Here is a 40397-nt window from a genome sequence, read left to right on the forward strand (position 1 = left end):
ACACCGTAGAACTTCCCGCACCGCACACATCCTGCCCCGCTTTCGGAGGACCAGATCTGCAAACCCTGTTTTGCACAACCGCACAACAAGGCCGCACAAAACCAACCAAACTGGACGGCGCAAGCTTCATGGCCCAATCCCCCAGCAGGGGCCAACCAGAACACCAATTGAGGTTGAACCTATGACGATCGACGTATTCGGGCATATGCCGGATGGGCGCCCAGTGAAACGCATCCGCTTGCGCGCAGGCGACTTGCAGGCACATATCTTGACGCTTGGGGCCATCGTTCAAGACCTGCGGATGGATGGTGTCGCGCACCCGCTGGTGCTGGGAGCAACGACGCTTGCCCCCTATCTTGGCCCGATGCATTATTTTGGCGCGACCGTGGGCCGCTTTGCCAATCGCATTGCACAAGGGCGCTTCAGCCTGGATGGGCAGCTTTACCAGCTTTCACGCAATTTTCGTGGGCGGCATTGCTTGCACGGCGGCCAGATTGGCAGCGCCGAGCGATTGTGGTCGGTCACACAGGTGACGGAAGACAGCGTCACCCTGACACTTGTCCTGCCTGACGGTGATATGGGTTTTCCCGGCAATCTGGAGGTCAGCCTGACCATCAGCCTGTCGGATCGCGCGTTGGGTTTCGACATTCGCGCCACAAGCGACCGCGACACGATTTGCAGCTTTGCGCATCACGGGTATTTCATACTGGATAACAGCGGATCACTGGCACATCATCGTTTGCAGATCGCGGCGGAGGAATACTTGCCGGTTGACGACGATCTGATCCCCACAGGGGATATTGCCCCGGTCCAGAATACCGATTTCGACTTCCGCACGCCACGCGGATTGCGGGACGTGGCGCTGGACCATAATTTCTGCCTATCGCATAGGCGCGAAAACTTGCGCCATGTTGCACGGCTCAGGTCCGATCTGTCCGGCCTGACGCTGGATGTCGAAACCACCGAACCCGGCCTTCAAGTGTATACGGCTCAACATTTACCACAACAGGGTGTGATCGGGCATGATGGGCAAGCCCTTGGGAAACATGCTGGTCTTGCATTAGAGGCACAGGCTTGGCCCGATACCCCCAATCATCCGCACTTTCCGCCTGCCCTTTTGGCAAAAAACGCAACATACTATCATACGACACGCTATGTTTTTGCCACGGCGTGACCCTTGTTAAGGTTTCTGAATGTAGCGTCCGCTAAAGAGTGGTCGGCTGACAGATTTGATCCGTTGCGTTAGGGGTATGTTCCGCTGCGAGCCCAGCCTACAGCCGCTTTGCAACTTGAACCGCCAATGCCACAATGCGGGCCGGCAAATCGGTCATTCGCGGCACGCTTCAAACGCGGTGGGCATCAGAGGTAGGGCCTACGGACCATTCTCGTTTTTGCTTGTCATGAATACCCGACCCAGTGGCGACATTTTAAATTTCGTTAATCTGACTTAGGTCTACGGCTTGTTGGCGTTTAAAATTCCCAAATCACATGAGTTCTGAGCCAAGGTTGCGAACATCGGAGAGCCGCCTTGACCCGTCGTGTCCTGAGCGATGGGCGATGATTGAACCTTTCTGCCTCGGCAAGGCCACGGACCCGGCAAAACCAGTCGCGACCCACGGCTGTTCATGGAAGCCGTGTTGTGGACGCGCGAACCACGCTGGCCATACGGAGCATCGCCCCGGCCATTCCACCGAAATCAAACCGACGCTTTCCTGCCGCGTTCGATAAGGAAACGGACAAATCGCGGCATCTGATCGAAAACTATTTCGGAAGACTCAAGGAAAACAGAGGTCTCGCTCTACGCTCAAGCAAGACAGACCAAAGCGCAAGGCGTTCACCTCATTGGTAGCCGCGATCATCAAACTCGGATGAACGTCAAATGGCCCCAGACTGGGTCATGAATGCGACAGGCTGTCATCTGTGCGATGCGGCGTGACAAGAGCAGTCGCGCGCAGCTTGCCCAAATGCAGCTCAGCCAATTCCTTGGCGTGCTGGGCAAAGGAGGCGTTTCCGCTGACTTGCGCGGCGACGATGGCGCCATCCATCAGCAATGTGAAATACGCCACGGTGCGGTCCGGGTCAGCATCGCCCAAGATTGCAGATTGTGCGGCAATCCACCCGTTCAAATGCGATTTATGCGCCGCAATGATCTTGCGCAGCCGCATGTTCTGCATGTCGAACTCGCCAGCGGCATTGATGAAGGGGCATCCGAAAAAATGCGGGTCGGAAAACCAAAGCTCCAACACATCAAAGAGCGCCAGGAGCTGTGCTTCGGCATCGCCTTGGACCTTGGCGATTTCAGCGAAAAACCATGCCCGCCATGCCGCGCCTTCCCGCTCTAGCACAGCTTCGATAAGCCCGTCTTTATTGCCGAAATGCTTGTAGAGAGATGTCTTTGCCGTTCCTGCCCGGCGCGCGATCGTGTCAACGCCCGTCGCCTGAAAGCCGCCATGGCAAAAGGACCAAGATGCGGCGGCCATCAGTTTTTCGCGCGTTGTGTTGCCGTAGCGGGCAGAACACAGGGTGCGCGCCCCAAGACAGAGCGTCGGATCGGACTCCTGCTGAAGAACAACCTGTGAAGTCGCACCGTCTTCTACGGTCGAGGTCAAGTCATCCATGTTCTGTTCCTACTTTATACCCGTGCCGCCTTCGTCGCCTCGCATACAGACCTGTAGCACGGGTTTCTTCACAACACCATGCAAGCCTGTCCACCGGACGAATCGAGACAAAGAGTAGATACAGATCGGTATCTGCTTTTCTTCAGTAAATTTGCGATTCGATGACTGCCGAGATTCAGAAATGCCCCATTGATGGACATTAAGTAGCCAAAATATAGGCTAAAGCCAAAAATATAGGCCATCTGCGGCGTCTTTCTGGGATACGTAATTTTTGCTTGGACAAAACAGATCGGTATCTACACGCTCAAAGAAAGTGGAACAATACGCATAGTCGGAGTCCGGTATGACAGCTTTCAGCACGATCAAAACCCTCGAATCTGGTGCGATCAAAGGCGATGCGACTGTGCCAGGCGTGTCGCAGAAAGAGCTGTCGGAAAAATCAGGTTCACCCGCGCAAGGTCATGGCGCGCATGTCCAGATAGACGGGTTGCAGCACCGCTATAAGGGGACGGCTGCAAACTGTTTGCAGGATCTGAACTTCAAGGTCGATGCGGGCCAGATCGTGGCATTGGTCGGGCGCTCCGGTTGTGGCAAGTCGACGTTGTTGCACCTTATCGCGGGGCTTATGCAGCCCAGCGTTGGCGGCGTTTATATTAACGGCAACCGCGTGAAATCGACCTGCCCGCGCTGGGTCGTGATGTTTCAGGCCCCGTCGCTTTTTCCGTGGATGACTGTCGCGCAGAATGCCGCCCTTGGCCTGCGCTTTGCCGGACGCACCTCGGAAATCGCAAAACGCGTTCCCGCGCTGTTGGAGTTGGTCGGCCTGACCGCCTTTGCCGACCGCAATGTGCAGGATTTGTCGGGCGGGCAGCAACAGCGGGTGGCACTTGCCCGTTCGCTGGCGACACAGCCCGACCTGTTGTTGCTTGATGAGCCGTTTTCCGCGCTCGACGCCTTCACCCGCCGCGCCCTGCAACAGGATGTGCGCCGCATTGCCAAGGAACTTGGGCTGACGGTGGTGCTGGTCACGCATGACATTACCGAAGCTGCCATCATGGCGGACCGCGCCCTGATTATGGCGCCCGATCCGGGCCGTATCGTGACCGATACCCCGTTGGCCCCCGGCCCCGAGCGCCATCGCGACAGCCCCGAATTTGAGGCAGAGCGCGCGCGCCTTTCCACGCTCTTTGAAGCCACCGCCTGACTGCTCATCCCTCGCCAAGGAGAAACCGATATGAACGAAGATGATCTACGCCGCGCCGAAATGAAATGGGCGAAGGATGCCTATAGTGGTGATTACTCCCGCCGGGGTGCGCTGAACCTGTTCGCGCAAGGCGGGCTGTTCGCCGGGTTGTCGGGCCTGCTGGCCAGCTTGCCACAGATGTCCTATGCGCAAGAGGACGAAAAAGTGCGCATCGGCTATTTGCCCATCACCGATGCCACGGCGCTGTTGGTCGCCCATGCCAATGGTTATTTCAAAGATGAAGGTCTGGACGCCGAAGACCCGACCTTGATCCGAGGCTGGGCGCCCTTGATCGAAGGGTTCGTGGCCAATCGCTTCAACCTGGTGCATTTCCTGAACCCGATCCCGATCTGGATGCGCTACAACAACAACTTTCCCGTCAAGGTGCTGTCCTGGGCGCATACGAACGGGTCCGGCGTTGTTGTCGGCGCGCATACCGACATTACCGATTTCAAAGGCTTGGGCGGCAAGCAGGTGGCCGTGCCCTTCTGGTATTCGATGCACAATATTGTGCTGCAATACGCACTGCGGCAATCGGGCATCACGCCGGTCATTCAGGACCAGTCTGCGCCCTTGGCCGATAACGAATGCAACCTGATGGTGATGCAACCGCCGGAAATGCCGCCAGCCTTGGCCGCCCGCTCGATCGACGCCTACATCGTGGCCGAACCATTCAATGCGATGGGTGAAGTTCTGGCTGGCGCGCGGATGCTGCGCTTTACCGGCGATATCTGGAAAAACCATCCTTGCTGCGTGGTCGCCACCCACGAAGAGGCAATCACCGCCCGGCCCGAATGGGTGCAGGCCGTGACCAATGCCGTGGTGCGCGGCGCGATCTATGCCTCGCAGAACAAGGCAGAGGTTGCGCAGATGATCAGCCGCGACGGCAAGGGCTATCTGCCCGCCCCAGCCGAAGTCGTGATCCGCGCCATGACGCATTACGACACCGCGGAATATGCCGATAGCGGCGCATTGACCCACGCGGATTGGAACAACGGACGGATCGATTTTCAGCCGTGGCCCTACCCAAGCGCCGACGCATTGACGGTCTCTTACTTGCGCGAAACCGTTGTGTCGGGTGACGCGGCCTTCCTAGCCGATCTGGACCCGGCCTTCGTATCCGAGGATCTGGTCGATCGCAGCTTCGTGCGCAAAGCGGTCGAGCGTTTCCCGGAATGGCTGAATGATCCGTCAGTCAATGCAGGCGACCCCTTCACCCGCGAGGAGGTTTTGTCGCTGTGACCGATGCTGCCCTCTCCCAATCCGACCAGCTTCGGTCCGATGCCACCAAGGCCCGGATTGCCATGCTGCAAGGCTGGCTGCGCAGTCTGGCCATCGGGGCGCTGGGTCTGGCCATTCTGGGCGCGTTCTGGGCCTTGGGCGGTTGGTATATCGCCCAATCGCCGGGCATGTTCGCCTTTGCGCAGCTTGCCCCCCTCCCGACGCTGGAACGGCTATGGGACATGGCGCAACGTGGCGAAATTTGGCACATGTCGGCCCCAAGTCTGAACCGTGTGGGCTGGGGGCTTGGCTTTGCCATTCTGATCGGGGTGCCCATGGGCATCCTGATCGGGCGGCTGGCATGGCTGCGCGACCTGTCAAATGCGCCGTTTCAACTGCTGCGGATGATCTCGCCACTCAGCTGGATGCCGATTGCGATCATGGCCTTTGCCACATGGGATGCTGCAATCATCTTCCTGATCTTCGTGGCCTCTGTCTGGCCGATCATGTTTGCCACGGCAGCCGGTGTGAAACGGATTGACCCTGCTTGGCTGAAAGTGTCGCGCAACCTTGGGGCCAACCCGCTGCACATGCTGTTCTATGTCATTTTGCCTGCCATTGCGCAGGACATCATGACGGGCATTCGGCTGGCGCTGGGCATTGCCTGGGTGGTGCTTGTGCCCGCCGAATACCTTGGCGTGTCCTCGGGGCTTGGCTTTGCCATCAACGATGCGCGCGACTCTCTCGATTATGCGCGTCTGGGGGCCACGGTGCTTGTCATCGGGGTCATCGGATACGCGCTCGATTCCCTGTGCTTGCTGGCGATCAAACGCTTCAGCTGGCTGCGCAGTGATACCTGAACCCCAACCCGAAAAGGAGGAATACCATGGGTGAACCCGCAACGGTGCTGACAGGATGTCTGGCGCCGATTGACAGAACCGGGCTGGAAGGCCTGATCGAAAAAGGCAAGGCCGACCCAAAAGCGATCAAGACGCTGTCGTGCAAAACCGTTGCCGAAGGCCGCTTTCGCCATGCCAACTACATTCGCGACCTGCCGCCCTATATCGTGGACGAGCCGCCCGGCCTGCTGGGTGACGACACGGCACCGAACCCATCCGAGGCATCGCTTGCGGCGCTTGGGTCTTGCGTCTGCGTTGGCCTGCACGCCAATGCCGTCCATCGCGGCATTACCGTCAACAAGCTGGAAATCGAGATGGAGGCCGATCTGAACATCACCGCCGTCTGGGGCACGGGCGATCAGTCCGAAAAGCCTGTCGGTTTCACCGATGTTCGCATGAAGGTCGTGATGGAAGCCGACGCCCCGCAAGAGGTGATCGACGAGCTGATCGCGCATGTCGCGAAATGGTCGCCGGTGTTCAACACCTTCTCGCGCCCGGTGAACATGGAAATCGCCGCCGCGTAAGCCGACTATCGGGGCCGCCTGCGCGTGGCGGCCCCGCATCCCACCTCGTCCCCGATGTCTGAGCGCGACAGGCTATCGCATCCATCCCTCAGGAGTTGCTCATGTCTTTAGACCTTGCCACCGCACCGCAAATGCCCGCGCTGGGCCTTCCCGATCCCGAATTCGTGCTGGCCGAAGCCGACCGCATCACCGCCAGTGACCTTGTTCCGCTGGTCCGGGCCATTGACGCCGACGGCGTCTATCCTGAAGCGGTTATGCGCAGCTATGGCGCGGCTGGCGCATTCCAGCGCCACCTGCCCGCCCCCGGCGGCGTTCTGGACCTGGACACAACCATCGCCGCCATGACCCGCGCCGGGCGCGAATGCCTGTCGACGGCGTTTTGCATGTGGTGCCAATCAGCGCTGGGTTGGTATATTTTCAATTCCGACAATACCGAGTTGCAGGACAGCTTGGGTGCCAAGGTCGCCACGGGCGAAGTGCTGGGCGGCACCGGCCTGTCGAACCCGATGAAAACCCTGTTCGGGATAGAATCGATGAAGCTGAAGGCAACCCCGGTCGAGGGTGGCTATACTCTGCGCGGCACCCTGCCGTGGGTCAGCAACATCAATGAAGACGCATGGTTTGCCGTCATCAGCGAAATCCCCGAAGGCCCACGCGCGGGCGAACGGGTGATGATGGTGCTGCATGGGCGCGGCGATGGCGTGAAGCTGGTTTCAAACGACCATTTCGTGGCGCTGGAAGGCACGCGCACCTATGGGGTGCAATGCCGCGATGCGTTCGTGCCAAGCGCCAATGTCATTGCAGACCCGATCAATACCTATGTGCCAAAAATCCGCGGCGGTTTTATCTTGCTGCAATCGGGCATGGCGTTTGGCATGATCGAGGGCTGTATCGCCCTTATGGAACAGGTGCGCGGCCCACTCGGCCATGTGAACCAGCATCTGCCCGACCAGCCCGAGCATTTCCGCGAAAAACTGGACGCCATGAAGGCCGAGGTCGCGGAGCTTTGCAAAACCCCCTACGACCCATCGGACGACTATTTCATCCGGGTCATCAGAGCCCGGCTTGCCGCTGGAGATCTGGCCGTTGCCGCCGCGCATAATGCGATGCTGCATCAGGGCGCGCGGGGATATGTCAGCAATGGCGCGGCGCAGCGCCGTCTGCGCGAAAGCTATTTCGTGGCCATCGTAACCCCCGCCACCAAGCAATTGCGCAAGATGCTGGCGGATATGGGGGCCGAAGCCTGACAGCCCATCCGAAACCAAAACGCCAACAGGGAAAGAGCATGACACACGCACTCATCACACCAGAACAGTTAAAGACTATGGGCGATGTCGTGATTATCGACACGCGCGCGCCAGAAGCCTATGCGGCGGGCCATATTCCCGGTGCGGTTAACCTGCACGAGATATTCACCTTCCTTGCCACCTCTGACCCGGATGGCATTGTGCAAATGACAGAGACATTCGCATCTGCTTTCGGGGCTGCGGGCCTGTCCGGCGCGGAAACCGCGGTCATCTATGAAGGGTCGATGAATACCGGCTTTGGGCAGTCCTGCCGGGGGTATTTCCTGCTCGATTTCCTTGGCTATCCCAAAAAGGCCGTTCTGGATGGCGGAATAGAAGCCTGGGTCGCTGCCGGTCTGCCGCTAAACCGCGAAACGGTCGCACCAGAGCCGGTTGCGTTTCCGGTAGACCCGGCCGGCGCACATGTTTTGCTGACCCGCGATGACATGCTGGCCGCGCTGGATACGGGCGATGCCGCCATTCTGGATGTGCGCGATGTCGATGAATGGATCGCTGAAAGCTCCTCTCCCTATGGCAAGGATTTCTGCCCGCGCAAGGGGCGCATTCCCACCGCGCGCTGGATCGAATGGTATCGGCTGATGAAGCCCACGGGCGATGGTCCGCGCCTGAAATCACCCGACGAAGTGCTGGCCGAGCTGGCAACTGTCGGGATCACCCCGGACATGCCGGTGTACCTCTATTGCTTCAAAGGCGCGCGGGCGTCCAATAGCTATCTGGCGCTGAAACAGGCCGGAGTGGCCGATGTGCGCATCTATTTCGGTAGCTGGAACGAATGGTCGCGCGACCCGTCGCTTCCCATCGAAGAAGGGCGCCCGTTCGCGTCCTGACGCTCTCACCATCCCAACCTGACAACAAGGATCAAACTGATGAAAGACTCTCCCTTCGCAGACCCGATGATGACCAAAGATGATGTTGCCGCGATGGTGTTGGTGGCCAAGAAAAAGCTGGGCCTGAGCTGGGCCGAGATCGCTGAGAAAACCGGGAAATCCGCCGTTTTCACCCATTCAGCGGCCATGGGCCTGAATTCCATGCCCGAAGATGCGGCGCGCAACCTTGTGGCCGCTTTGGGCCTGCCCGAAGATGCGGTCGAGGTGCTGATGGAATATCCGACCAAGATCTGGGAACAGGCCGTGCCGACCGATCCTTGCATCTATCGCCTGTATGAAATCGTCGGTGTCTATGGCCCAACCATGAAGGCCATCATTCAGGAAGAATTCGGTGACGGGATCATGTCGGCCATCGATTTCGACATGGCCATTACCCGCGTGCCGAACCCTAAAGGCGACCGCGTCAAAGTAGAGATGACTGGCAAGTTCTTGAAATATAACGACTGGTAAGGTCGGCTTTCACAAAACACCCCCTGCCCGGCCATGCCGGGCGGGACCAAACAGAAGGCAGGGCGGATGACGCGGACACAGGCAGATTTGGTCATTATCGGCGCAGGTCAGGCGGCGCTTACACTTGCAGAAAGCCTGCGCCGGGCCGGTGACATGCGCAGCATCATCATGCTGGGCGAGGAACCTTTTCCACCTTATCAACGTCCGCCCTTGTCCAAAGCCTACCTGTCCGGAACCATGGCACGCGAGCGGCTTTGGCTTAAGCCGGATGATTGGTATGTGGCCAATGACATTGCGCTACACACGAATGCGCGGGTCGTTCAGATCGCCCGCGAAGATGCCTATGTGATGCTTGAGGGCGGTGATCGGATCGACTACGCCGACCTTGTAATCGCTACAGGCAGCCGCCCCCGTCCGTTTCCGTCAGAGCGCGGTGGCAGCTTGCCCGGCGTGCATATTATCCGTGGCATGGCAGATATCGACCTGCTTGCGCCCGCATTGGACACCATCAAGCGGGTGGTGGTTATTGGCGGTGGCTATATCGGGCTGGAATCGGCGGCGATCTTGCGAAAGCTGGGGGCTGATGTGGCGCTGGTCGAAGCGGGTCCGCGCATCCTTGGGCGGGTCGCCTGTGAGATGACGGCGGACATGATCCGCGCGCTGCATTTGTCGCAGGGTGTAGAGCTGCACGAAGGTGTCGGAGTGACAGAATTGCGGCCCGGACCGGATGGCCATGTCGCATCTGTGCAGCTTGATACCGGAACATCGCTTGGTGCGGATCTGGTCATTGTCGGGATCGGTGGGCTGGCCAATGCGGATCTGGCCCAAGCCTGCGGTTTGGCATGTGCGACAACTGCGAGCGGAGGTATCAGTGTGGATGCCTTGTGTCGCAGTTCCGATCCCCGGATTTTCGCCATAGGGGATGTGGCCTCGTTTGAGCTTGGCGGCCAAACCCTGCGGCTGGAAAGCGTGCAGAATGCCTGCGATCAGGCACGCGCTCTGGCCCAGACACTGGCCGGGACAGACACGCCCTATGCGCCCGTTCCATGGTTCTGGTCCGACCAATACGACATGAAATTGCAGATTGCGGGACTGAACATCGGAGCAGATCAGACGATCTTCCGCCCCGGCAAACGCGCGGGAACCGGGTCTGTGTGGTATTTCCTGAAGGGCAGGTTCATCGCGATAGATGCCTTGTCTGACCCGCGCGCCTATATGACAGGCAAACGACTGCTAGAGCGCGGGGCAGATATTTCGGCCGCAGATGTTGCCGATCCTGAGCACGACATCGCCGCGCTCGCTTCGGCCTAGGTCTTGGGACCGTCTTGAAGTGGCGCAAGCGGTCAAGGCCCTTAATGCGGTGTTGCAGGTTCCAGCGCCGGGACGGCACCAAGTTGCCTGCTCTCCCCCAGAATACGGGGTGCAGGCGCCGGAAAGCTGACCTTGCCGCCCGGAGTATCGACAGTAACACGGCGCAGATGCGGATGCTGCGATAAGGCCGCCATGTCATTGACAGAGGCCAGCGCAATATCGATGCCGTCCAACATCGCAACACAGCTTTGCCAGTCCCGCCTGGCAAACGCGGCACCAACCAGCGCATCCGTTGCGGCGCGGTTGGCGACACGCGCTAGATTGGTGGCAAAGCGCGGATCATCCGCAGCCTCCGGATCGCCAATGAAATCGCGCGCCAGCACCCGCCATTCGCGGTCAGACTGCACGGCCAGCAGGATTGGCGGACCAGATAAGGGGTAAAACACCCCATAGGGTGCAATGGACGGATGTTTCAGCCCCACCCGCGTAGGGCTTGTGCCGCCCTCGTGGTTCAGCAACGGCACCGCAAGCCAATCTGCCATCACATCGAACATGGACACGGAAATGCACGCGCCTTCGCCTGTTATGCCGCGGCGGATCAGCGCCTCTAGAATTGCGGAATGGGCCGTGGCCCCGGTTGCGATATCCACAATGGAAATACCGACACGCGACGGCGCTTCCGGCCCACCGGTCAAGGAACAGAGGCCGGCTTCGGCCTGAATTAACAGATCATATGCCTTGCGGTTGGCAAGCGGGCCATCCTCACCATACCCAGAGATAGAGCAAGAAATCAGCCTTGGATGCTCGCGGTGCAGTTGCGTCAGGTCGAACCCCAGACGCGCCAGCGCACCGGGTTTCAGGTTCTGGATCAGCACATCGGCCCCGGCGATCAATTCGGCAAGCTCTGCTTTTCCGGGCGGAGTTGCCAGATCCAATGTCTTGCTGTGCTTGCCACGGTTCAGCCAGACAAAATAGCTGGACTGGCCAGCCGCCGCAGTGTCATAGCCGCGGGCAAAATCGCCCTCAGGGCGCTCAATCTTGACCACATGCGCACCGGCATCCGCCAGCCGCGATGACGCAAACGGCGCAGCAACCGCCTGCTCCAAGGCAACGACCTTCAGGCCTTCCAGCGGCAGCATCAGAATGACCTCGGCAGATCAAGCACATGTTCGGCCACATAAGACAGGATCAGGTTGGTCGAGATTGGCGCCACCTGATACAGCCGGGTTTCACGGAACTTGCGTTCAATGTCGTATTCATTGGCAAAACCAAAACCGCCATGGAACTGGATACAGGCATTCGCCGCCTCCCAGGAGGCCTTGGCGGCAAGCAATTTGGCCATGTTTGCCTCTGTGCCGCAGGGCGCGCCTGAATCGAACAAGTCGCAGGCTTTCCAGCGCATAAGGTCGGCGGCACATATTTCGATATAGGCTTCCGCGATCGGAAATTGCACGCCCTGGTTCTGGCCGATGGGGCGACCGAAAACCTGCCGCTCCTTTGCGTAGGCGGTCACACGATCGATGAACCAGTAGCCATCGCCGATACACTCTGCCGCGATCAGCGCACGCTCGGCATTCAGGCCCGTCATGATGTATTTGAACCCTTCGCCCTCTTGGCCGATCAGGTTTTCTGCCGGTATCTCCAGGTTGTCGAAGAACAGTTCATTGGTTTCGTGATTCACCATGTTGGCGATGGGCTTTACGGTCATGCCGTTCTGCATCGCATCCTTGATATCAACCAGAAACACCGACAAGCCTTGGGATTTCTTCTTGACCTGCGACAGGGGTGTGGTGCGGGCCAGAAGCAACATCAGGTCGGAATGCTGCACCCGGCTGATCCAGACCTTCTGGCCATTGATGACATAACGGTCATTCTTGCGCACGGCGGTTGTCTTCAGCTTGGTGGTGTCGGTGCCTGTTGTCGGTTCGGTCACGCCCATTGACTGAAGGCGCAATTCTCCAGCCGCAATTCGTGGCAAATACGCTCTGCGTTGCGCCTCGGAGCCGTGGCGCAGCAGCGTGTTCATATTATACATCTGCCCATGGCACGCGCCGGAATTGCCCCCCGAACGGTTGATTTCCTCCATAATCACCGAGGCCTCTGAAAGGCCCAGGCCAGAGCCGCCATACTCCTCCGGGATCAGCGCCGCCATCCATCCAGCGCGGGTCAGCGCGTCCACGAATGCCTCTGGATAGGCGCGTTCTGCGTCTATCTTGCGGTGGTATTCGTCGGGAAATTCCGCGCAGATCGCGCGGATGCCATCGCGAATTTCGATGTAATCTGTGGGGGCCGGTCCAGCCATGTCTTGCTCCGCTTGCAACTTTGCGTCGTCTTGAGTGTCGCAGCCGCTATAGCATCTTGCAAAGATATGTTTATGATAGTCACCATATACAAATGTGATGGAAAAGATGAATCTCCGGCAGCTTCGGTATTTTGTGGCGATTGTCGAGGACGGCTCTATCACCGGGGCCGCCGCGCGGCTGGGTGTGGCGCAACCCGCCCTGTCGCTGCATGTGCGCAACATGGAAGACCGGCTTGGCACAGCGTTGTTGGTGCGCAGTCAGAACGGCGTGAAGCCAACGGATGCGGGCGCGGTTCTGATGCTGCGCGCAAGGGCAATTCTGGAAGATTTCGACCGCGCGCTTGACGAGGTGCAAAGCCATGGCAAACAGCCTTCCGGCACAGTCCGGATTGGTCTGCCCGCCACGATAGGGTCCATCCTTGCGGTGCCGCTGGTGGCACGGTGCAAGGCGATTTATCCCAACCTGCGTCTTGTCGTGGCCGAAGCGATGAGCGGGTTTGTGCGTGACTGGCTGATGGATGGGCAGATTGACCTTGCAGTGGTCTACAGTCCGGTCTCAGAAGCGGGGGTTCATTCCGAAATCTTGCTCGACGAGGAACTTGTGCTGGTCGCAGCGCCAGACGGATGGGCGCAAGACGAATCCGCACAGACCATTTTGGGCCGTAGCCCGCTGATCCTGCCCAGTGGGTCGCACGGGTTGCGCAGGCTACTGGAGCGCGAACTTGGGCTTGCGTCGCACGGGGTGACACCAGTCATAGAGATCGACAGCTATGCCAGCATCAAGCAACTTGTGATTGACCGGCACGGCGCATCGGTTCTGCCCATTCACGCGGTTCAGGCCGAGGTGACGGCAGCACAGTTAGAGGCGCGGCGCTTTCCAGCCCCCGGCCTATGGCGGCGCGCGCATCTGGGCTACCGTTCTTCGCGACCGCTGACGCATTCAGCCAGTTTGGTCTGCGAATTGATCCGCTCTCTTACGGCAGAATTGGTAACAGGCAATGTCTGGGGAGGCGCGCGCATGGCCGACATGCCCGCGCCGCCAGACTCTAACCGTTAGCCAATACTCAGGCGCTTTCCAACGCCGCAACAACGGCATCGCCACAGGCAACCGTCCCGGCCGTGCCGCCCAGATCGGCAGTCCGCTGGGCCGGGTTTGCCAGCACTTTTTCTATGGCGGCAACAATCGCCGCCGCCGCATCGGGGTGGCCCAGATGCTCCAGCATCATCGCGCCGGCCCAGATCTGGCCAACGGGGTTCGCAATACCCTTGCCGGCAATGTCCGGCGCAGAGCCGTGGACCGGTTCGAACAATGATGGATAGTCGCGTTCGGGGTTGATGTTGCCAGAAGGCGCAATCCCAATGGTGCCGGTGCAGGCTGGCCCAAGATCAGACAAGATATCGCCAAACAGATTGGACGCAACGACCACGTCGAACCAGTCGGGGTGCAGCACGAAATGCGCGGTCAGAATGTCTATGTGGAACTTGTCGACCATGACATCCGGGTAGCCCTTGGCCATGTCCACCACCCGTTCGTCCCAATAAGGCATGGTGATGGAAATACCGTTGGACTTGGTTGCAGAGGTCACATGCTTCTTGGGGCGTTGCTGCGCCAGATCGAAGGCGAATTTCAGAACCCGGTCAACGCCAACGCGTGTCATCACGGTTTCCTGCAACACGGTTTCGCGCTCGGTCCCCTCGAAAATGCGACCGCCAATAGAAGAATATTCGCCCTCAGTGTTTTCGCGCACGACCCAGAAATCTATATCACCCGGCTCGCGGCCAGCCAAAGGCGATGGCACGCCCGGCATAAGGCGCACGGGGCGCAGGTTGATATACTGGTCATATTCGCGCCGAAACTTGAGCAAAGACCCCCAGAGAGACACATGGTCGGGCACCGTGTCGGGCCAGCCTACAGCACCAAAATACAGCGCGTCGCTATCGCCAATCCGCGATTTCCAATCATCCGGAAGCATCTGGCCATGGGCCGTGTAATACTCGGCTGACGCGAAATCATGCATGTCAAACTGGAGCCCGATGTCGAATTTGCGCGCGGCGGCTGACAGCACTTTCAGCCCCTCGGGCACAACTTCTGTTCCAATCCCGTCGCCGGGAATAACTGCAATGCGGTAAGAGTTGCGGCTCATGCGGATTGATCCTCTGGTTTGGGGCCATGCTGCGCGATGGCAAGTTTCGTAGCCAACCGGATTGCGGTTATGAACGCGCCGGCATCGGCAATACCCTGCCCGACAATATCATGTGCGGTGCCATGGGCGGGGGTTGTAAAGATAATGGGCAGGCCTGATGTCACCGTCACGCCCTTGTTGAACCCCTTGAGCTTGGTCGCGATCTGGCCCTGGTCATGATACATCGCCAACACGCTGTCATATTCCCCGGCAAACGCCTTCAAATAGACCGTATCGGACGGAAACGGACCATCGCAACAGATACCCTCGGCCTGCGCGGCCTCTACGGCGGGGCGGATGATGTCTATCTCTTCGGTGCCAAACAGCCCGCCTTCGCCATTATGCGGGTTCAGCGCCGCGACAGCAATGCGCGGCGCGGCAATCCCGGCGCGGCGCAACATGGTGTCGGTCAGGTGCAGCGCCTCGCTTATCCGCTCCGGGGTAATCAGATCCAGCGCCTCGCGCAGGCTGACATGAGAGGTGACGCGGCTCATCCATTGCCCGTCCAGCACGTTCATTTCGCGAAATACGCCGTTGAAACCCAGCAAATGCGCAAAAAGCTGATGCTCGTCCTTGAAGCGCCAGCCCCCGTCAAACATTGCCTTCTTGTGCAAGGGCGCAAAACAAATGCCATGGGCATGGCCCGCGCGCGCGATGTCCACCGCGGCCTTCAAGGTATCGCCCACCCGCGCGCCAATTTCGGGGTCGGGCGCCCCCAGCACGAACTTGGCCGGGTCCATATTGCCAAGGTCTATCATGGGAATGGCGCTCTGGTCGTGCCGGGCATCCTCGGCGCTGCGGATCAGGTCAATCGTTAATGAAACACCGGCCTGGGTCATCCCCATCTCCAGGACACGGCGGTCCCCCAGCACCACAATATCGGCACTGTCACGGATATCGCTTTGCGCAAGGATTCGGGCCGTCATCTCTGGCCCGATCCCGGTCGGGTCGCCTGTTGTCAGCACAAGCGTTGGGCGAAACTCATCTGTCATGTCCGTGGTCCCTTATTGTATCATTCAGGCCGGATCGCGCCATGTCAGCAAGTCCATCAGAACGCTGACATCTGGCAGCGTCTCTACCTTTGCGACAGTGTCAATCAGCGCTTGCTGCCGTGTCTCTGACAAAAGCCCGGCGGCGCAATCATTGAACTTGCCAGCCAGTTCAGCATCGCTCAGCGGATTATGCGGGCTGCCACGATAATTCTCATCCGCCCAGCGCGAAAGGGTGCGCCCATCGCGTGTGACAACATCAATCCGAGAGCGTATCCTGTCCCATCCCATCGCCTCTATCTCGGCGTCAAACCGGGTCTCTATGCGGCGCTGCATGGATTGGCAGCCGTCAGAGGCCACGAATTCGTCGGTGAACTCTGTCTTGCCCGCGCTGCCCCGCAAAATGATCGCAGAGAGCAGGAAAGCGAAGGAAAACTTGCCCTCCAGCTCGGTTTGAGCAACGTGATAGCGGATCGGGCCAAGGACGTTGCTGCCTGCATTCAACGTGACCTTTTCAATATCGTCCGGGGTCAGCCCTTCTTCGGCCATCAGAAATTTCATCGCATCCATGCTCGGGTGGGTCAGCACGCCAGAGGGATATGGCTTTATGCTGACACCGGGTGACAACATGGCATGCGGCGCACCGAACCTGTCGCGCACTTGCGACGGATCACCGCCAGGCCCGGCAATCGCCAGATACCCCCAACGCCCGTCAAGCGCCTCTTCGTTAGATGACAGCCCTTCGCGCGCCAGCAACGCAGCGGTCACACCGTTCTGGGCGGCGCGGCCAACATGCAGCGGTTTGGTCATTGTCCCGAAGCCGGCGCGAATGCCAGATGCCATGGACGCCGCAATGCCCAAGGCGCGCGCAGTGGTCGCAGCATCCAGCCCCAACATATGCGAGGCAGCGGCGGCAGCGGCAAAGGTTCCAATCGTCCCGGAGGTGTGGAATCCCCTCATGTAATGGTCGGGATCAATGGCTTCGGCCACCTTGCAGCCCACCTCGAACCCAGCGGTAAAGGCGCCAACCAGTTTCATGCCGGTAACTGGCGCGCCAGTTTCCAGCGCCACAAGATCAGCCAGCACCAGCGCTGCGGTCAGCGGTGGAACGGTGGGGTGCATCAGCAGCCCATAGGGGCGCCCCGGCCCCTCTGCCAATTGTGTATCATCCCAATCCATTGCGTGGCCTGCCGTTCCGGCCCAAAGCGCAGCGGCGGGCGCGGGCAGACGCAGGCCGCTCAACCCCAGAACGCGCGCCTGCCCGGACCCGCCAATCGTTGTAAGATGCCGCAGAAGCGGTGCCATTCCGGGCTGGTCGGTTCCGGCGATCATAACTGCCAAACCATCCAGAATGCAGCGGCGCGCAAGATGCAGGGTTTCGGCATCTAGCGCCGTTGCGCTGTGCCCAACAGTAAAACGCACGGCAGCATCGGTCAGGCCGGACAGGTGGTCCCAGCTTGCGCCTTCGGTCTGAATGGTCATGTGGGTTCTCCTTTGCGCGGTCGTGCCTTGCAGCGGAACGACCAGATATTCCATTGCCATCTAAGTGGCATCCAACCTTGTAAATTGTCAACAATAGTGTTGCGATTTTGCGCATTTCAGAATTAAATGTCCGCAAAGCTGCATCCAGCAACCCGGGCAACGACAGAGACTCGGTTTCTTTTGTTCTTTTATTTAAAGATATGGCCGGGAATTCACAGTCTGCGGAGCGAAGGATGCTTGGGCAGGTTTGTCTACAATACAGGAGATCCACAATGCAGAACGAGATGCCGGAATTGACGCAACCAACACGGTTGATGGAGGGGTTTCGCTACGAACGCATGCGCAGCTCTGGCGCAGAGATCAACGTCGCAATCGCCGGGGACGGGCCGCCTTTGCTATTGCTGCATGGCAATCCGCTGACCCATGTAAGCTGGCACAAGATCGCGCCTGCGCTTGCCCAGAGCTTTACGGTCATCGCGCCCGATCTGCGCGGCTATGGTGACAGTTCCAAGCCTGACGGCGGCGCAGAGCATGAAGCCTACAGCTTTCGGGCAATGGCGCAGGATTTTCTGGAGATCATGACAACGCTGGGGTTTGACCGCTTTGCGGTTGCGGGCCATGACCGCGGCGCGCGCGTTGCCTTTCGTTTGGCGCTGGATGCCCCAGAGCGCATTACCAAGATCGCCGCACTCGATATTGTGCCGACCTACAATGTGCTCTCTCAGGTCAGCCTTGGTTGGGGGCTGGAAGCCTATCACTGGTTTTTCATGGCACAAAAAGCGCCGTTTCCCGAAGACCTGCTATCGGCTGACCCGGAATATTACATCCGCTACAAGCTGAACAAGAAGAATGTCGGCCTAGAGATTTTCACACCAGAGGCGATGGCAGAATACATCCGCTGCACCACACGCGACCAAATTCATGCGGTCTGCGAGGATTACCGCGCCACGGTCACGCTGGATTTCGAGATGGACAAAAGCGACCATGCCGCGAACCGCAAGATTAACTGCCCGGTGATGGTTTTATGGGGCAGCAACAGCCATTGCGGGCGCCATTTCAAGCCGCTGGAAGCCTGGGGCGAATGGGCTGACAATGTGCGCGGCGCGGCAATCCCGACCGGGCATTACCCGGCAGAACATCGGCCAGACATTGTCTACAGGGCATTTTGGCAGTTCTTTTCCGGTCAGGAACCAGATTTCGGGGGCGAGCCATGAAGGTCGTAACACCACAAGAGGCCTCGAACCTGTTTCATGCCGGTGGCGAGGTAGCGTTTCTGGACGTGCGCGAGGCTGGACAATTTGGCGAGGCGCATCCGCTGTTTGCAATCCCCCTGCCCTTTTCCGTGCTCGAGAGCCGCGTTCAAAAATTGGTTCCTCGCCGCGATGTGCCTGTCCTGCTGCTGGATGCCGGTGACGACATTTCCACGCGTGCGGCGCAATGCCTTGCGGCGTTGGGCTACACAAACCTGCACATAATCGCGGGCGGAATGCCCGGTTGGGCCGCAGCAGGCTTGGGTGTGTATAAAGGGGTCAATGTGCCATCGAAAACGCTGGGAGAGTTGGCGGAAGAACTTTGGCACCCGAACATGATTACCCCGCAGGAACTGGCGCAATGGGCCAATGCCAAGCAAGATTTCAGCTTCTTTGACGCGCGCCCGCCGGCGGAATATCAGAAGATGCGGGTTCCGGGGTCTGTCTGTTTGCCGAACGCAGAGTTGGCCCATCGTGCCGCAAGCCTGGGCGTTCTGGAGCAAGCGCCACTGGTTATTACCTGTGCAGGCCGCACGCGCGGCATTGTCGGCGCAATCGGGATGCGGATAGCGGGGTATGGCGGGCCGGTCATGGCTTTGGAAAACGGAACCCAAGGCTGGGCGCTGGCAGGCGAAACACTGGAGCGCGGCGCCACGGCCGCCCCCTTCCCTTCGCTCGACGCCGCCGCCGCAAACGCATCGCGGCAAGCGGCAGATCGGATTATCGCCCAATTTGGTCTGACAGAGGTCACGATCGAGGAAGCCGCCGCCCTTTTGCGCGATCAGGGGCGGACGAGCTACCTGTTTGATACGCGCTCGGCGTTGGAAGCGGAAAATGACCCTGTTCCGGGCGCAGTGCATGCACCCAGCGGGCAGGTCACGCAGGCCACAGATCAATGGATCGGCGCCCTTCGGTCGCGCGTGGTGTTGTGTTGTGATACCGGGCTTCGCTCGGCGCTGGCTGGGTTCTGGTTGAAACAACTGGGCTATGACGTGTTCGTGCTGCGCTTGACGGCGGATCGGTCTGCCCTGCCAAACCCAGCCCCGGACACGCAGCCGCCGTCCTTGCCAACACTGACCGCGCAGGATGCGCTTCAGGCACTTGCGGACGGTGCGGTGCTGGTGGACTTGCGCGGCTCCATGGCGTTCCGCAAGGCTCATGTCGCCCAGGCAATCTGGGCCTGTCGGCCCGGTTTGGCTGCGGCACTCTCCGGGCATGAGGACCGATTGGTGTTGTTGCTGGCCGATGACATGACCCAAACCGCTTGGGTGGCGCAAGACCTGCACAAGGCCGGGCATGCCCGCGTCATGGCGGTTGCAGGCGGCATGGACGCGCTGGTGCAAGCAGGCGCGCCCCTTGTGTCAAGCCCCGACATCCCGGCTGATGAACGCTGCATTGACCATCTGTTCTTTGTGCATGACCGCCATGATGGGAACCTTGATGCCTCACGCCGCTATCTGGAATGGGAAACCGGCCTTGTCGCGCAATTGAGCAAGGCCGAGCGTGAAGAATACCATCTGATCGCACCGTGAGATCCAGCCGGAGCAGTATTCATAGCAAAAAGGCCCGGAAGTTCCGGGCCTTTTTCATGGAATGATACTCGGGTCAGCACAGACGCGCTCAGCTTGCGCCCATCTGCACACCTGCCTTGCGCTTGCGCCGCATTTTGGAAAATGCAGACAATCCGAAGGACACCACCATTAAAGCCAGAATAAGCAACGCGCCCGGACGTTCTAACGCATAGGCCAGTTCGCCCCCGCTAATCTGGTAGGTCCGCAACAGGTTACCTTCGACAAGATTGCCCAGAATAAGCCCCACAACAGCGGCTGCCACCGGATAGTTGTAGCGCACCATTCCCCAACCGATGACCGAGAAAACCGCCAGCGTGATCGGGCCAGACGCAGTGCCATTGATCGCATAAGACCCAAACAGCGCCACCACCAGAACACTGGGGATAAGATACCGCATCGGCACCCTGACAATGTAGCTGGCAATGTAGACAAACCCCAGCCCCACGCCCAGCAACAGCAGCGCCTGTGCAAAATTCGACATGATGATCGCATAAACAACGTCTTTGTTATTGGCGATAAAGCTGGGGCCACCGACCACATTGTGCATCGCAAAGGCGGCCAGCAGGATTGCCGTTGCCCCACCGCCGGGAATACCAAGCGCCAGCATTGTCGCCATAGCCCCCCCTTCGGAAGACGAGTTGGCACTTTCGGCGGCAATCACGCCCTTTGGGTTGCCTTTGCCGAAAGTGTCACCATCCGGCGCATTGCGGCGGGCTTCCGAATAAGACAGCAGGTTCGAAATTGACGAACCAACACCGGGGATCGAACCGATCACCACCCCGATAAGTGCCCCACGTCCAATGATCGTCTTGTGCTGGAATGCTTCACGAAATCCGCCCGTGATCTTGCGCATGGAGATCCTGCGCAAATCTTCGTCTTCGATCAGGTGTTTGGTATTCACAAGGTTCAGAAGTTGACTTGCGGCAAGCAGGCCCATCATCGCAGGGATGGTCGGGACACCATCGAGCAGCCACGGAATATCCATAGTGCCGCGAATGTATCCGGCAGAGTTCATGCCGACCGTGCCCAGCAACAAGCCGAATGTCCCCGCCAGCAGCCCACGCGCAATGGACTCTCCGGCCAGAGAACCAAGCAGCATCAGGCCCCATATCGCAACAAAGAACAGCTCTAACGGGCCCATCTTCAGCACGATGCCCGAAACCGGTTCGATCAGGAACATGAGCAGGATGTAGCTGACCAGCGTTCCTATGACAGACGAGGCCAGCGCGATGCCCAGCGCCTCATTGTGGCGACCTTGCCGCGACATGGGATAGCCATCAAAGGTTGTCGCGACGGCAGAGGATGTGCCGGGAATATTCATCAAGATGGCCGGAACGGACCCACCAAACCCTGCGCCCGTATAGATCGAGGTCAGAAAGATGATCGCTGGCAGGAAATCCATATAAAGCGTCATGGGCAGGAAGATTGCCATGGCCATCGTGATCGAAATGCCCGGCATGGACCCAAAGAACAGCCCCAACAGCAGGCCGGGGATCACGAAAATCCACGCTGACCATGAAGAGGACAGGATTGTAAACGCATCGCTAAGTTCGGCGAGATCGATCATGAATGGGCCTCACAGAACCGCTAGAGGGAATGGGAATGGGATGATCGCGCCATAGCCGTAGATCAGAGCCACAGTGAAGATCGCGCTGAACGCAAGATTGGCGATCCAGTTGCGTTCACCGCAGATATACAGGCCAAGAACAAGGAAGGCGAAGACCGACACATCGAAGCCGATACGTTCCATCAGGAATGCAAGCGCGACAAAGGCTGCGGTAAGAATACCGATCTTCGCCAATTCAAGCGGGGTTTCCTTCGCCGGTGGCGTGTCCTGATTGTTGGCGGCAAGCGTATTGTCGTTTGGCTGTTCGCGAACGAAGCATTGCGGCACCAGCACCAACACAAGGATCAGCGCCAATATGGCTACGGGTTGCACCAGCAAAAGGTTGCTCACGCGCATGGACGTGGCGCGCGCATCCAGCAGATAGGCCAATATCCAACCAGCGATGATCGCCAGCAACACCAGATGACCCCATTGTATTTTAAGTTTTCCGGTTTTCGTCATGCGGCGCCCTCTCTTGGACATAGAAGAAATGCCACCCCACGATACGGGGGTGGCATTGAGTTTTGTGTGAATCAGGAGCCTTGCAGAATGCTCAGATGCTGTTCCATGACAGCAGCAGTCGCCAACAAGGACCGGTTCGATACTTCCGGCCCGAACCAGTCGGTTGCAAGTTGCGCACTGGAAAGCGCCTCAATAACCTCTGGTGCCTTGCTTGTCTCTTCAACCGCAGACAGGATCGTCTGGTAAATTTCGGGCGACCCCTCAACCAGTGACGCATGAACGCCCCAGCCGCGCTGCGAGCCAAGCACGAAATCTGCCCCAGGTGCCACTTCGGTTACGATCGCGCTGCCCCAGTTGTCGCGCGGCGCATCGTCAAAGATCAGCAGTGGAACGATCTTATCTGCCAGTGGCAAGAAGCCCTGACCGCCGACAAGCGCAATATCCACCACATTGCCAGCCACTGCGTTGCGTGCAGGGCCGCCACCATCATAGGTCACAAGGCGCAACTCATCGCGCGAAATGCCGACCGTATCGGCCAGAAGCATAAGGTTGACCAGATCAGCCGATGCAGGCTGGATACCAATTGTCAGCGACCGAGGGTCTGCTTTCAGTTGGTTGATGACGTCTTCGATCGATGTGATGCCCGATTCTGTGCTGGTCGCCATCATGGTGTAATCACGCGACGGCAGGTTCATCATGTGGAAATCTGTCACCGCAAACGGAGCATTCTGCGTCAGCACGTTCAGGGGCAGAAACGGTGCAGCCGAGGTGCAAAGCAGCGTGTAACCATCATCTGGCTGCTGAAGGAAATAGGAATGCCCCAACAGCGCACCAGCGCCACCACGGTTGATGATGTTCAGCGGCTGGCCAAGGCGTTGCGACAGAAACGGTGCAAAGGCGCGGGCCAGACGGTCATTATAGCCGCCCGTGTCAAAAGGAACGACAACATTGATCGGACGCGACGGGTAGCTGTCTTGTGCAAATAGGATGGACGGTGACGCCACCGATGCAGCTGCAAGGGTGCCCCCTGTCAGCTTCAGCAAGCTCCGCCGGTTATACTTGATAGTCATGGTTCTTTCCTCCTCCAGATTATCTTGCATGGCCTGTTGGTGAGTTTCCCTGGACCTTTTTTCACAGTTCGCGCCCGGATCGGCCAATGCACAGGACGATATAGGCTGCTTAACGATTGTCAACAAAATAGATTTGAATCATATTTTCTTAACGATATTCCCGATGACTCTGCAAGCCATCCAAACCCAGACAGGATGGCCGCAGCTTGGCCATAACGACAATAATACGCGCTAAATAGCTATTTTTTGAACATTCTTGTTATATCCACACTATCAGTCGACAGCACTCCCCAACTTTTCTTGCACATAGCCATCACGCATATTGTTGACAATCATGCGCTGTGTTGGTCATGTTGTCGGCAACAGTGAACAGGCGCACGCCTGTTCGCGCCACTCAGCGATTTTACAGGAGGAATGCCATGAACAAGACCGTCACGGAAAACCGGGGTGCCGCCGGAGCAAGCTATGATTCGGGCCTGACAGAGGAAGTCGCGCAGTTCGTGCATGACACAAACCTGTCCGACCTTGGCGATGTGGTGGTCGAAAACGGCAAGAAATCCATCCTTGACGGGATCGGGCTTGCGCTGTCTGGCTCGGTCGCCGCATCCGGAGAGATGTGCCGTCGCCAGATGGCAGATATTGGCGCGCCGTCCGGCAGCGCGACGGTCATCGGGTCTGACATGAAAGTGCCGCCCCGCTTTGCCGCTTTCTGCAATGGCGTCGGCATTCATGCGGATGACTTTGACGACACCCAGCTGGCTGTTGCCAAGGACCGGGTCTATGGCCTGCTGACGCACCCGACCGCCCCCGCTCTGCCCGCCGCGCTGGCCCTGAGCGAAGATCGTGGCGCCACCGGCGCAGAGATGATGCTGGCCTATCACATTGGTGTCGAGGTCGAGTGCAAAATCGCTGAAGCGATAAATCCGCGCCACTACCAGCACGGGTTTCATGCCACCGCAACCTGTGGCACCTTCGCCGCTGCGGCAGCCGCAGGGCGGCTGATGGGTCAGGATATAGAGACACTTCAGCGTGCGCTGTCGATCGCCGGCAGCCAATCCGCCGGGCTACGCGAGAATTTCGGCACCATGACCAAACCGTTCCACGCGGGCCGGTCTTCGGAAAGCGGCGTTGTTGCGGCGCAGTTTGCGGCATATGGCTGGACCGCAGCGGGCAACATTCTTGAAGCGCCGCGCGGATTTTTCCAAGCGGCAGGCGGCGGGTATGACACCGACGCGATTCATGGCAAGCTTGGCAAGCCCTGGACCTTCGCTGACCCTGGCGTGTCCATAAAGCCGCATCCATCCGGGTCGCTCACCCATCCCGGCATGACCGAAATGCTGCGACTGATCCAGGAACATGGCATCACATCGGCCGATGTTGTGCGCGTCCGGGTTGGCACCAATTCCAACATGCCAAACGCCCTGATCCATCATAATCCGCGCAACGAATTGCAGGCCAAGTTCTCGATGGAGTTCTGCATGGCCATTCTGCTTCTGGAAGGGCGCGCGGGCCTGCCTGAATTCACCGACGAAACGGTGATGCGACCCGATGTGAAAGAAATGATGGCCAAGGTTGATTTTGTGGTGGACGACCGCGCCGAAGCGGCAGGCTATCACCTGATGACAACCTACCTTGATATCGAACTGAAGGATGGCCGCACAGTTAGTGGCATGGCCGATTTCGGCAAGGGCAGCCCTGCGAACCCCATGACCTATGCAGAGGTTGCGGACAAGTTTCATGGCTGTGCCGAATTTGCCAAATGGGACAAGGTCAAAGCTGACGAGATTGTTGCGATGGTGGCCGAACTCGACCGCTTGCCCAACATCGCGGGGCTGATGGCCCTGACCCGGCGCTAAGTCTGGCATCGAAGGTGGTTCGCCCTATCCCCGACATAAGCGCGCGGCAGCGACCGTCTTGGGTCTGGTTGGCCCCAAGCTACGCTTTCGCGGCGCTGGTCGGGTATGGTGCCACCTTTCTGGGGGTGCCGCTACCCTGGATGATCGGGCCGTTCGTGGTCTTTGCGCTGTTATCTGTGGGCGGGGTTTCGGCCCCGCTTGTGCCGCATGGTCGCGAACTGGCGCAGGTCTCTATCGGGCTGGTGATAGGGCTTCGCTTCACGGCACCGGTCATCGCTGCGACCTTTGCGCTACTGCCCCAAATGATCGGCGCGGCGATCTACCTTCTGGTTGCCACAACGCTTGCGGCGCTTCTGTTCCGAAAACTGGCGGGTGTTGATCCTGTGACCGCGTTCTTTGCCACTGCCGCAGGCGGCGTGGCGGATATGGCGCATGTCGCCCAGAGCTATGGTGGCGCGCCCACATCTGTTGCGGTGGTGCATGCGCTGCGCGTTTCGCTGGTTGTCGCCATCGCGCCACTGGTCGCACTTGGGGTAGCCGAAAGGCCCGACCACATCGCGGTCGTGCAAGACGTTAACCTGCTCGCGCTGATGGGTGGGTTTGTTTTTGCCTATCTTGTGGCGCGGGCGCTCAAGCCAACGGCGTTGCCCAACCCTTGGTTCATTGGGCCAATTCTGGGTGGCGCTTTGCTGGCCGTTGCCGGATTGGACATGATTGTGGTGCCCTTCTGGCTAATTGCAGCGGCGCAAGTGGTGCTGGGGGTCTGGCTGGGCTGCCAGTTCAAACGCGAGCTTCTTTCGGCGCTGCCGCGTGTCACCGCCTCTGGTGTCGCAACGGGGCTGTTCTTGATCGGAGCCGCGCTGTTGGGGGCGGCAATGCTCAGTTCTGTGTCGGAGCTGAGTTTCTTGACCGCCTTTCTGTCTTTGGTACCGGCATCGGTGGCAGAGATGGTCCTGATTGCCAAATTTATGAATCTCGACGCCGAGATCATCGCAACCTTTCACGTGATGCGGATTCTGGTCGTGTCCACCACACTCCTGTGGGTCTACCGCATCTACCTCAAACTAGGGAGATTCTCCAATGAACCTTGAATACGAAAACCGCCGCGTTCTGATCGTCGGAGGCAGCTACGGCATTGGGCTGGCCTCTGCCAAACTGGCCGCAGCAGAGGGCGCGCGCGTGGCGATTGTCTCTCGCTCTGCGGAGAATATCGAAAAGGCCGCGGCCCAGATTGAAGCTGAAACCGGCCACGCGCCCCTGACGATTGTGGCCGATGTAACCGAAGAAAACGCGGCACAAACGATTGCCGATGCGGTCTTGCAGGCTTGGGGCGGGCTGGATGTGCTGGTCACTGCGGTAGGTGGCAGCATACGATCGGGCTTTGCCGACCTGACGGATGAACAGTGGTTGGGCAACTACACGTTCAACGTGCTGTCCACCGTGCGCACCATCCGCGCCTTTCTGCCCATGTTGGGCGAAGGGTCAGCCCCTGCCATCGTGATGCTTGGTGCCGCCGCATCCAAGATGCCGTATGCGCATCAGGTTGTGTCGAACGTGCACAAGGCAGGGCTGCTGGGTCTGAACAAGACACTGGCCGCAGAGCTTGCGGCGGACGGAATTCGCGTGAACCTTGTTGCACCGGGCCGGACTCTGACACCGCTTTGGACAAACCGTGCCGACAAGCTGGCCACCGACGAAGGCCGCACCCGCGACGAAGTGTTGTCGGACTTTTCCAAAGACATTCCGCTGGGCCGTTTCGGCGAAGCGGTTGAAATCGCCCGCATGGTGATCTGGCTTGCCAGCCCCTGCGCCAGCTACGTCACAGGCCAGGCCGTGAACGTGGATGGCGGAATCGCCCGCGGGCTGCTCTGAAACAAGGAATTAAAACAATGAGTGAACATCACGCTACGCCATCCGGCACCCCCGATGTGACCAACCAGCTTGCCGAATGGATTGTCGGTCTGAACGGCGCGGATATTCCTGCAGAGGTCCGGCAAGAGGGCTTGCGCACCTTTGTCAACTGGGTTGGCTGTGCCGTTGGCGGCGCCCGCCATGAAACCGTAGACTGCGCCCTGCGCGCGCTGATGCCGTTCAGCGGCGGCAAGACCGCCACCATCCTTGGCCGGCCAGAGCGGATAGACACGCTGCACGCGGCGCTGATTAATGGCATTACCAGCCATGTGCTGGACTATGACGACACCCATCTGAAAACTATCATCCACCCTGCCGGGCCAGTGGCCTCGGCGTTGCTGGCGCTGGCAGAAGCGCGCCCGGTTTCCGGCGAGGATTTCTTGACCGCCCTTATCATCGGGGTAGAGGTCGAATGCCGGATCGGCAATTCCGTTTATCCGCACCATTATGATCGCGGCTGGCATATAACGGGAACCGCAGGCGTTTTCGGGGCAGCGGCCGCCGTGGGCAAGATGATTGGCCTGAATGTGCAACAGATGCGTTGGGCGTTGGGTCTTGCGGCGTCTCAATCGGCTGGCCTGCGCGAAATGTTCGGCACCATGACCAAGAGCTTTCATCCCGGTCGTTCTGCCCAGAATGGTCTGACCGCCGCTTTGTTGGCAGAGGCCGGTTTCGACAGTTCCGAACGCGCGCTGGAAGCGCCACGCGGCTTTGCCACCGTCATGTCCGACAAGCAGGATTGGAGCGAAATCCTGGACGGTCTGGGCACGCATTGGGAAGCGGCGCTGAACAGCTACAAACCCTTTGCCTGCGGGATTGTCATCCATCCCACAATTGACGGCTGCCAGCAGGTGCGCGCAGAGATCGGCGATCGTGTCACCGAGATTGAGAAGGTCCATCTGACAACACACCCGCTGGTTCTGGAGCTGACCGGCAAGCGCACGCCCTCGACCGGGCTGGAAGGCAAGTTCAGCGTGTTCCACTCGGCGGCCTGCGCTTTGCTGCGGGGCGACGGGGCACCAACAGCGTTCACGGACGAAATTGTCAACCTGCCCGAAATCACGAACCTGCGTGACCGGATTGACGCAACAGCGGACCCCGATTGCCACGAAGCCTCTGTTACCATTGATATAACTTTCCGCGACGGCAGCACTCTGCGCAAACATGTCGAACGTGCAATCGGCAGCCGTGATGTGCCACTGTCAAACGAGCAGCTGAACACGAAGTTCCTGGATCAGGCATCGCTTGTGATTGGGCAAGCATCGGCACAAGCATTGCTGGACCTGTCATGGACAACGGCCAAGCTGGATGATGTGGCAGATGTCACGCGCCTGTCGGCAGCAGGGCAAGACGCTGCAAAATGAGCACAAGAACCCTGAAAATTGGCGTTCTGAACGGGGACGATATCGGTCACGAAATCGTCCCCGCTTCGGTGCGCATTGCGAAGGCCGCAGCACGCGCGGCGGGGCAGCCCATAGACTGGGTGGACCTTCCCATCGGGCGCACAGCACTTGACACCCACGGCAGCACAATGCCGTCAGGAACACTGGAAACCCTGTCACAACTCGACGGCTGGATACTTGGACCAATCGGGCATCGCGATTATCCCAATGTGCCGGAAGCGATCAATCCCCATCCCATCTTGCGCAAACATTTTGACCTGTTCGCCAATGTGCGCCCAACCCGGTCGTATCAGGGGATAGGCTGCATATATGACGACATCGACCTTGTCATTGTGCGCGAGAACAATGAGGGCTTTCAGCCTGACCGCAACGTGTTCATGGGGTCGGGCGAATTTCGGCCAAACCCCGACCTGTCCATCTCTGTCCGGGTGATCTCTCGCGAGGGGTCACAAAAGGTGGTGCGTGCGGCGCTGGAATTGGCGCGCGCACGCAGCAAGCGTCTGACACTGGTGCACAAAAACACGGTGTTCAAACTGGGCTGCGGCATGTTTGTCGAAGCGGCCTACCAGGTGGCGGCAGAGTATCCCGATGTCACGGTTGACGAGGTGATTGTCGATACCATGGCGATGCGGCTGGTGCGCGATCCGCAAAGTTTTGATGTGATCGTGACCACCAACATGTTCGGTGACATCCTGACGGATGAAGCCGCCGGGTTGGTCGGTGGGCTTGGAATGGCACCGGGCCTGTGCATTGGGCGCGGGTCCGTTGCGATGGCGCAAGCCACGCATGGTTCAGCGCCCGACATTGCCGGAAAGGGCATCGCGAACCCATATGCCATGATTGAATCCACGCGGATGCTGTTTGACTGGCTGGGACGCCAGCGCAACGCACCAGAAGCGGTAGACATGGCACAACGGATGCGCAACGCGACCGATCATGCGCTGGGCAATGCCGCCACGCGCACACCCGACATTCGCGGCCACGCAACACAAGACGGCATGGTACAATCCATTCTGGAGGCATTGGAATAGGCTCGGCACGATGCCATTGCACCCTTGCGGGGTGCCAGCGCACGCGGCAAGGGTGCAAGGCGGCTCTGGGCCTTGACACTGGATTTTTTACAAGTGCTTGTGGTAACTTTAGATGCGCTGTGAATATCTGGAGGGAATGTTGGACGTAGACCGAGACATGACCAACAGTGACGATGTGGGTTTGGAACGAAGCAGCGCGCAGTTTTCACTGTCGGTTCTGCTACAGCGCAAGCTAGAGAAGCTGATCCTAGATGGCGAACTAAAGCCCGGCGACAAGCTGAACGAACTGGAATTGTCCAAGCGTTTCGGCACCAGCCGCGGACCGATCCGCGAAGCAATGCAGAACCTGTGCGCCAGAGGTCTGGCAGAGGCCGTGCGCAATCGCGGTGTGTTCGTCCGCACCATAACACCCGTCGAAGCCTTTGAGCTTTATGACGTGCGTGCCGCGCTTTTCGGGCTTGCCGGACGCTTGCTGACAGACCGTATCGACGACGCCATCCTCAAGAAGCTATATGACTATGTCGAAGATATGGACAGGCTTGCGCAGGCGCAGCAATATTCTGATTATTATCGCACCAATCTGGAATTCCACGATTATCTGGTGCGGTCAGCGGGCAACAAGATGCTTGTGCGGGAATACCATAGCTTTGTGGACAGGCTGCATCTGTGCCGCATGCGCGGTCTGGTCAATTCCGGTGCGCTGACAATTTCGAACCGCGAGCATGCAGAGATGATTGACGCGGCTGCGTCAGGCAACAACCAACGCGCGCAGGAAACCTTCTTTCGCCACGTCGCAAGGGCGAAACTGCGGTTTCGGTCTTCCCTTGAAGAAGCGGGTCTGACCTGAACCTGGCTTGCAACCAGCGCCCCAGCGGCGCTGGACCACAGGCAAAACTCAGACTGACTGCCGCGTGCCCATCGCAACGCACGCACCGGTTCTGGCGGTCATGGCGTTGCCGGTGGTGACGGGTGACGCAAGCATCATTTGACGCGCGCGCGCCACGCGTTCGTACGACAAGCTGTTGGCGCCATTGGTCAGGCGCGCAGCATTTATCACGTCATCAAGCCGGTCGGCAAATTGTGTCAGGACGCTAATCAAGGACATGCTATTCTCCGCTATATGCCCCTCTCATGCGGAAAAACGCAAAATGCTGCAAGTGCGAATTGAACATACCGCAGTTGCAAAATCGTCATGGCACGCCTTCAGGTTCAAGGCCGCGATATGGGGTGCACTGTTCCCGGCAAGAAAATCGCCTGCATCGACGCGACTGGGTCGATCGCGCCGACCCTGGGCGCGATTATCAATGGCGCCTTGCTATCTGTCGCGGCATTGTGTAGAGGGAACGGGCATAGCTTCTTCATTCGATATTCTGTCTCCTTACGGCTTCAGGTGCGACCCTGACGACACTGAGCCGAGCCACCGCAATGATGCGGGTGGAATTTTCTGAGGAGACAACACGATGGCTAATGGCACCGTGAAATGGTTTAACGCAACAAAAGGCTTCGGCTTTATCGCTCCTGAGCAGGGCTCCAAGGACGTATTCGTCCATGTGAGCGCGCTGGAACGCGCCGGCATCCGCCAGTTGGATGATGGCCAGGCCGTGACGTTCGACATGGAAAGCGACCGCAATGGCCGCGAATCCGCAACGAACCTCGCACTTGCCTGACCTTTTGGGTCAACGCTAACCGCGAAAAAAGCAGGGGTGACGAAAGTCGCCCCTGCTTTTTTAATTCGGCCTGACTGCGGCGCGCTTCAGTCAACAGCGTTTTGCGATTTACATCGCCAAATCTGAAATCCGCTATCTACCTGAAAATGATAGCGCATCACGACAGACGCCCGGAGCACCGCGATACAGCGGTGACGATCTCCGCCAGCCGGTTCTTTACGTCTTGAACACACGGTAAATGGCCGGGATCACCAGAACTGTCAGCATGGTTGACGTGAGCAAGCCGAATAACAACGACAAAGCCAGCCCCTGAAAGATCGGATCGGCAAGGATGACCGTGGCCCCGAACATCGCGGCCAGCGCCGTAAGAAGGATTGGCTTGAACCGGATCGCTCCGGCCTCGAGTAGAATGTCCACCGGGTCTTTATCCGCAGGGTCGGTATGACGGATGAAATCCACCAGCAGAATTGAGTTGCGCACGATAATCCCCGCCAATGCGATGAACCCGATCATCGAGGTGGCCGAAAACGGCGCGCCCCACAGCCAATGGCCAAACATGATCCCCAGAAAGGTCAGCGGAACAGGTGTCAGCACCACCAACGGCACGCGGAACGACCCGAACTGCGCCACAACCAGCACATAGATCCCCAGCAGCGCCACGCCGAAGGCCGCGCCCATGTCGCGGAAAGTCACCCATGTGACCTGCCATTCGCCTTCCCACAGAATCGTGGGACGGCTGTCGTCAATGGGTTGCCCGTTCAGCAAGATCAAGGGTTTCTCACCCTCGGCCCAGTCCATCTCATCCAGGGCTTTCCCCACTTCGACAATGCCATACAAAGGCGCCTCGAAACGACCGGCCAGTTCGGCCATCACCATTTCAGCCGGGCGGCCATTGCGGCGGAACACGGGATAGGACATCACCTCTTCTTCGATCCGCACCACATCGCCCAACTCGACCACCCCGCGCGCGCCCGGCAGGACGTTGGCGGGGATCGGCGTGGAGAGAAAGCGCTCATCCATCACCCGGTCGGACAGGGCGCGTGCCACGGTGATCGGGATCGGGCGGCGGCCGTCTTCACGGTGAGAATAGCCCACCACGGTTTCGCCGTTCAGGATGCCGATCGTGTCGAACACATCGCTTTCCTGCACCGCGAAGAACTCCAGATCGTCGGGCGAGATCAGCGCCCGCAAGCGGCGCGGCGGGGTGCCGAAACTGTCATCCACATCGACGATGAAATCAACACTCTCGAAGGCTTGCCGCAGTTTGCGGGCCGTGTCGCGGCGGGCCTCTGGCGTGGGGCCGTACACCTCTGCAAGCAGCGTGGCCATGACGGGCGGTCCGGGTGGCGGCTCTACCGTTTTCAGGCTGGCACCCTGAGGCAGATCCAGCGCCTGCAAACGGCCGCGCAGGTCCAGCGCGATGTCATGACTGGCGCGGTCGCCATCCTTGGACAGGTTGATCTGCACATCGCCCATATGCGGATCAGCGCGCAGGAAATAGTGGCGCACCAGCCCGTTGAAGTTGAAGGGGGCTGCGGTGCCTGCATAGGTCTGCACGCTCAGCACTTCGGGCAGGTCCATTGCGATACGCGCCACCGATTGCACCACGCCATCCGTGGTTTCCACCGCCGTGCCTTCGGGCATGTCAATGACCACAGCCAATTCCTGCTTGTTGTCGAAGGGCAGCAGTTTGACCGTCACATGCTGCGTGTAAAGCAACCCGAGCGAGCCAAAAGACAGCAGCGCCGTTATCAGCAGAAAGCTCATGCTGCGGGTCTTGGTAGCCAGAATGGGGGTCGCTACACGTGTGAAGGTCCGGCCCAGAAAGCCGCCATCGCTTGCATCATGGCCATGCATCGGTGCATTGCCCGCGATCTTGACCATCAGCCACGGCGTGACCATGACCGCGATAAAAAATGAGATAATCATCGCCGCAGAGGCCACAGCCGGTATCGGGCTCATATATGGCCCCATCAGGCCAGAGACGAACAACATCGGCATAAGCGCTGCAACCACCGTAAGCGTCGCCACGATGGTGGGGTTGCCGACCTCGGCCACGGCATCGATGGCGCGTGTCACGCGGTCGCGCCCATCTTTCATACCCCAATGGCGCGCGATATTCTCAATCACCACGATGGCATCATCAACAAGGATACCGATAGAGAAGATCAATGCAAAAAGCGACACACGGTTAAGCGTGTACCCCATGATCCATGCAGCAAACAGCGTCAGCAGGATCGTGACCGGAATGACCACAGCGACAACGATGCTTTCGCGCCAGCCAATCGCCACCAGCGTCAACAAGATGATCGAGAGCGTCGCCAGAAACAATTTGACCAGCAGCGTATCGGCCTTTTTCTGCGCGGTTTCGCCGTAGTTGCGGGTGATCTCGACCGCCACACTATCGGGGATCAAGGTCTGTTGCAGCGCGGCGGTGCGATCCAGAATATTGTCAGCCACAACAACCGCGTTCGAGCCCGCCCGCTTGGCAAAGGCCAGCGTCACGGCAGGGCTGCGCGTCACGGTGCCATCTGCGGCACGGTCGATATGCGCCACGATCCGATCAGACATGTCCGGCACGAATTCTATTGTCGTCACATCGCCCACATAGACCGGGCGATTGTCGCGTGTGGTCAACAGCAGACCTGCAATTTCGGCAGGGGCTGTCAGGCTTTGACCTGCCACAAGCCCGATCTGTTGGCCGCCGTCACGCAGCCTGCCCGCAGCCATGGTGCGGTTGGCCGATTGCACCTTGCCCGCCAGTTGCTGCAACGTAACGCCATAAAGGGCCATGCGTTCGGGGTCAGGCGCGATGCGGATCGCCTCTGACGCTTCGCCAACGATATAGCTCAGACCGACATCTGAAACCTTGGACAGATCGGCGCGCATTTCGCGCGCCAGACGCGTCAGAGCATTGGCGCTGACCTCGGCGCCATCCTGCCCCGTCAGGGTTAAAGTAACGATGGCCACATCATCAATCCCACGCCCGATAATCAGCGGTTCGGGAATGCCAACCGGAATCCGGTCCATATTCGCGCGGATTTTTTCATGCACCCTTAGAATGGCGGCATCGGATGAGGTGCCAACCTTGAACCGGGCGGTGATGACCGCGCTGTCATCCATTGTCTGAGAGTAGACATGTTCGACATCGTCGATGGCCTGAAGGATGGTTTCCATCGGTTCAGAGACCAGCCTCGCGGCATCCTCGGCCTTCAAACCGGGCGCCTGCATCAGGATATTCACCATCGGAACCGAAATTTGCGGCTCTTCTTCACGCGGGACGACCATCAGCGCGATCAGCCCCATTGCAAGGGCGGCCAGCATGATAAGCGGGGTGAGGGGCGAGCGGATGAACCCTTTGGTCAGGTTGCCGGCAATGCCCAGCGATTGTTGCTCGCTGCTCATTTCAAGACCACCGTGTCACCAGCGGACAGACCAGACAAAACCTCGCGCATCACCGTGCCGTCCAATTCGTGCAGTTGCCCCAGCATCACAACCCGCTCGACCTGTTGCGGGGCATCTACCGTCACAAAGTCCAGCCCGGCGCGCGTGGTGATGGCGCCTTGCGGCACCAAAAGCGCGCTGCGGCTGCCCACGGCCAGCCGGACCAAAACGCGGGCGGCGACAAACGCATCGCTCAGCCCGTCAACCGATACATCTGCACTGACACGGCCATCATCAATCTGCGGGTAGATGCGGGCAATGCGGCCTGTCGCACTGTCACCTGCACCGTCAATCGCGATCTCGTCCCCCTCGGACAAAGCGCGGGCATGGCGTTCGGGAATGGCAAGGCGCAGAAAGAACCCGCCACCTCCCAGCGTTGCCACGGCCTCGCCCGGCATCACCACGGCTCCGGCAGCCGCGGGGACGGTCAGCACCAAGCCCGCGATCGGGGCCAGCACCTCGCCCTCGCTGGCCTGTTGCTCGACGACCGAACGCTCGGCGCGATTGGCCTCTATCTGCCCGCGAAGCACATCCACTTGCGTTCGAAGCGCGTCCAGACGCTGCGCGGTGGTCACGCCGCGTTCCAGCAACGCCTCGGCGCGTTCCAACTCGCTTTGCGCATTGGTCAGTTGCGATTGCAGCGATTGCTCTTGTGCATCAATGGAGCGCAGGCGCAGTTCCAGCTTTTCATCGACCACACGGGCCAGAACCTGACCAGCCTCCACCCTGTCACCTTCAGCCACATCCAGCGTGACCAAAGTTCCCCCCAAGCGCGCGCGGGCGGGCAGACGTGTCTGTGGTTCAATCTGGCCATAAACCGCTTTCCAGTCGGTCACAGGCTGCAATGAAAGGGTCAGGGTATCGGCGAAAGCGACCGGTGCCGCGGCCAAAAACCCGATCAGGGCTACCAGTTGCATTCTCATGTGCGCCTCCATCCAAAATCGCGGTCCTATCCCGCGCAGCATCACATTCTAAATAAGGAATATATTAGAATAAGACAATGGACACCAATCATGAGACTTGAATTTCACCACCCTATCCGTTCGGAAGCTAGCGTCAAAGGCCTGTGTTTTTTGGGTCGCCGGCGCGCTTGCGGCGCCATCCCGTCGCATTGGTAGCGTGCCGCTCAGCATGGGCAAATGCCATCCTCAAACCAGTCAATATGCGCCCATCGCCCGCTTGGCAGGTTAATGATTGTAGGCTCGGGCATGTCAGTGATGCGCCAATACGCTGCGCGCTGCTTCGCGCCCCGACAACACGGCCCCATGCGCAGTCCCGAAATATTCTGACGATGCGGCTTCACCCGCGAACCAAACTTGTCCGTCCCAGTCTGCCCCCTCAAGCGCGTGGCGGGTTCTGGGGCTGGTGCCGACAGCGTTGAAACTGTAACTGCCTAGCGCATACCGATCCTGTCCCCAGCGGGTTACCTGTGCGGCGGTCGGGGCGGGGAAACGCGCGCCGAACATGGCGCGCAGCGCCTCAAGCGCGGCGGCGATTGTCGCGCGGTCGTTTAGCATTTCGACGTCTTCTGCTGCATCAGCGGCATTGAGTCCCAGCAGAACTGGCGCGCCAAGGGGGCGCGCAAGCGACACCCATTCCGCCCAATATCCGGCGCGCGGCCCAAGCCAGCCAATCCAATCGACATCATCTGGCCAGTGCACATGTTCAAATCTTAACAAGCACTTGTTCAGAAGACCCATGCGCAGCCCGTCGATTGCCGCCGTCCGTTCGCGCGCAAGGGGCTGTGCAAACCGCACCCGCCCCGATCGCAGCACGCCAAGTGGCAAGGTGCAGATCACCTTGCTGGCGGAGATCCGACTGCCATCGGCAAGGCGCACCGACCCCGCCGCAATCTGGGTCACTTCAGTAGACATACGAATATCCAGCCCGCGTGCAAGATGGGCCGTGACCTGGTCAAACCCATCTGGAAACAGCATATCAGACCCAGCGAATTTCTGTGTCTCTTGCCCATACCATGCGGACAGAAGGCTCACAGGACTGCCATATTCCTGTTCCAGCGTGCTGTTCACCAGATACGACACCAGACGCCGTATGTCGGGTGACGCGGCATGCCAATCGGCTGACGCCTCCAGCGCTGCTATAACCGACACATCACGCTCCAGCGCCTCGGTGGCTGCAAGCGCGCGTGCCAAAATGCGCTCGGCCGGGCGCAGGTCAGGGTCTAGAGCGTCCCCGTATGGCCCAAGCAGCATTGCGGCATCGTAGCTTGTGGGCGCAAGCTGCGCCCCAGCGTCATGCGCCAGAGCTGTTACTGGGTTGCCGCGTTGACCATGGATCCAGCTGGCGCCCAGATCCATAGGCACATCGGGCCACAGGCGGGATGTGTGAATTCGCCCGCCGATCCGCGCGCGGGCTTCAAGGATGGTCACGTCATGTCCGGCATCGTGCAAGATGCGCGCCGCCGATAGCCCGGCCAAGCCCGCTCCGATAATCAGGATGCGCTGCTGCGGCTGTGCATCAACAGGTTTTCCGCTCACTGCGAATAGTCCTGTGGCGCAAAGACCGGCAAGCACCTGCCTTCTAACCTGAAATTTGCTCACAACTGAATTCCCCCACAGTCACTTTTGCAGTGTAGCCGAAAGTTAACCTACCAACCAATAACGCCGCAGGCCTGTGTTGCTGCGCCAAGATTGGCATTCTGCAAAAATACGATGCAGTGTGGCGGCGCAAACTTTGTTTGATCATCCCATCAGATTGGCCCAAACTGAAAAAGCCCGATTTCCCAGCCATTCGAGGCGGTGCTTGGCAGCCAATCAAGCATCAGCCCTTGAGAAGGCGTTGATGGGTCAGGTGAATTGAGCCGGAAATAAAGTATAAACACTATCTGTCGCATGCGACAAACGATGCATCATGAGGCCTTTTCACTTGCGGCAATCGCTTTGATGGGAGTGGCTGCGCTGGCCGCGTTTTTGCCCGCTACTCTGCGTATTGCAATCGTGCCAGCGGTCCTTCTGGAAATCCTGTTTGGCGCGCGGATCGGGCCGCAGGGCTTGAACCTTGCGGCACCCAGCGTGACGCATGACATGATAGCAGAACTGGGGCTGGCGGTTCTGTTCCTCATTGCCGGTTTCGCAATAAATCCACAAGAAGTGCGCGGCGCCCCCACTCGACTTGCGATCAAGGGGTAGTTGCCTCTCTCGGTCTTGCGGTTGTGCTTGCGTTTGCTGGCCATGCACCTGGGATATTGCCGGCCGCGGCTTTCGTCGCAATCGCGATTTCCACCACAGCAATCGGCGCGCTGATGCCCGTTCTCAAGGATCAAGGTTTGCTTGCGCCACCTTATGGCCCGTATGTTCTGGCCTCTGGAGCAGCAGGAGAGGCCTTTCCCCTTGTTGCCTTATCGCTTGTTCTGGCTGGGGTGTGGCGGGTTTTGGAGTGCAAAGCGTCGTGCTCGTTACCTTTGCGATTACTGCCTTGGGGGCCATTTTGCTGGCAGGGCGCATCCGACATTTGCGCTTGCCGCCCGTGCTCCGCGATACAATGGCAAGCGCCGGGCAGTTTCCGGTTCGGCTGGCGGTTTTCCTTGCTGTCAGCTTCGCCCTTGCAGGGCAACATCTTGGTCTTGATCTGGTGCTTGGGGCATTTGTGGCTGGAGCAGTCCTGCGCGCGCTTATGCCTGCGGATCTGCATCACGATCTGATGACGCGGCTTTCTGCTGTCGGATACGGCTTTTTGATCCCGATATTCTTCGTCACGTCCGGGATGAAGCTGGACATCGCCTCCATGGTGCACTCACCAATGGCGCTTGCGCTGGTGCCGGTCTTTGTCTTGATGATGTTGGGGGCGCGTTGGCTGCCGGTGTTGTGGCTTTACCGGAATATTCTGTCCATGCGCCAGAGGTTCGCGCTGGCCCTGCATTCGGGCACCCAACTGCCCTTGGTCGTAGAGATTGCTGCCATCGCGGTGGAGCGGGGAGAAATGCCAGACTGGTGCAGCGCGTCGCTTGTGTTGGCGGCGGTGATTACCCTCATGGTATTCCCTGCCCTTGCAAGTATCGTGATCCGGGACCGCGCAGCCGGACAATCTTGACACTTGCGGTTGCGTGTCGCCTTTCGCGTCTCGTCAGCAAGGTAAATACGGCCAAACGCCCGCATTTGCGCCGGGCTCTTCTGCTCAGCCACAGGGGAAAGCAGATTTCATCCCGCACACCCAATAGGTGTTTTCAATGACTCCAAGTCAGGCTGATAGGCCCGCTTCGGTTAAATTTCGTTGACTCGTCATAAAGCGCAGTCAATCAGTAAACATGACGATGATCGCTATAGACGGGACACCATTCAATAAGGAGTTTCCGAAATGACGTTCAAAACATCCTTCGCAGCCATCTTCTTCATGCCATTGGCCGGCTGCCAGATAGAAACGGGGGTCAAGGCTTCAATAGCGGCTCAGACTGGGATGAGGCACGCTACGGCAAACCCTTTTCGCACAGTGAGGGCATTGTCTGTCTGCCCAAGCCACGCCAGTGCTGTGCAGACGGTCGCCTGTCGCATCGCTGGACCCAACGCATTTATGGCTGGTCACGACCTGCGATCGACGCAGCGCGCGCTTTGAAATCTGGAGCTTACTCATGCCCCTCGCCCGAACGCTTGCCCCCGCAATCTGCATGGCCCTGATAACGACGGCGGCCACGGGCCAGACCGATACACCGGTCGAACTTGCCAGTGCCACACCAGAGGCCCGGATGAACATCGCCGTCACGGCGCATGTCTTTGACTATTTCGTCGAATATGAGGGCTTGATGTAGGCAGAGGATGTGTTTCTGCTCAGCCTGATTGCCAAGATGAAAGCCCTGTCCATGACCTGCGACGGCTTCAATCTTGATCCGGTGCGATACACTGCGGTAATGGGCGGCATCTTGGGCCCGCTTTACAGCATGTCCGCGAAAACCGAGCACCCCCAATCCAGCAACATACTCGTGACCATTGAGATGTCGGGCTATTCGATGTCCGCCGGGGGTAATATGGCCGTCGCTGCATGTAATCCGGACGGCTTTTGCGCGGCGGGCGACGTGCTGCGCGCGCAATTGACCAAAGACAACGCCGCACATCTGCTGATCTGGGCGGATTAATCCCCAGCGTGGCCCGCAATCGGGGCGGGCGGTTGTTGGAAAAGGTCGCGAGGGGGAACTGTCAATGCGAAACCTGCTCCTACCCATGCTCTTGCTGTTCTGGCCAACACCGTCTTCGTCGATCATCAACGGGTTGCCCGCTGACGTTTCCGATTTCCGCTCTTTCGTGTCCATTCGTGTCATCAGCCCCTTCCCCAGTCATGGCGGACAGGAACTCAACGGCTGTGGTGGTGCGCTGGTTGCCCCCGATTGGGTGCTGACCGCGTTGCACTGCAAACCCATGTTCAAGGGCATTTCCAAAGGTGAAGCGTCGGTATTTGGGGGCGTCAATATACAAAGCGACGGCAGCTTCGGGGCCAGACTGTGCGTTGTGGAGGTTCGCTTCGCGCCCGTTTTGCTTGGCACCGCGCGCCTTGATGCCATGCTTTTGAAACTAGGGGCCGACGCCACAGTGAATCGCCCCGGTTTCACCGGAGACCTATAGCTTCATTTCACGCGACCATATCGAGCACGTCGTGCTGTGCATAGAAGTTCTCTTCAGCCTCTGCTGGCGGGATGTTTCCGATGGGGCCAAGCAGGCGCCGGTTGTTGAACCAGTCGACCCAGCCGAGGGTAGCCATTTCC

Annotated in this window: 38 protein-coding genes and 1 pseudogene; 25 read left to right on the forward strand and 14 right to left on the reverse strand. The window is 59.1% G+C overall.

What is annotated here, in order from left to right; genetic code table 11:
- Positions 1-185: SMP-30/gluconolactonase/LRE family protein (locus M3N55_RS16815; RefSeq protein WP_346429278.1), on the forward strand; the 185-nt coding region annotated here is incomplete at its 5' end.
- A complete protein-coding gene (locus M3N55_RS14630; RefSeq protein WP_249060419.1) occupies positions 182-1174 on the forward strand; it encodes an aldose epimerase family protein in 993 nt (330 codons plus the stop codon). The genes M3N55_RS16815 and M3N55_RS14630, both read left to right, overlap by 4 nt.
- A 721-nt stretch (positions 1175-1895) precedes the next feature.
- Here the strand turns inward: M3N55_RS14630 and M3N55_RS14635 are convergent.
- Positions 1896-2618 carry a TetR/AcrR family transcriptional regulator gene (locus tag M3N55_RS14635; protein ID WP_249060420.1) on the reverse strand — a complete coding sequence of 241 codons (723 nt, stop codon included), beginning with the start codon at positions 2616-2618 and terminating at the stop codon, positions 1896-1898.
- Positions 2619-2961: 343 nt separating this feature from the next.
- Here M3N55_RS14635 and M3N55_RS14640 point away from each other — a divergent pair, with 343 nt between their 5' ends.
- The 8 genes from M3N55_RS14640 to M3N55_RS14675 all read left to right on the forward strand — a co-directional run bounded on the left by M3N55_RS14640 (position 2962) and on the right by M3N55_RS14675 (position 10460).
- Positions 2962-3822, forward strand: a complete 861-nt coding sequence (locus M3N55_RS14640; protein ID WP_249060422.1) for an ABC transporter ATP-binding protein — start codon at positions 2962-2964, stop codon at positions 3820-3822.
- 30 nt (positions 3823-3852) lie between these two features.
- Complete coding sequence (locus M3N55_RS14645; RefSeq protein ID WP_249060424.1) at positions 3853-5103, forward strand: ABC transporter substrate-binding protein; 1251 nt, start codon at positions 3853-3855, stop codon at positions 5101-5103.
- Positions 5100-5942, forward strand: coding sequence for an ABC transporter permease (locus M3N55_RS14650; protein WP_249060426.1), 843 nt, complete (start codon positions 5100-5102; stop codon positions 5940-5942). The genes M3N55_RS14645 and M3N55_RS14650 overlap by 4 nt, the downstream gene beginning before the upstream one ends.
- Positions 5943-5968: 26 nt before the next feature.
- Positions 5969-6505, forward strand: coding sequence for an OsmC family protein (locus tag M3N55_RS14655; protein WP_249060428.1), 537 nt, complete (start codon positions 5969-5971; stop codon positions 6503-6505).
- Between the two features lie 101 nt (positions 6506-6606).
- Positions 6607-7752 (forward strand): acyl-CoA dehydrogenase family protein, encoded by a 1146-nt coding sequence (locus M3N55_RS14660; RefSeq protein WP_249060430.1) that lies wholly within the window; start codon positions 6607-6609, stop codon positions 7750-7752.
- 38 nt (positions 7753-7790) lie between these two features.
- On the forward strand, positions 7791-8639 hold the full coding sequence (locus M3N55_RS14665; RefSeq protein WP_249060432.1) for a sulfurtransferase: 849 nt from the start codon (positions 7791-7793) through the stop codon (positions 8637-8639).
- 39 nt (positions 8640-8678) lie between these two features.
- Positions 8679-9149 (forward strand): cyanase, encoded by a 471-nt coding sequence (cynS, locus tag M3N55_RS14670; protein ID WP_249060433.1) that lies wholly within the window; start codon positions 8679-8681, stop codon positions 9147-9149.
- Between the two features lie 66 nt (positions 9150-9215).
- Entirely contained in the window at positions 9216-10460 is a 1245-nt protein-coding gene (locus M3N55_RS14675) for an NAD(P)/FAD-dependent oxidoreductase (protein ID WP_249060444.1), read from the forward strand.
- A 41-nt stretch (positions 10461-10501) separates the two neighbouring features.
- Here the strand turns inward: M3N55_RS14675 and M3N55_RS14680 are convergent, their stop codons facing one another.
- Together M3N55_RS14680 and M3N55_RS14685 are read right to left on the reverse strand one after the other, a co-directional pair.
- On the reverse strand, positions 10502-11599 hold the full coding sequence (locus M3N55_RS14680; RefSeq protein ID WP_249060445.1) for a CaiB/BaiF CoA transferase family protein: 1098 nt from the start codon (positions 11597-11599) through the stop codon (positions 10502-10504).
- A complete protein-coding gene (locus M3N55_RS14685; RefSeq protein ID WP_249060447.1) occupies positions 11599-12762 on the reverse strand; it encodes an acyl-CoA dehydrogenase family protein in 1164 nt (387 codons plus the stop codon). Before M3N55_RS14685 ends, M3N55_RS14680 begins: the two co-directional genes overlap by 1 nt.
- Before the next feature lie 106 nt (positions 12763-12868).
- Between M3N55_RS14685 and M3N55_RS14690 the strand changes: the two genes are divergently transcribed.
- The gene (locus M3N55_RS14690) at positions 12869-13819 is read left to right on the forward strand and encodes a LysR family transcriptional regulator (protein ID WP_249060450.1); all 951 of its coding nucleotides are present in this window, start codon (positions 12869-12871) and stop codon (positions 13817-13819) included.
- Between the two features lie 7 nt (positions 13820-13826).
- Here the strand turns inward: M3N55_RS14690 and M3N55_RS14695 are convergent, their stop codons facing one another.
- From M3N55_RS14695 to M3N55_RS14705, 3 genes are read right to left on the reverse strand one after another with little or no spacing between them, the layout of a single operon-like run.
- Entirely contained in the window at positions 13827-14906 is a 1080-nt protein-coding gene (locus tag M3N55_RS14695; RefSeq protein ID WP_249060452.1) for a tartrate dehydrogenase, read from the reverse strand.
- Positions 14903-15937 (reverse strand): PdxA family dehydrogenase, encoded by a 1035-nt coding sequence (locus M3N55_RS14700; protein ID WP_249060455.1) that lies wholly within the window; start codon positions 15935-15937, stop codon positions 14903-14905. The genes M3N55_RS14695 and M3N55_RS14700 overlap by 4 nt, the downstream gene beginning before the upstream one ends.
- Positions 15938-15961: 24 nt before the next feature.
- Positions 15962-17416 carry an MmgE/PrpD family protein gene (locus tag M3N55_RS14705; protein ID WP_249060456.1) on the reverse strand — a complete coding sequence of 485 codons (1455 nt, stop codon included), beginning with the start codon at positions 17414-17416 and terminating at the stop codon, positions 15962-15964.
- Between the two features lie 272 nt (positions 17417-17688).
- Between M3N55_RS14705 and M3N55_RS14710 the strand changes: the two genes are divergently transcribed.
- The gene (locus tag M3N55_RS14710; RefSeq protein WP_249060459.1) at positions 17689-18630 is read left to right on the forward strand and encodes an alpha/beta fold hydrolase; all 942 of its coding nucleotides are present in this window, start codon (positions 17689-17691) and stop codon (positions 18628-18630) included.
- Complete coding sequence (locus M3N55_RS14715) at positions 18627-20198, forward strand: rhodanese-like domain-containing protein (RefSeq protein WP_249060462.1); 1572 nt, start codon at positions 18627-18629, stop codon at positions 20196-20198. Before M3N55_RS14710 ends, M3N55_RS14715 begins: the two co-directional genes overlap by 4 nt.
- 88 nt (positions 20199-20286) lie before the next feature.
- Here M3N55_RS14715 and M3N55_RS14720 read toward each other — a convergent pair whose 3' ends face one another.
- From M3N55_RS14720 to M3N55_RS14730, 3 genes are all read right to left on the reverse strand, one after another.
- Positions 20287-21804, reverse strand: coding sequence for a tripartite tricarboxylate transporter permease (locus M3N55_RS14720; protein WP_249060463.1), 1518 nt, complete (start codon positions 21802-21804; stop codon positions 20287-20289).
- A 9-nt stretch (positions 21805-21813) separates the two neighbouring features.
- Positions 21814-22305, reverse strand: coding sequence for a tripartite tricarboxylate transporter TctB family protein (locus M3N55_RS14725; protein ID WP_249060466.1), 492 nt, complete (start codon positions 22303-22305; stop codon positions 21814-21816).
- Positions 22306-22376: 71 nt separating this feature from the next.
- On the reverse strand, positions 22377-23375 hold the full coding sequence (locus tag M3N55_RS14730) for a Bug family tripartite tricarboxylate transporter substrate binding protein (protein ID WP_249060481.1): 999 nt from the start codon (positions 23373-23375) through the stop codon (positions 22377-22379).
- A 419-nt stretch (positions 23376-23794) separates the two neighbouring features.
- On the opposite strand from M3N55_RS14730, the gene M3N55_RS14735 reads away from it, so the two are divergent.
- From M3N55_RS14735 to M3N55_RS14760, 6 genes are all read left to right on the forward strand, one after another.
- A complete protein-coding gene (locus M3N55_RS14735) occupies positions 23795-25231 on the forward strand; it encodes an MmgE/PrpD family protein (protein WP_249060485.1) in 1437 nt (478 codons plus the stop codon).
- A 14-nt stretch (positions 25232-25245) separates the two neighbouring features.
- Positions 25246-26322 carry an AbrB family transcriptional regulator gene (locus M3N55_RS14740; RefSeq protein WP_249060487.1) on the forward strand — a complete coding sequence of 359 codons (1077 nt, stop codon included), beginning with the start codon at positions 25246-25248 and terminating at the stop codon, positions 26320-26322.
- The gene (locus tag M3N55_RS14745; protein WP_249060490.1) at positions 26312-27103 is read left to right on the forward strand and encodes an SDR family oxidoreductase; all 792 of its coding nucleotides are present in this window, start codon (positions 26312-26314) and stop codon (positions 27101-27103) included. Before M3N55_RS14740 ends, M3N55_RS14745 begins: the two co-directional genes overlap by 11 nt.
- Positions 27104-27120: 17 nt before the next feature.
- Entirely contained in the window at positions 27121-28506 is a 1386-nt protein-coding gene (locus M3N55_RS14750) for an MmgE/PrpD family protein (protein WP_249060493.1), read from the forward strand.
- Complete coding sequence (locus M3N55_RS14755; RefSeq protein ID WP_249060494.1) at positions 28503-29576, forward strand: isocitrate/isopropylmalate dehydrogenase family protein; 1074 nt, start codon at positions 28503-28505, stop codon at positions 29574-29576. The genes M3N55_RS14750 and M3N55_RS14755 overlap by 4 nt, the downstream gene beginning before the upstream one ends.
- Positions 29577-29733: 157 nt before the next feature.
- Positions 29734-30423, forward strand: coding sequence for an FCD domain-containing protein (locus tag M3N55_RS14760; protein WP_249060496.1), 690 nt, complete (start codon positions 29734-29736; stop codon positions 30421-30423).
- A 48-nt stretch (positions 30424-30471) separates the two neighbouring features.
- On the opposite strand, the gene M3N55_RS14765 is transcribed toward M3N55_RS14760, so the two are convergent.
- The gene (locus M3N55_RS14765) at positions 30472-30681 is read right to left on the reverse strand and encodes a hypothetical protein (RefSeq protein WP_249060499.1); all 210 of its coding nucleotides are present in this window, start codon (positions 30679-30681) and stop codon (positions 30472-30474) included.
- A 355-nt stretch (positions 30682-31036) separates the two neighbouring features.
- Between M3N55_RS14765 and M3N55_RS14770 the strand changes: the two genes are divergently transcribed.
- Entirely contained in the window at positions 31037-31243 is a 207-nt protein-coding gene (locus M3N55_RS14770; protein WP_249060502.1) for a cold-shock protein, read from the forward strand.
- Between the two features lie 216 nt (positions 31244-31459).
- Here M3N55_RS14770 and M3N55_RS14775 read toward each other — a convergent pair whose 3' ends face one another.
- The 3 genes from M3N55_RS14775 to M3N55_RS14785 form a co-directional block, all read right to left on the reverse strand.
- Positions 31460-34648, reverse strand: coding sequence for an efflux RND transporter permease subunit (locus M3N55_RS14775; protein WP_249060505.1), 3189 nt, complete (start codon positions 34646-34648; stop codon positions 31460-31462).
- Positions 34645-35610, reverse strand: a complete 966-nt coding sequence (locus M3N55_RS14780; protein ID WP_249060506.1) for an efflux RND transporter periplasmic adaptor subunit — start codon at positions 35608-35610, stop codon at positions 34645-34647. The genes M3N55_RS14775 and M3N55_RS14780 overlap by 4 nt, the downstream gene beginning before the upstream one ends.
- Positions 35611-35898: 288 nt before the next feature.
- Positions 35899-37185, reverse strand: coding sequence for a flavin monoamine oxidase family protein (locus M3N55_RS14785; RefSeq protein WP_249060508.1), 1287 nt, complete (start codon positions 37183-37185; stop codon positions 35899-35901).
- 366 nt (positions 37186-37551) lie between these two features.
- Between M3N55_RS14785 and M3N55_RS14790 the strand changes: the two genes are divergently transcribed.
- From M3N55_RS14790 to M3N55_RS14810, 5 genes are all read left to right on the forward strand, one after another.
- Positions 37552-37836 (forward strand): cation:proton antiporter domain-containing protein, encoded by a 285-nt coding sequence (locus M3N55_RS14790; RefSeq protein WP_249060513.1) that lies wholly within the window; start codon positions 37552-37554, stop codon positions 37834-37836.
- Between the two features lie 247 nt (positions 37837-38083).
- Positions 38084-38737: a cation:proton antiporter gene (locus M3N55_RS14795; protein ID WP_346429279.1), complete on the forward strand. Its 654-nt coding sequence runs from the start codon at positions 38084-38086 to the stop codon at positions 38735-38737.
- 535 nt (positions 38738-39272) lie between these two features.
- On the forward strand, positions 39273-39449 hold the full coding sequence (locus M3N55_RS14800) for a hypothetical protein (protein WP_249060519.1): 177 nt from the start codon (positions 39273-39275) through the stop codon (positions 39447-39449).
- A 9-nt stretch (positions 39450-39458) separates the two neighbouring features.
- Positions 39459-39773, forward strand: coding sequence for a hypothetical protein (locus M3N55_RS14805; RefSeq protein WP_249060522.1), 315 nt, complete (start codon positions 39459-39461; stop codon positions 39771-39773).
- A gap of 64 nt (positions 39774-39837) precedes the next feature.
- The gene (locus M3N55_RS14810; RefSeq protein ID WP_249060525.1) at positions 39838-40257 is read left to right on the forward strand and encodes a trypsin-like serine protease; all 420 of its coding nucleotides are present in this window, start codon (positions 39838-39840) and stop codon (positions 40255-40257) included.
- Positions 40258-40264: 7 nt separating this feature from the next.
- Here M3N55_RS14810 and M3N55_RS14815 read toward each other — a convergent pair.
- Positions 40265-40397: pseudogene (locus tag M3N55_RS14815) on the reverse strand (IS3 family transposase); the annotation flags it as partial.

Source organism: Roseinatronobacter domitianus, assembly GCF_023336755.1.
GTDB classification, from domain to species: domain Bacteria; phylum Pseudomonadota; class Alphaproteobacteria; order Rhodobacterales; family Rhodobacteraceae; genus Roseinatronobacter; species Roseinatronobacter domitianus.

Bases quoted from the DNA above. Each gene is read 5' to 3' on its own strand.
- M3N55_RS14630 (WP_249060419.1), top strand. From the start codon at position 182: ATGACGATCGACGTATTCGGGCATATGCCGGATGGGCGCCCAGTGAAA.
- M3N55_RS14635 (WP_249060420.1), bottom strand. From the start codon at position 2,618: ATGGATGACTTGACCTCGACCGTAGAAGACGGTGCGACTTCACAGGTT.
- M3N55_RS14640 (WP_249060422.1), top strand. From the start codon at position 2,962: ATGACAGCTTTCAGCACGATCAAAACCCTCGAATCTGGTGCGATCAAA.
- M3N55_RS14645 (WP_249060424.1), top strand. From the start codon at position 3,853: ATGAACGAAGATGATCTACGCCGCGCCGAAATGAAATGGGCGAAGGAT.
- M3N55_RS14655 (WP_249060428.1), top strand. From the start codon at position 5,969: ATGGGTGAACCCGCAACGGTGCTGACAGGATGTCTGGCGCCGATTGAC.
- M3N55_RS14660 (WP_249060430.1), top strand. From the start codon at position 6,607: ATGTCTTTAGACCTTGCCACCGCACCGCAAATGCCCGCGCTGGGCCTT.
- M3N55_RS14665 (WP_249060432.1), top strand. From the start codon at position 7,791: ATGACACACGCACTCATCACACCAGAACAGTTAAAGACTATGGGCGAT.
- cynS (WP_249060433.1), top strand. From the start codon at position 8,679: ATGAAAGACTCTCCCTTCGCAGACCCGATGATGACCAAAGATGATGTT.
- M3N55_RS14675 (WP_249060444.1), top strand. From the start codon at position 9,216: ATGACGCGGACACAGGCAGATTTGGTCATTATCGGCGCAGGTCAGGCG.
- M3N55_RS14680 (WP_249060445.1), bottom strand. From the start codon at position 11,599: ATGCTGCCGCTGGAAGGCCTGAAGGTCGTTGCCTTGGAGCAGGCGGTT.
- M3N55_RS14685 (WP_249060447.1), bottom strand. From the start codon at position 12,762: ATGGCTGGACCGGCCCCCACAGATTACATCGAAATTCGCGATGGCATC.
- M3N55_RS14690 (WP_249060450.1), top strand. From the start codon at position 12,869: ATGAATCTCCGGCAGCTTCGGTATTTTGTGGCGATTGTCGAGGACGGC.
- M3N55_RS14695 (WP_249060452.1), bottom strand. From the start codon at position 14,906: ATGAGCCGCAACTCTTACCGCATTGCAGTTATTCCCGGCGACGGGATT.
- M3N55_RS14700 (WP_249060455.1), bottom strand. From the start codon at position 15,937: ATGACAGATGAGTTTCGCCCAACGCTTGTGCTGACAACAGGCGACCCG.
- M3N55_RS14705 (WP_249060456.1), bottom strand. From the start codon at position 17,416: ATGACCATTCAGACCGAAGGCGCAAGCTGGGACCACCTGTCCGGCCTG.
- M3N55_RS14710 (WP_249060459.1), top strand. From the start codon at position 17,689: ATGCAGAACGAGATGCCGGAATTGACGCAACCAACACGGTTGATGGAG.
- M3N55_RS14715 (WP_249060462.1), top strand. From the start codon at position 18,627: ATGAAGGTCGTAACACCACAAGAGGCCTCGAACCTGTTTCATGCCGGT.
- M3N55_RS14720 (WP_249060463.1), bottom strand. From the start codon at position 21,804: ATGATCGATCTCGCCGAACTTAGCGATGCGTTTACAATCCTGTCCTCT.
- M3N55_RS14725 (WP_249060466.1), bottom strand. From the start codon at position 22,305: ATGACGAAAACCGGAAAACTTAAAATACAATGGGGTCATCTGGTGTTG.
- M3N55_RS14730 (WP_249060481.1), bottom strand. From the start codon at position 23,375: ATGACTATCAAGTATAACCGGCGGAGCTTGCTGAAGCTGACAGGGGGC.
- M3N55_RS14735 (WP_249060485.1), top strand. From the start codon at position 23,795: ATGAACAAGACCGTCACGGAAAACCGGGGTGCCGCCGGAGCAAGCTAT.
- M3N55_RS14745 (WP_249060490.1), top strand. From the start codon at position 26,312: ATGAACCTTGAATACGAAAACCGCCGCGTTCTGATCGTCGGAGGCAGC.
- M3N55_RS14750 (WP_249060493.1), top strand. From the start codon at position 27,121: ATGAGTGAACATCACGCTACGCCATCCGGCACCCCCGATGTGACCAAC.
- M3N55_RS14755 (WP_249060494.1), top strand. From the start codon at position 28,503: ATGAGCACAAGAACCCTGAAAATTGGCGTTCTGAACGGGGACGATATC.
- M3N55_RS14760 (WP_249060496.1), top strand. From the start codon at position 29,734: ATGACCAACAGTGACGATGTGGGTTTGGAACGAAGCAGCGCGCAGTTT.
- M3N55_RS14765 (WP_249060499.1), bottom strand. From the start codon at position 30,681: ATGTCCTTGATTAGCGTCCTGACACAATTTGCCGACCGGCTTGATGAC.
- M3N55_RS14770 (WP_249060502.1), top strand. From the start codon at position 31,037: ATGGCTAATGGCACCGTGAAATGGTTTAACGCAACAAAAGGCTTCGGC.
- M3N55_RS14775 (WP_249060505.1), bottom strand. From the start codon at position 34,648: ATGAGCAGCGAGCAACAATCGCTGGGCATTGCCGGCAACCTGACCAAA.
- M3N55_RS14780 (WP_249060506.1), bottom strand. From the start codon at position 35,610: ATGAGAATGCAACTGGTAGCCCTGATCGGGTTTTTGGCCGCGGCACCG.
- M3N55_RS14790 (WP_249060513.1), top strand. From the start codon at position 37,552: ATGCATCATGAGGCCTTTTCACTTGCGGCAATCGCTTTGATGGGAGTG.
- M3N55_RS14800 (WP_249060519.1), top strand. From the start codon at position 39,273: ATGCCCCTCGCCCGAACGCTTGCCCCCGCAATCTGCATGGCCCTGATA.
- M3N55_RS14810 (WP_249060525.1), top strand. From the start codon at position 39,838: ATGCGAAACCTGCTCCTACCCATGCTCTTGCTGTTCTGGCCAACACCG.